The following is a 57,671-nucleotide window of genomic DNA, read 5'->3' on the forward strand; positions in this document are numbered from 1 at the left end:
GGAATACCCACGTCGACGCTCAATTCAAAGATAAAATCTCTCGGAATAAATATTCCATCCAAGTGATCTGACCGGAGCAAATATCACGAGATACCGCTATTTCATAGCGAGTAATCGCTAGTTTTTAATCTACGCTATTCAGCATATAGAAATAATAAGTTTCATAACATGCCGTAATCACAGAATATAAACGCATAATAACTTTTTGGCACGCCCTTTGCGCTTATGTCCATGCAAATAAACAAAAGGAGGTAAGTGCAATGAAGAAGTTAATCGCAGTCACGGTATTAGGGTTGTCTCTCGGTTTTTCGGCCCTTTCATCCGCTTCCGACTACATGGAGCTCTACACGAGCGGTCCCGAGGTCAGTGAAGCGAAGGGTGAGACGAAGGGCGGGGAAGTGGAGACGAGCCCGATGAGCTTCTACCTCAACCCGGTCAAGGGACACGATGACGATACATTGACCAAGGTAGAGGAGACGGGCGATGAGAATACTCTTCTCGTGTTCGGCGTCAGGATTTAACTCCGCGCCAAAGTCGAGGGAGTCGTATATCGGTGCGGCTCCCTCTCTTCCCGGGCGGGAGATAAAAACAAAAAAAATAAATAAAAGGAGAGAGCCATGAGCGTTATACAAAATATCGAAACTATCAAGACAAGAATGAGGGATGCTTGGAACGCCGGGGACTACGGCAAGTTCGCGACCTATATGGAGCCCGGAGCATTGGAGATACTCAAGGGATGGCACATACAGCCCGGCTGCAGCATGCTGGACGTAGCCTGCGGAGCGGGGCAGATTTCGATCCTCGCTTCAAGGGCTGGTGTGGATGTTACAGGGGTCGACATCGCGCCCAATTGGATAGACTTTGCGCGCGGACGCGCGATCAGGGAAGGGCTCAATGCCAGGTTCGACGAAGGGGACGCCGAGAATCTCCCTTATGCGGACGATTCTTTCGACGTCGTCACTACGCTCGTAGGCGCCATGTTCGCCCCTCAGCCAGAAAAAGTCGCGCGTGAATTCGTAAGGGTATGCAAGCCGGGAGGCAGGATGCTAATGGTCAACTGGACCCCCGAGGGATTCGTCGGGCAGATGTTCAAGACCCTTAGCAGATACGTCCCGCCGCCGTCCGATGTCCCTCCGCCTGTACTCTGGGGGAACGAAGAGATCGTTAAAGAGCGTTTCGGCAAATCTGTCAGCCACATAATACTTACGAAGAAGATATATCCCTTATGGGATTATCCCTTCGACGTGCCCGAGGTCGTCCAGTTCTTCTTCGACAACTACGGGCCGATGAATAAAGCGATAAATGCCCTCGACAAAACGGCGGGGGAATCCCTCAGGAAGGATCTCGAGAGTGTGTTCTCCGCTTTCAATATCGCAGAGAACGGCACGACTACGCTCTTCAGCGAATACCTGGAAGTGGATGCGATTAAGAAGTAATAATAAGGAGAAAAGAGTTGTACTTAACCCCGTTCGCCCTGAGCTTGTCGAAGGGTTGAACGGGTTATTCTGAATTCTTCATCCAGCATGTAGGAGCGGCTTTCCTGAATCGATCCCGGCTCGCCAAGGAGCTCGCCTCGGCGAAGCAATCTCTTCCATATCTTGTCATTTCGAGCTGTGCGAGAAATCTATCTTTGTCATGCTGAACTCGTTTCAGCATCTCGTTTTTTCTTCACTTCCCTCCTTTGTAAAGGAGGGTTAGGGTGGATTTGTTTTTAATCCGGATGGGATCTGTGCTTGCAACCTCGATCTGAAGGGGCCGCCGACCTACGGCCCCTTCGCTAATATCTTAAAAGCACCCCGTCTCGCGGTCGCCTTCAGATTCAGGCGGAATTGGTATAGAATAAAATTGATTCATGAGCGGCGGCACTGAGTACATAAAGGAAATCGAATCGTATTTTCTCAAGCTGGCGGGGGAGGGGATAATGCTCTCCCCGATCGATTACGGGCTCATTCAGGACTGGAAAAAGCGGAGCGTGCCGAAGGAAGTCGTGCTTAAGGGCATAAACAGGGCGTTTTCCGAGACCGGAGCGAAGCTCAAGGGTTCGGGTCCGCCGAAGAGCCTCAAGCACTGCGCAGGTTACGTGGAGAAGTGCATCGAAGAATACGGCCCATCTCCCCGGGAGAAGAAATCAAGGAAAAGGGCTTTACACGGCGGCGCTGACGGAGACATACTGGAGAAGTTAGAGCGCCTGATAAATGATGCCGGGACCGCTCCTCTCAGGGACTATTATATAAAGCTCAGAAAGAAGGTGCTCGCCCTCGATAAAGACGAAGAGGCGGAGTATATTTCCTCTATAGCGGAGCTGGAGAAGGAATCGCTCGAAGAGTTTTTCCTGGGGCTCCCCGATAAGGAGAGGGAAAAAATCAGCTCCCAAGCCGGGAAGATGATAACGGACAGGGCCCGCTACATGACGAAGAGCGCTTATGCCGAGAGCCTCGTCTCGTTCAGGGACGAGATTCTCGCAAAAAAGTACGGAATAAAGTGTATAATCTGATAAACAGCGCATGAAAATGACGAAGAGAAAAGAGTTGATTGGATGTGATGATTGCAGCTGGTCCGGGTTTATGATAAAAGACGGGGAGAGTTATGCTACCGCCGTTCTATGCAACTGCGTGCTAAGGTGTGATGATTGTGACGGGACAGGAAATGTGCTTTTAACAAACGATAAGGGCTATACCCATGTCTCGCCGTGCCCCGCCTGCGGGGTCATTAGGAGGAACGTCAAACTCTACAACATGGCAGGGATACCGGTAAAGTATTCCAAAGTGTTGCAGGTGGATGCATGTTTGAATCTTAGCGGGATAGATAGTTCTTTCCAGGCGGCACTTAAATATGCCAGGGAACAGTTTGTAAAGAAATATCCGACAAATAAAGGGTTTTTGCTAATGGGACCTGCTGGTACGGGCAAAACGCACTTGGCAATAGGCACAATATCGGAGCTGACTCTTCGATATGGTGTTCAATGTATATTTACCGACTTCTTCCATCTCTTAAGCGATCTTAGGCAAGCATATTCGGAAGGGACTCCGGAAAACGAAATCATTCTACCTCTCGTAGAGGCTGAAGTGCTTGTCATTGACGAGCTCGGCAAGGGAAGGAGCAATGAGTGGGAGCTGAATATTCTCGATCAACTAATATCAAAGCGATATAACACATCCAGGAAAACACTGGCTACGACGAATTATGTGACAAGAGAGATAGCCAGGACGAAAGCTGATACTAATGAGATACTGGAAGTGAGGGTAGGGGAGCGCATAGCGTCCCGTCTCTTCGAGATGTGCGAGCTTATCCATCTCGAGGGCAGGGATTACAGGAAAGAGAAAAGGAAAGTCTAGAACTTCCAGTACTGCGAATAATCCTTTTTGACCCTTTCTATTATCAGGTCGGCCCCCGTGGGTTCATTCGGTGAATCGTAGGGCGTGCGCTTCTTGTCGAGGAGCTCTTCGAGCACCTCCTTCGTTGAGATCCAGAGGCCGTCGAGATTGTACCCCCCTTCGAGTACGAATACGATCTTCCCGTCCGAGTATTTGCCGGCCGCGTCTGTGAGCATCCTCGTCATCTTCGCGAACCCTTCGGGCGTGACCTTCATCCCCCCGAGCGGGTCGTCGAAAAAAGTGTCGAACCCCGCCGATACCAGTATGAATTCGGGTTTGTACTGTTCGATAACAGGGCCGAGTATCTCGTTGAAGATTTTTATGTACTCGTTATCACCCATACCCGGAGGGAGCGGCACATTCACGGTATATCCTTTACCTTCCCCGTTTCCGGTTTCAGACGGCCCGCCGGTGCCGGGGTAGTACGGGTACTGGTGCGTCGAGAAATAAAGCACTTTGGGAGTGTTGTAGAACATGTGCTGCGTGCCGTTCCCGTGGTGGAGGTCCCAGTCGACTATCAGCACCCGCTCTAATCCCTTTACTTCCGTGAGATACGCCGCGCCCACGGCGGCGCTGTTAAACAGGCAGAAGCCCATGGCCTTGTCCGCTTCCGCATGGTGTCCGGGAGGTCTGACGAGCGCGAAAGCCCGCTCGACCTCGCCCGCGAGCACTCTCTCGATCGCTGCGAGCACGCCGCCCGCGGCCCTTACGGCGGCGTCGAAAGAAACGGGGCACGTGGAGGTATCGGCGTCGAGGAACACCTTCGGCTTCCCTTTCGTGGACGCCATTCTGTCGTAATGCTCGGGCGTGTGTACGAGCGTGATCTCTTCTTTAGTCGCGTCGCGCGGGACGATCTTGGCTGCCTCGTCTATCAGGCTCGTATATTTAAGCATGTCGATAATCGCGAGCAGCCTCTCCTGCGATTCGGGGTGCCCGAACCCGTTGTCATGGTCTACGTAGAGCTTGTCGAGAACGATACCGGCTTTATGCATATTATTTTGGTCCTCTTTGAACGCGGGATAAAAGGCTAGCACAGTTAGCGTGTTTAGACAAAACCGGTGTGCCGCTGCTCATGAATTACGGATCGCTTTAATAGCTCCCGTAAGGTATAAAGAGCCCGCGATACACGCCGGCCCATTCTCTTTCAGAAGCTCCGCATATGCCTTCCTGTAATCTTTCTCCGTTATTACCAAGCCCGGAAATATTCTCGAGACCTTCTTCGCAAGCGCTTCTGCGCCGATCGCCCTTTCCGATTCTATTTCCGTAACTACGAGCCTCGCGGCTATGGGCGTGAGCTCCCTTATGAAAGAGTTGTGGTCTTTGTCCCTGAGCATACCGATGAGGAACGTGAATTTCAGGGAGGGATACATTCGCTTAAGCGACATGGCGAGCGCCTTCGCTCCCGCCGGGTTATGTGCGCCGTCGAGTATGAGCGGAGGGTCTTTTCTCAGTATCTCGAGCCTCCCCGGCCAGTCGATGTCGAGGAGCCCGTTCCGGAGGCTCTTTTCTCCGATATAGATGCCGTGATATTCGTGTAATGCTTCGAGCGCCGCTATCGCGACCGACAGGTTCTCTATCTGGTAAAGACCCCGGAGGTTCGAGCGGAGGGCGAGAAGATTCCACGAGCTTCCCGCGTAACTGAAATCGTCTGTATTATCCCCGTTTGATGTGAAATCCCTCCCGTAAACCCTGAGGGGCGATTTTATCCTCCCGGCATACTCCTCTATGACCCGGAGGGCTCTGCCCCTGGCCGCAGTTACCGCAGGGACGCCCCGCTTTATGATACGCGCCTTCTCGGACGCTATTTCTCCGATTGTCCTGCCCAGATAATCCGTATGGTCCTTCGATACGTTAGTGATGACGGATACGAGAGGGATTATAACGTTAGTCGCGTCCCACCTGCCGCCCATGCCCACTTCGAGAACGCTGAAATCGACGCCTGATTCGGCGAAATATACGAAAGCCGCCGCCGTGAGCGTCTCGAAGTAGCTCGCGCCCCCGGCCCCGGATTTTTCCCCCGCCTTCTTTACCCGGAGGATCGTACGGGCGAGCTCCGAGTTTCCGATATTTTCCCCGTTTACCTTGATCCTTTCGGCAACGTCGATAAGGTGAGGTGACGTATAGGCGCCTGTCTTGAAGCCCCCGGCCCCCAGCACGGAGGAAATTGCAGCTGCGGCGGACCCCTTGCCGTTCGTGCCCCCGACTATTATCCCGGGCACCCTGTTTTGAGGGTTTCCCAGGCATTCGAGGAGCTTGCGTATTCGGCCGAGCCCCGGCTTTATCTTGTGTAGTCCCAGGGAATTCAGGTATATGTAGGCGTTATCCATGGTAATTTTTACGAACTGGATTTCAAGATTATATCATGGATTCGCGGACGGTTTTGAGAGCGTCTTTGTAATGGTAATTATTTCCAGTTAATAAAATTCACCTCTTGATATTCCTTTCAGTCTGATATATTCTTGATAATAAATATCAATTTCGCGGGGAGCTTGAAAATGACTCCTGTAGCACAGATGAAAATGGACAGAAGAAAGACATTCAACGAGTTTATAACCAAAAAGCGCCTTAAATCGACCAAGCAGAGGGACGTTATATTCGACGAGTTCTTCGGCGGCTACATGGGCAGGCACGTGACCGTGGAGGAGCTCTACGAGGACATTAAGCGCAAGCACCCTCACATAGGGTTCGCCACCGTGTACAGGACACTCAAGCTCTTCAGGGAGAGCGGCATAGCCTCCGAGAGGAACTTCGGCGACGGCAAGGCCCGCTACGAGCCGATACGCGACGAGCGCGAGCACCATCACCACATGATATGCACGGAGTGCGGGAAGATTTACGAGTTCGCCAACAACCAGGTCGAATCGTGCCTAAACCAGATAGCCAAGTTAAACGAGTTCAAGCTCGAGAACCACAAGCTCGAGATCTACGGCCTCTGCTCTAACTGCAGGGAAAGCAGGTAATAATACCGCTGGCTTTTCTTCCGATCGGGGTGGAATTACGGGCTTGCGTTAAACGCGCCGCGTTAACTTATAAGTGTAACCATCTCCCTCACCGCGTCCTCGAACCCCACCATCATCGCCCTAGATACTATGCTGTGCCCGATATTGAATTCCTCTATTCCTTCGATTAGCGCTACAGGCCCCGCGTTCACGTAATTGAGCCCGTGCCCTGCGGACACCCTCAACCCGAGCCCCAGCGCGCTCTTCACGGCCTTTTTAATCTTTTTCAGCTCTTTTTCCCTTTCGGAATCGTTCCCGGCATCCGCGTAAGAGCCGGTGTGTATTTCCACCATCTCCGCTCCCGACTTCTTCGCGGCCTTTATCTGCTCAGGGTCGGGGTCTATGAATAGGCTCACGAATATGCCTGCCTTTCTCAGCTCGCCCACGGTGCGGGACACGCCTTTTAAATTGCCTGCGACGTCGAGTCCGCCTTCGGTCGTGAGCTCCTTCCTCTTCTCGGGCACGAGGGTTACCATGTCGGGCTTTATCTCGCGGGCTATGGCGGCCATCTCGTCGGTCGCCGCCATTTCCAAGTTGAGCTTGGTCCTTACTGTCTCTCTCAGAATCCTGACGTCCCTGTCCTGTATGTGCCTTCTGTCCTCCCTCAGGTGGACGACTATCCCGTGCGCTCCGCCCAGCTCTGCCAGGTACGCGGCGAGCACAGGGTCGGGCTCCTTCCCTCCGCGCGCCTGCCTGACGGTAGCCACGTGGTCTATGTTTACGTTGAGTCTCGGCATCAGGCGACTGCTCCGATGTCCCTCTGTATGGCGTCCGCGAGCTCGTTCGCTATCTCTCTTATGAGCGCGACGTCCTCGCCCTCGACCATCACCCTCGATATAGGCTCCGTGCCCGAGTACCTTATGTTTATACGGCCTTTCCCGTGGAGGCGGGTTTCGTTCCTGTCGAGGAGCTCGGGGAGGCCTTTTATCTTGCTCAGCTCTTTCTTCTTCCTTATCTTTACGTTGAGGAGGAGCTGCGGGTAAAGGTCTATTATCTTCGACAGCTCAGACAGCTTTTTCCCCTCCCTCTTCATTATCGCCAGCACCTGGAGCGCCGCGAGCGTCCCGTCGCCGGTCGTCGTGTGGTCGAGGAATATTATGTGCCCCGACTTCTCGCCGCCGAGGTTACAGTCTCTCGACCTCATCGCCTCGACGACGTACCTGTCCCCGACCTCGGTCCTTACGAAGCCTACGCCCTTGCCCTTTATGAAGTTTTCAAGCGCCATGTTGCTCATTAGCGTCGTGACGACCGTGTTCCCCCTCAGCATCCCTTTCCCTATCATCTCTTCCGCGCATATGGCGATTATCTTGTCCCCGTCGACGATCTCGCCTTTTTCATCCGAGAATATGACCCTGTCGGCGTCGCCGTCGAGCGCGATCCCGATGTCGGCCCCCGTCTCCAGAACCTTTTGTCTCAACAGCTCCGGGTTGAGCGACCCGCACTCCGTGTTGATGTTCCTTCCGTTCGGATTTACTCCTATTGTTATTACGTCGGCGCCGAGCTCCTCCATAATTATAGGCGAGACCTTGTACGCGGCCCCGTTCGCGCAGTCAAGCACTATCTTGATCCCTTCGAGCGTCATGTCGCACGGGAAGGAGTTCTTGGCGAAGACCACATATCTCCCCGGAGCGTCCTCTATCCTGTGGGCCTTCCCGATCTCATCGGGCGAGGCGACCGGGTGCTCTCCGCCGCCGTTCTCCATCAGCTCCTCGAGCTTCATTTCCTCGTCGTCGGGGAGCTTGAACCCGTGCCTGTCGAAGATCTTAATGCCGTTGTCCTCGTAGGGGTTGTGGGAGGCGGATATGACGATGCCCGCGTCAGCCCTCATGCTCTGCGTGATGAAGGCGATAGCAGGGGTGGGCAGGGGGCCTACGAGCAGCACGTCGGCTCCCATTGAGGCTATTCCGGCCGAGAGTGCCTGCTCGAATATATATCCCGAGAGCCGCGTGTCCTTCCCTATGACGATCTTCGGGTTGTGGGAGGCCTTACCTCTCTTGAGAAGGTATGTGAGCGCCTTCCCCAGCTTGAGGCTCACCTCGGGCGTCATCGGGTGACGGTTCGCGACCCCTCTTATGCCGTCTGTGCCGAAAAGGTTTTTTCTCCTCTGCTCCAAATCGATCCTCCTTCCTAATTCGTTTTCACCGCAATCGTCCTCGGCGATTGCTTCGTCAGCTTCAGTATGTCCTTGTGCGGGTAATCGACGCTGACGTTGAGCGTGTGTGTCTTGCCGTTTCCGGGGTTCTTGATACCGCTCCCGTCCACGTATAATTCTATATCCTTGCTGTTGAGATTGTTAATAATGCTGAAAGGCCCCTCGAACGCGAGCTCGGTCACTATGCTCTCGTCCGTTTCATATTTGAGACCGTCGAAGTTGACGAAGTTGATGTCGAGGTTGTTGAACTCCTTCTCCAGTATCTTTTCCTTTATGTCGACTGTGACTTTTACTGTATTGACTCCCGTGATCTCGACGAGCGAATAGGGCGAGCGGAGCGGCACCTCTATCGTGAATTTCGATTTCTCGCCCTTGAGAGAGACCGGGTCCGTCCCCACGCTCTTTATCCTCCTGAGGAGCTTCTCGGGTCCCGTTATCACGACCGTACCGGGCGTTACCTGGGGCGCGCCCGCGATCTCGTATCCTTCGTCCGGCGGCTCTATGACGGGCTCGACGCCGACCTTCTTCTGCGCGAGCCTGTCCACGTCCAGGTTTAGCTCGGAAGGGCTTATGGCCGTCACCTGCACGTCGCGCGGCGGGATTAACTGGTCGGTCCTTATCTCGAACATAGAGGTCCCTGCCGTCAGGTTCGAAAGGTCTATGGTGAAGACCATGTCCTTGGGCGATATGGAAGAGAGCTGGCTCCGTGGCCCTCTCACCCTTATGTTGAGCTTCTCGGGCGGGTTGTTGACTATGATCAGGCCCTTCGGGAGGTTGGTGTAGTTTATGTCGATGGAGATGTTCTTTTCAACATCGTGCTGGAGGTTGGCTACGAACCAGAGCGAGACTGCGATTATGAGCGCGAGCGCCTTTTTACCCGCATCTTTTATCAGGGGCTCTTTTTCCCTCCCGCCGTCTCCTCTGGGGCCGAATATCCCCTTTGACCAGTCTGTCATCGGGCCGTATCAGGTGTTCGCTTTCTCACCGTTCTCCTTGTCTATTATTCCCTCGATTATATCCGCTTTATTCTTGGCGGGCCTCTTGATCCCAAGGAGGTCGAGTAGCTGGTTCTGAAGGGACGTGGCGTCGAGATTCCTCTTGATATCTCCTCCCGCCGCAAGCGAGATGATTCCCGTCTCTTCAGAGACGACTATGACCAGGGCGTCAGTTTCGAGCGAGAGACCTATCGCCGCCCTGTGTCTCGTCCCGAGCTCCCGCTCGAGGTCGGGGTCCGTCGCGAGCGGGAAGAACGAACCCGCCGACAGTATCCTGTTACCCGCTATGATAATCCCCCCGTCGTGGAGAGGGGAGGAGGGGTTGAATATGCTTATAATAAGCTCCCTCGAGACGAACGCGTCTATCCTCATCCCTATCTCGACGAAGTCGGATAAGCTGTTGTTCCTCTCTATCGCCATGAGCGCGCCTATGTGGCGGTTCGCCATGTAGCTTGCGGCCTTTACTATCTCCTCCGTGAAGAGCTCTTTCGATTTCCCGGGCGAGATTTTGAGGAGGAACGGCCTTCTCCCAATGGCCGCGAGACCCCTCCTGATGTCGTTCTGGAACAGTATCACTACTATGATTATTATAGAGCCCAGGAACTGGCCGAGGATCCAGTTAAGCGTGAACAGTCCCCTCTGGGATACGTAGTAGAGCACTATCAATAACACGAAGCCGAAGAGCACCTGGAGAGCGCGCGTGCCTTCGAGGAGCCTGAGCACGTAGTAGATGATGAACGCGACGAGCATTATGTCGAGCGTGTCCCATATATATCTGTAGTTAAGTATCGCGTCGAACATCACTCACCTTTCCCGGGCGCTGTCGTTTTACCGGCCACGGCGTCGGCCATCCTCACGACGCTCCTCATCAGGGCGACGTCGTGCACCCTTACGAGCGACGCCCCGTTCATGATCCCTATCGCGACCGTAGCCGCAGTGCCGAGGAGCCTTTCTTCCGCGCCGGTGCCCGATATTTTCCCGATGAACGATTTATTGGAGGTGCCTATCATTACGGGCACGCCGAGCTCGCCTAACCTCGCGAGGTTTTTTAGCATCGCGATGTTCTGCCCCGGCGTCTTTCCGAACCCGAACCCCGGGTCCGCGATTATGCTCCTCTCGCCCACACCCGCCTGCACGGCCTTTCCTACGGATATCCTGAGAGAGTCGAGTACGTCGTCCATGAGCGAGACGTATACGGTCTTGCTCTGCATGTCTTTGGGGCGTGATGGGGTATGCATCACGATCAGGCCGGCCCCGTGCTCGGACACGGCTTCCGCGATACCGCGGGAATACGTGAGCCCGCTTATGTCGTTCACTATGTCTACGCCTTCCGCGAGCGCCTCCCTCGCGACCCTTTCCTTCGTCGTGTCTATGGAAAGGGGGGCATCGGACCTCTTCCGTATCTCCCTTATAACCGGCATCACCCTCCGGAGCTCCTCTTCCTCGGGGACGCCTGTCGACCCAGGCCTCGTCGATTCGCCGCCTACGTCTATTATGTCGGCCCCTCCCTCTATCATGCTCTCCGCGTGCCTGAGGGCGGAATCGACGTCTCCCCACTTCCCGCCGTCGTGGAATGAGTCCGGGGTGAGGTTCAGTATGCCCATGATATGGGTTCTTTCATGGAGCCTGAGGGTCTTATCCCTGCATTTAAATATTAAGGCTGTAGTGTAGGATAAAGCTCCGTTGGGGGATTGGGTTTCGACAGCTTCGGCGTAAGGGGCAACTTCGTTCTGCTGCATAGAAATCTTTTTTCCGGTTTCGATTTGTCATGGCGCGAGGCCCGTCTCAAATCTCTCGTCTCGGAAGTTTATTTTTCTAATTATACTTTCTATGTTGCAAAAACAGACGGGAGCCGGATGTCTCCATTCAAGCGTCTTGGGTGCTGTTGCTGTTCCTGAGCGCTACGGAGCCTTCTGTACCCGCAGGTCTTTCCCAGGCGGACGTATAATCCTTCGATTTGAAATCCTTCACAAGCTCTTCGAGCTCCTTGCCGTCTATAACCTCTTTATCCAGGAGAACCTCGGTCAGTTTATGCAGCAGGTCGATGTTCTCCTCAAGGACTGCTTTTGCCTTTGAATAATTTTCGCCCACTATCCTTCTTATCTCGCTGTCGATCTCGACAGCCGTTTCCTCGCTGTAGTCTTTCGGCCGCGATAGCTCCTTTCCGAGGAATATCTGCTCCTCGCCCTTGCCGAAGGTGATAGGGCCTACCTTCTCGCTCATTCCCCATTCGCATACCATCTTCCTCGCTATCTCCGTCACCCGCTCGAGGTCGTTGCCCGCGCCGCTCGTCCTCTCGCCGAATACTATCTCTTCCGCGGCCCTGCCTCCGAGCAGCACCATAATGGTCGCGTTCAGGCTCGTCCTCGAAAGCGTGTACTTGTCCTCGATAGGGAGCTGCTGCGTGACGCCCAAAGCCATACCCCTCGGGATGATAGTGACCTTGTGTATGGGGTCCGTGCCCGGAGTGAGCTTCGCAACGAGCGCGTGTCCGGCCTCGTGGTATGCTGTGATCTTCTTCTCTGCGTCGCTGATTATGAGGCTCTTCCTCTCGACGCCCATGATGACCTTGTCTTTAGCGTATTCGAAGTCGTCCATGCTGATCTTGGCCCTGCCGAACCTGGCCGCGTGGAGAGCGGCTTCGTTTACGAGGTTTTCTAGGTCGGCCCCTGAGAAGCCTGGAGTGGAGCGCGCGATAACCGTGAGCGCGACGTCTTCGTCGAGCGGCGTGTTCTTCGAGTGCACTTTAAGTATCTCTTCCCTTCCCCTCACGTCGGGCCTCGGGACTACGACCTGCCTGTCGAACCTGCCGGGTCTCAGCAGCGCGGGGTCGAGCACGTCGGGACGGTTCGTAGCGGCCATCACGATTATCCCTTCGTTCGATTCGAAGCCGTCCATCTCGACGAGGAGCTGGTTTAATGTCTGCTCCCTTTCGTCGTGCCCGCCTCCGAGACCGGCGCCCCGGTGCCTGCCTACGGCGTCGAGCTCGTCGACGAATATGATGCAGGGCGCGTGCCGCTTCGCCTGGACGAAGAGGTCTCTTACCCGGGAAGCGCCTACGCCCACGAACATTTCCACGAAATCACTTCCGCTTATTATGAAGAAAGGCACTCCCGCTTCACCGGCGATCGCTTTCGCGAGGAGTGTCTTGCCCGTTCCGGGAGGGCCTACTAGCAGTATGCCTTTCGGGATCCTGCCGCCCAGCTTCGTGAACTTCTTGGGGCTCTTCAGGAACTCCACTATTTCCTGGACCTCTTCCTTCGCTTCATCAATGCCGGCTACGTCCTTGAACGTTATCTTGTTCTGGTTCTCGGTCAGCATCCTCGCCCTGTTCTTGCCGAAGGACATCGCCTTGGTACCCCCCGCCTGGAGCTGCCTCATGAATATGACCATTATAACGATCAGCAGCACGAGAGGGGCCCAGTTAAGGAGCATGTGCGTGAGGGACCCTTCCTTGTCCGTCGAGAACTTGAAGGTGATCCCCTTATCTTCGAGCTTCTTTATGAGGTCGTCATTCGCGGGCCCTATGGTTTTGAACCCCTCCACGGCCTGATCGCCTACGGGGTTCGTGTACTGGCCCTTTATCTCCTCCCCCTTGAACTCGAGGTCCTTGACCTCTCCCTTCTCCACGTTCGAAAGGAAGTCGCTGTACGGTATTTCCTGGAAATTGCTCCTCGGGGTGTGCACCAACTGGTAGAGTGCTATGATGGCTACGAATATGACTAACCACAACACCAAGTTCTTGAATAACTGGCTGTTCACTTTTACCTCATTTTATTTGAAATTAATAAAGACTATGCATGAAAAGGATAGCACAGTAGCCCGGGCTTTTCAACTTAGATTCCGTAATTATAAAGGATAATTACAAAGTTTGCTAAAGAGTTTCATTCGTTGTCGAAAAGTCCCGTGCTCAGATACCTCTCCCCGGTATCGGAAAATATCGTTACGACGTTCTTCCCTCTCCCCAGTTTTTTCGCGACTTTCACGGCGGCGGCCCCCGCGGCTCCGGCTGAAATCCCGATAAGCAGGCCCTCCTTTGCCGCGAGCTCCCTTGAGAAGTTCTTTGCCTCTTTGCCGCTTATTTTGATTACCTCGTCGTATATCTCCCTGTTGAGTATTTCGGGTACGAAACCCGCGCCAATGCCCTGTATATCGTGGACATAGGCCTTTCCCCCCGAGAGCACGGCCGATTCTTCGGGCTCGACCGCGGCTATGTATATACCGGGGAATTTCCTTCGAAGCGCCTCGCCGACCCCTGTGATCGTCCCCCCGGTGCCTACCCCGGCTACGAATGCGTCTATTCCGCCTTCCATCTGCCCGAGTATCTCGGGCCCGGTGCCTTCCCTGTGGGTCGCCGGGTTCTCCCGGTTCCTGAACTGCTGGGGCATGAAAGAGCCGGGGTGTTCACTCAGTATCTCGCCGGCTTTCCTGACCGCCCCTTCCATCTGATCCGCGGCCGGCGTTAGCACGAGCTCGGCCCCGTATGCTGTGAGGAGCTGTCTCCGCTCGAGGCTCATATCGTCGGGCATCGTGAGTATCAGTCTGTATCCCTTCACGGCGCAAACGAGCGCGAGCCCTATCCCGGTGTTTCCGCTCGTAGGCTCGACGATGACGCTCCTTCCCGGCTCTATGACTCCCGCCTTCTCCGCGGCCTCGATCATCCTGAGGCATATCCTCTCCTTGACGCTCCCGGCGGGGTTAAGGTTTTCGAGCTTCGCCCATATGGTCGCGCTGCCTTCCTCAACCACGTTGTTCAGTTTGATGATCGGCGTTCCGCCGATGAGGTCAAGTATGTTATCGACTACTCTCTCGCTCATTCTGTTCCGGGCTTATTTTATTATCAGGGGTGCGACTTCGCTGAATACGCCGCTGTTCTTCCTATGAAGGGACTCGAGTATGGACCTCACTCCTTCCCACGACGCGTCTTCCTTTCTGAGCTCGTTCTTTAACTTGAGGAGCAGTCCCTTGAGCTCCTGGTCTTCCATTCTCTTTATGTAGGAATCGAGGGTTTCGCCGCTTCCTTCCATCGGCCCGCCTTTACTAATTTATGATTTTTTAATAATCCCAACTCAGGTATAATTTACGTTGATTCTCCAAAAGTCAATCATCTACACGAGATAAAAGGGACTCGGCACACCTTAATGGCCAGGAAAAAGAAGGTTAAATTTAAATCAAAACCCAAAAAAAGCAAACTCCTGGCTTTCTTTCTGGTAGCGTTCCTCTTCATTACCGCCTGCGGGGTCCTGGCGCTGTACGGCGCTTACCTCTACTACTCTCGCGACCTCCCCAACTTCAGGGCTATAACGGGATACAAACCGAAGCTGATTACGGAGGTGTATTCCTCCGACGGGACGCTAATCGCGGAGTTCGCGGCCGAGAGGCGCAAGCTCATACCTTACGAGGACATTCCCCCTCACGTGAGGGACGCGTTCATAGCCGTCGAGGACAAGCGCTTCTTCGAGCACGAGGGCGTCGACATCAAGAGCATACTGGGCGCGGTGCTCGAGAACATTCAGGAGGGCGACTGGGTGAGGGGGGCGAGCACCATAACGCAGCAGGTTATCAAGAACATAATACTCACGCCCGAGAGGACCCTTTCGAGAAAAATAAAGGAAGCCATACTCGCCCACAGGATCGAGAACAACCTTTCCAAGGAAGAAATACTCTATCTCTACCTGAACCACATATATCTGGCTGACGGCACGTACGGAGTCGAAGCCGCGAGCCGGAACTATTTCGGCAAATCGGCGAGGGACATTACACTCGCTGAAGCTGCGCTGCTCGCGGGCCTTCCGAAGAAACCCGAATACTACTCGCCGCGGAAGCACCCGGACAGGGCGCTCGAGAGGCAGAAGCTCGTACTCAGCAAGATGGAAGAGGCGGGGTTCATTACGAGGGAGGAGAGGTTCGACGCCGTAGACCAGAAGATTGAGATTGTCCCGAGGCGCAGGGTCAACAGCGACCTCGCGCCCTATTTCGTCGAGCACGTGAGGAGGTACCTCCAGGACAAGGTCGGGGTGAAGGATTTTCTGAACGGCGGGTATACGGTCTTCACCACGCTCGACGTCGACCTCAACCTCGAAGCGCAGTGGGCGCTCAAGCGCGGCGTAATGAGCCTCGATTCCAGGCACGGACACAACCTCGTCCTCAGGCACCTGGCGAATGAAAAAGAGATTAAAAGGTTTACCGCGCAACAAAACATAAAGAGCGTCGAGATCGGCGGGACGTACGACGCGGTAATCACGAAGGTCGCTAAAGACGACAAGACCAAGGACTCGGACAAGCCTCTCTACACTGCGGCGGTAAAAGTAGGCGGTGTGGAAGGGGTGCTGAAATTCGCCGTGAGCTCGCCGTACGGTAAGGCGGTGCCCGGCCTCAAATCCCCGTATCCCGACAAAAAGCTCGCCCCTGCCGACGGCTACGAGGACACCAGCCTCGCGCCCGCCGAGCTCAAGCAGGGCGACGTCGTAAAGGTCGAAGCCGACAGGAACGAGGACGGCAAGTACTATTTCTCGCTCGTCTACGTACCCGTATCCCAGGCTGCGCTCATCTCGATGGAGTCGAACGGCAGGATAAGGGCCCTCGTCGGGGGTTACGACTTCGGCCAGTCCCAGTTCAACAGGACTACCCAGGCCATGAGGCAGCCGGGCTCGTCGTTCAAGCCCATCATATACTCTGCGGCGATAGACAAGGGGTACAGCGAGACTTCCATACTGTACGACATGCCCGTGGTGGTCAAGGACTGGGCGCCCCAGAACTACGACGGGAACTACGAAGGGCCGATGGTCCTGAGGAGGGCGCTCGCGAAGTCGCGCAACCTCGCCAGCATCAGGCTCATAATCGACATCGACCCAAGGTATGCCCAGAAGTACGCGACCAGGAATTTCGGCTTCACATCCAAGCTCCAGCCGTACCCGTCCCTCGTGCTTGGCGGCTCCGACGTGACCGTGCTCGAGATGGCGAATGCGTTCAACGTATTCGCGACGGGCGGCAAGCTCGTGGAGCCGCAGTTCATTCTCCGCATCTACGACAGGAACGGGAAGATACTCGAGGACAACACGGGCGGGAAGTTCATGTCGAAGGAGGAGTCTCTCAAGGCCGAGAGGGAAGACGCCAGGCTCAGGATTCTGAAAGAGCTCGCCGAGAAGAAGGGCAGGGAGCCCGTGGAAGCGCCTGAATACATCAAGGAAGAGGTGCTCACGGACAAAGGCGATGTAGCGGCGAACGCCGACAACTACGCCTTCCTTACGCCCGAGGAGTTTCTCGGACTATTGAAGGAGCAGTCTGTCGACTTCACGTCCGCGGGAAATTCGAAAGAAACGATCACTCCCGAGACCGCGTTCATTATGACCGACCTTCTTCAGGCCGTCGTGAAGGAGGGCACGGGTATGAAGGCTTTGAGGCTTACGTCGCTCGCCCCTATAGCGGGCAAGACCGGGACCTCGAACGACTTCACTGACGCTTGGTTCGTCGGGTTCAGCCCCAAGATAACAACTGCAGTATGGGTGGGCAGGGACGATCACAAGCCTCTCGGAAGAAAAGAGGCGGGCTCGGCGGCCGCTCTCCCGATATGGATGGACTACATGGAAGATGCCCTCGCGAAATACCCCGGCGGGACGTTCAAGCAGCCCGCGGGTATCAAGATGGTCTCGACGCCTTACGGCAATATCCCCTACAGCCTCGAGTCCTTAAGGGAAGACGTGCTGGATTCGATACGCGACAGGGTCGTGATAGACGGTCAGGAGATAGAGAATTCAGGTATGTACTATCCGAGGGAGTTAGGGGGAGTGCGAAACAGCGAGCCTGAGACCGAGACAGAGATCGACTTTCTCCTCAAGCGTTAATCGAGATCGATATAAGGCTTTATCCCGGCGAGCTTCTTCTCGCCCATCCCGTTTACCTCGAGAAGGTCTGAAGTGTCCCGAAACCTTCCGTTCTCCTTTCTCCATGCGACGATCCTGAGCGCGAGCTTTTCTCCTATTCCCGGGAGTGCTTCGAGGTCCTCCGCGGTCGCCGAGTTGATCCCTATGGGGAGGCCGAGGGAAAGGCTCTTTAGTCCGCTTATTCTGCCTGTCCGGGACTTTCCCCCGTCTTCAAGTATAATTTTATCTCCGCTCTTTAATGCTCTATCAATATTATATAATCGGTTGATTTGAAGAAGTTCGTCCGGACTTTCGAGAGCTTTCACCACGGAAGTGCGCCCGTCGTCTATCTCGATATAGATGCCGTCCGGCATATTGGCAGCTCCCGTATCGCGCGGGAATACGTAGCGGTAATAGGTCTTTGCGAGGAGTATCAGTAGGCAGAGTAGGGCGAGATACAGGAGTGAGTGATTTCTTTTTATAGAAACGCCGCCGTTCGACATTTTTTTTCATCTCGACATTCCCTTTGCATCAGCAAACGAATACCCAACCCGTTCGCCCTGATCCTGTCGAAGGGTTGAACGGGCATCGCTACGTTGAGCAGTGGGATAAAATGTTTATTCTTTGTCATTCCCGACACCGATCGGGAATCCAGTTTTAAATCCCCCTTGATCCCCCTTTTTCAAAGGGGGAGATTCTTATCCCTTCGCCTTAATGCCTTTAATTCCCTCCTTTGAAAAGGAGGACAATTCCGAGCAAAAGAGGAATTGGTCAGTGTTGATAAATGTCAAAGAAATGCCTTAATCAGAGTGACGCAGGTAGTAAACCCAAATGAGGGAGGATTTAGCCTTTCTTTTGTAGGAGCACCATCCCTTCGACCTTGCCGCAATCCTAAAAAAGCCCCTTCGTCAGCCCCCCGTCCACCTGTATAGTAGTGCCCGTGATGTAGCTCGCTCTCTCCGAGGCTAAAAACACGACCAGGCTCGCGAGCTCCTCAGGTTTACCTATGCGTCTCAGCGGAACGTCCGTCTCCATCGAGCCGAGCGCTTCTTCAAGGCTCGTTCCTTCTCTCTTTGCCTTTTCCGAGGCAAGGTGGGTTATCCTGTCCGTGAGTATCCTCCCCGGGCAAACGTTGTTCACAGTAATGTTGTACGGGCCGAATTCGTTGGACAGGGTCTTTGCGAGTCCGATCACTCCCGCCCTCGCCGTATTGGACAGTATCAGCCCGTCTATCGGCTGCTTCACGGCGACTGATGTGATGTTGACGATGCGTCCCCATTTCTCCGCTTTCATGTAGGGCAGGGCGGCCCTGCTGAACGATATAGTGCTGAAGAGATTGAGCTCCACCGCCTTCTGCCAGTCTTCGAGGGAGAAATCGAGGAACGCGCCCGTGGGAGGGCCTCCCGCGTTGTTTACGAGTATGTCAATGCGCTTGTATTTCTTTACCGTCTCGTCGATGACTTTATTGATATCTGCGGTCTTCGATACGTCGCAATCTATCGCCAGCACGTCCGCTTTGGTTTCGGTAATTATCTCCTCGGCCGCCTTATCGAGGTCTTCTTTGCCTCTAGCGCACAACGAGAGCTTCACGCCCTCCCTGGCAAGGCCGAGGGCGACGGCTTTGCCCAGGCCCTTGCTCGACGCGCATACGATCGCTACTTTATCTTTGATTCCTAGGTCCATGATATTTCAATCTGTCATTCTGAACCATGTCCTGAACGCCGTCCTGAACTTGTTTCAGGATTTATTTCAGGATCTATTCAGCATCTCATCTTTTTACAATCTTTTCCAATTCATAGCAATAGTGGTCGAAGCCGCTCCTAACAGGGCAGGGCCCGTTCCGCCCACAGCTAACTATTTGTTTGTCATTCTGAACTACGTTTCTGAACAAGTGCAAGAACCGGACGCTCTTGGACGAATCCAATGATGTAACTATTCTCCGCTTATTCGTTTACCAAACCGAAATATTCAGAATCTCGTCTATCTTAAAACAAAGCCATACGGGAAAGCCTCGTTTCTTTCCACGATCATGCGCTCTTGGACTTTCTGGCCTTAGCCGTGTCCTTTTTAATCGATTCTACGGTGGACGCGCCCGATACGGCCGCGGCTTCGGACGGTAGGCCAGGAATCTCTTTCTTGTCCTTACCCTCGGCGCCGTCTTTCACCGGCGTGCCGATGTCGTTCGCATGAGGGGGTATGCCCGGTCCCTTGGCGTAGTCGGTCGAATACCATCCCGATCCCGTGAGCTGGAACGATGAGAGGGAGATGAGCTTTTCGAGCTTTCCTGTTTTACAGTATTTGCACTTCTTGAGCGGCGGGTCGTTGAACCCCTGGAGTGCTTCCGTTATCCTTCCGCATTTTTTACACTCGTACTCGTAGATCGGCATTGTACTTACCTCATATTGAGAGGGGTTACCTAAAATAAGTTTAAATATAATTGTTCGGGTCGGATTTTCAAGCTTCGGCGCTCGGCTCAATCATACCCGTTCGCCCTGAGCCTGTCGAAGGGTTGAACGGGTTTAACTTCCGCACTGTCGGGTGATTTTTGCTTCTTTTTCGTCAAGGATAAAAAGAGAAATATATCGCTTTGTTATGTATTCCGTAGAAGGGGCGATAGGAGCTTAGGGCAAAAATACAGTAAGAAATTGCACTGTGATAATAGTTAACATAATATATCTTATCGGACATATGCAAATCCAGCCCTGGGACGGCCCGGTTTGTCCCGGAGGCTGTTATACGTATACTATCCCGTACTATGCCTGATCCACCTTCGGATGTCCTCCCGCATAAAAAAGTATGGTTGGCGATTGCAGTTCTTCTTATGCTCTGCCTTTTCAGCAGAGCTGAAATTGCTCTGTCTCAGGAACCCTCCGTCGGCGAGAAAATCGCGCAGGCTTACGGTATCGGCGGCTTCGGGGAAATAGAAGAAATCAAATTCACGTTCAACGTTCGTAAAGGCGAAACCGAAGCGCAAAGGTCCTGGATATGGCAGCCGAAGGCGGACCGCGTCACTTACCATGGAGACGGGAAAACTGACAAAGCGGTAACTTACTACAGGAAGGATTTATCGTCTCCCGGATCGGAATCGCTCGTGGAGATCGATTCGCATTTCATCAACGACCAGTACTGGCTCATTTTCCCCTTTCATCTAGTCTGGGACAAGGACATAACGGTCAAGATCGATCCCGAAAAGGGAAAGTTCCCCATCAGCGGCAGAATTGGCAGGATGGTCAGCGTTGTCTATCCGCCCACGGGCGGCTACACCCCCGGGGACAGATACGATCTGTTTTTAGACGACGACAACACGATTGCCGAATGGATTTACAGGCGCGGCGGCTCCGAGATACCGACTGTGTCCGCTGCGTGGGAAGACAACCGCCGCGTCGGCCCGATTATGCTTTCACTCAATCACCCGGGCGCAGACGGAAAATTCCGCGTCTGGTTTACAGGCGTGGAATTGAAACTCTCTTCCGGGGAGCGGATAAAATTGGACGAGTAGATTTCATCCCTTCTATACGGTTCTTCCATACCTCTTCTGCTTGATGCAGCAACCCGTTCATACTTCGATAACGACATTACAGAATTGGCGTAAAGAAAATCAGCTGTTAACGCGTGCAAAATCTATCAGGGGACGATTCCGAACAAGTGAGGAATCGGATGCCCTTGCTAATAAGTAGCAACGTAAATTCAGCCGGCACGTCAAATCTTCATCGCTCCTTATGCGGGAGGAATTGATGGATTTTAGCGTTAACTTGGGATTTTTAGCCAATTCTGTATAGTCTTGATTTTTGCTTCTTTGTATCAAGACAAAGAAGAAAAAAAATTGCCCTTTTTTTCTTTTGATATGTCATAATACGAAAGCTGCAGCGCCTTCTCACCATTTAGCGATACCGACTATAACTGGTAGAATTGAATGTAATGAGACTCGACGGCAAGAAGGCCCTCGTCACAGGCGGCGCCAAGGGCATCGGTAAAGCCGTAGCCGCTGCCTATCTCAAGGAAGGCGCGTCCGTGATCATATGCGGGAGGAACGAGATAAACCTCAAAGCCGCATGCAACGAGCTAGGCAGATCAGGCGCCGTAGACTACGTAGTCGCGGATATCTCGCAGAGGGACGACGTCAAACGTCTCGCGGAGACGGTCGCTGAAAAATGGGGCTACCTCGACGTGCTCGTGAACAACGCGAGCATACTCGGCGAGCGTAAGCCCGTTTCCGACTATCCGGAAGACGTCTGGGAGGAAGTGATCGACATCAACCTGAACGCGCAGTTCTTCGTAACGAAAGCGCTCCTCCCGCTCCTGATGAAATCCGAGAGCGCATCGATTATAAACGTGAGCTCGAGCGTCGGGAGGAAGGGAAAAAAGGAATGGGGAGCCTACGCCGCGTCCAAGTTCGGGTTGGAAGCCCTTACACAGGTGCTCGCGGACGAATTGGGAGAATCCGGTCCGAGGGTGAACTCCGTGAACCCCGGCGGCACTCGCACCGACATGCGCGCCGACGCCTACCCCGATGAAGACCCGATGTCCCTCCCCTCGCCCGATGATATTTCCCCGGTCTTCGTATACCTCGCGTCCGACGACTCTATCGGCGTCACGGGAAAGGAGTTCAACGCCCGAGACTGGATCGGCGCGAAGTGATTTACGATCGCTAATTTTCTTCACCTCACGTGTCATCCTGTCATTGCGAGGAGCGCTTTATGCCGGCGTCTCGTCCGGCGCAGCTTTAGCGAAGACGGAAGCCTTCAGGAGGAGCCGGATGCGACGCGGCAATCTCAAGAAAAGAGAGATCGCCCGGTTTTCACCCTGTATTCCCAAATTAATCCCTACCGTTGCGTTTGATTCCGATGCTACCTATAATAGATAGCTTCACAACATGCTCAATTTAATTTCGGAGGATGATAAAAATGGCGAATAAAAAAATTCTTGTATTTACTGCTGCGGCATTAATCGGCGCCGCCGTATTAACCTCATGCAACAAAACCGCCGGCACTGGCGCTGCGGAAGATTCTCCTGTCACGCACGGAGAGTACATCGTGAAAATCACTGGCTGCAACGACTGCCACACCCCCGGGTATCCGGAAGCGGACGGCAACCTTCCTGTGAACGAATGGCTTACCGGGAGCCCGCTCGGATGGCGCGGACCCTGGGGAACCACTTATGCGATCAACCTCAGGCTCTTCATGCAGGGCCTGACCGAGGACCAGTGGTTGGCATACGCAAGGTCCGCAAGATCGAGACCGCCCATGCCGTGGTATATACTGCGAGATCTCTCCGATTCGGACCTGGTAGCGATATATAAATTCGTGAGGTCGCTCGGCCCCGCCGGAGAGCCGATGCCCGACTACGTTCCGCCCGACAAGGAGCCGACCGGCCCGTACGTCGAGTTCCCGAGCGCATTCTGAACATGCGGGAATGAGTAACCCTCTCATTGCGAACGAAGCTAACGAAGTTAGCGAAGTGCGGCAATCTCATGAATAAATGCGCGATCGCCACGGTCGCACACTACGCTCCCTCGCGACGACAAACCAGTAGTGTCATTAATCTGGCGTGATAATCACGTACAGCTCCTTCGGCCCGTGCACGCCCAGAGTAAGATTAAGCTCAATGTCCGCCGTCCTGCTCGGCCCCGTGATGAATGTCATGCAGCTTGGAACGCTTTGAGTGGTATCGAGCGTTTGTTTAAGTATGATGAATAACTCTCTGATATTGCTCACTATATCTGATTTTTTGACTATTGCAACATGTACCGGAGGAAGGAGAGAGACGCTCCTCGGCCTGTTCTCGTCCGTGAGCAGCACGATTGTCCCCGTATCGGCTATGGCGTAATCCGCCCCCGATATGCCGATCCCGGCTTCTGCTATCTCGTTCTTATCGTTGGATTTTATTTCCCGCAGCCCTTTCCCTTTCAGAAAATCAGTCAACCCCAGTGACCTTAGATATTCGGTGTCCCATATCGCAAACGATAGTGCTCGTTTCCTGCGCGCGAGCTCGATTATATAAGCTTTTAACTCCACTTCGGTCTCGATTTGTTGAACCTCTGTATTAACATTAAGCAGTTCTTTAATAAATAACTCTACCAGCCTCTCTATATGCAATAATCTGTCTCTTTTGAGATCCTCAGCTTCTTTCCCGAAGTCCCGATCTCCGTTCCGTGATAAAATTCCCCCCTCTTTACGCGCCGTGTCTCCGTACAGGCCCTTTTTTATGTTCCTCAGTATCTCTTCACGGGAATCATTTTTCATTTCGTACTCCCCTCCCCTATTTCCTTTCTCAACTCCTTCCACCTCTCCCTGAACGGTATCTCCGCTATCGCCGGGAAATCCCTGTCCCGAGTCCATCTCGAAAACGGATACGGCAGCGATCCGAGACCTCCGCTCTCCCCCCTGTAAGGCATCTGTACGTAGTACATTAGCGAGGAGAAAAACCCGTAGAGTCTCTCGTGCGTGACTATGGTCCTCCAGAGCCTGAACGCTAGACGCTCGAAGAAGAGTTCCCGTCCTTTGCCTGTCTCTGCTTTTGTCTCCTTTACTTCATGCCTGAGCTCGAGGAGGACCTTCGGGAAATCTATTTTCACCGGGCACACGTCCCTGCACGCGCCGCATAGGGAGGACGCGAACGGCAGCTCGGGCGCTTTATCTATACCCAGGAGCTGCGGATTTATTATCGCCCCTATGGGGCCCGAATAGACCCACCCGTACGAGTGCCCGCCCACCTTCCTGTATACAGGGCAGTTGTTGAGGCACGCCCCGCACCTTATGCAGTAAAGCGACTCCCTCGTTTCCCCGTTCGCGAGAATACCCGATCGCCCGTTGTCCAGCAGCACCAGGTGGAATTCCTCGGGGCCGTCGGCGTCGCTTTCTCTACGCGGGCCCGTTATGAACGAGACGTACGTCGAGGACTTCTGCCCAGTCGCGCTCCTCGCGAGCAGCGTGAGGAAAAGCGAAAGGTCGTTATAGCGCGGGATTATCTTTTCTATGCCCATGAGCGCTGCGTGAATTCGCGGGACGGTTGTTGTCAGTCGCGCGTTCCCCTCGTTCTCGACTATCACGATTGTCCCCGTCTCTGCCACGGCGAAATTGGCCCCCGACACTCCCATCCCCGCGCTCAGGAACTCGCTCCTCATCCTCTCCCTCGCGACCTTGGTCAGATCGGCGGGGTCGCTCATGTACGGTACGCCCAGCTTCTCCGAGAAAAGCCTCGATATGTCGTCCTTCGTCTTGTGCACGGCCGGGGCGATTATGTGCGAAGGGTGCTCGCCTGCCAGCTGAATGATGTACTCGCCGAGGTCCGTCTCGACGGCCCTTATGCCTGCCCTTTCGAGATTGCTGTTCAGCTCCACCTCTTCGGTTGCCATCGACTTGCTCTTGACGACGGAGTTCACGCCGTTCTTACGCGCGATCTCTATTATTATCCTGCACGCTTCCTCGCCGTCCTTTGCCCAGTGGACGTGCCCGCCTGCCTTCTTCACGTTCTCTTCGAGCATGATGAGATATCTGTCGAGGTTTTCTATCGTCTCTTTCTTTATTTCCCTCGCGAGCGTCCTGAGCTCGTCCCACCCCGGCACCTCCGAGCTCGCCTTGTTCCTCGCCGACCTGAAGCGGTTGGTCACGTTGACGAGCGCATGCTGGAGCTTCTCGTCCCCGACCGCTCTTTCGGAATCAGTCTCGAAATTTATCCTCTCGTATGTCATCGTCCTAACCTAGTCGCCCTCGCTCCCTGTGTGCGCGAGCAGCTCAGCCAAGTGCATCACCCTCACGGGTATCTTCCTTCTCGAAAGCGCCCCCCCTATGTTCATGAGGCAGCCCATGTCGGACGATATGACGGTGTCCGCTCCGCTTCCGATGATGCAGTCTATCTTTTCGTCGAGCATAGAGACCGACACGCGGGGGAATTTTACGGAGAACGTGCCACCGAACCCGCAGCACGCGTCGTGCATCTCCATCTCCCTGAATTCAATCCCCCTGACCGCCTCAATTAATCTCCTCGGCTCGTCCTTCACTCCGAGCTCCCGGAGCAGATGGCAGGAGTCGTGGTACGTGACGACGCCCTTATAACTCGCCCCCACGTCGGCTCGCTTCATCACATTTACTAGAAACTCGGAGAATTCGTAGGTCTTGTTCGCTATAAGGGCTAATTTGTTCAGTTGTATCGGGCTATTAGACAGTAATTCTTTATAAAATACTTTAAGCATGGTAGTGCACGATCCCGAGGGGCAAACTATGTACGTTTCCTCGTCTCGCCTCTCTTGTAGCGCGTTCCCGAATATCGAAATGAACCTCTCGGCGACCGCCTGTGCATCCTCCCTGTACCCGCTGTTGAATGCCGGCTGGCCGCAGCACGTCTGGGCAGCCGGGAATTCGACGTCCACACCGAGCCTGTCGAGCACCCTGACCATCCCCTCCCCTACCCCGGGGAAAAACGTATCGACGAGACATGTGACGAAGAGATACACTCTCATGGCGGGCCTTAATACGGTTAATTCGAGTCCGTAAGGATTCATTATCAACGATGATCGGGCTTATTTCAATTAGCGGTGATTATACGAATCTGTTAGATTAATCACGGGCCTCGTTTATTTTAGGCCTGTGTTCGCAACCCGGAGCCGATTAATGAGATACAGAGAGCTTCCCCTGCCCCCTCACTTCAATCCAGAAAGAACGGGAGAGGTCTTCCGTGTGGAGTATGAGAATATTTCGCGGCTCGCTTCCGTATGGGCCGGCAGGCACGGGATCAAGCCGTCTTCAGCGGACGAATTCAGGGTGTCGCTCATCATCGTCGACGCTCAGAACACGTTCTGCATACCGGGGTTCGAGCTCTTCGTCGGCGGGCGCACCGGGAGAGGGGCGGTCGACGACAACACGAGGCTCTGCGAGTTCATATACAGGAACGCGGGCCTCATCACGGAGATCGCGCCCACCATGGACACCCACCAGGCGATACAGATATTCCACGCCATATTCTTCGTGAACGATAAGGGAGAGCACCCCGCCCCTTACACGCTGATTTCCATCGGAGATATAGAGGAAGGCAAGTGGAAGTTCAACGGCAGGATCGCGGGCAGCTTGGCGTACGACGAAGACTATATAAAGCGTCACCTCCTTCATTACACGAAGGAGCTTAGAAAGTCAGGCAAGTATCAGCTCACTGTATGGCCGTATCACGCGATGCTGGGAGGCATAGGCCACGCGCTCGTGTCGTCCGTAGAGGAGGCGGTGTTCTTCCATACGATCGCGCGCTACAGCCAGCCTGACATACACGTAAAGGGCGACCACCCGTTGACCGAGCACTACTCCGTCCTCGGTCCCGAGGTAGAGACGGGGCCCGACGGTCAGCCGCTTTCGCTGAGAACGGAATCTCTCTTCCAGAAACCCGCCGCTTCGGAATCGATATACGGCAAGCTCTCGGAATTCGACGCCGTGATAATCGCCGGGCAGGCGAAGAGCCACTGCGTCGCGTGGACTATAGCCGACCTTTTGAAGAAAGTGATGGCCGGTGACGCGAGCCACGTCGAGAAGATATATCTCTTGGAAGACTGCACGTCGCCAGTCGTCGTGCCCGGCGTCATAGATTACACCGAAGACGCCGACAAAGCCTTCGCCGAATTCTCCGCGGCCGGCATGCACGTCGTCCGCTCCACCGACCCCGTCGAATCCTGGCCTGGGATAAAGCTATGAAGGGAACGCAATGCCTATTTCCCCCATTCGTCCTCATATTAGTCTCCTCCCCTTTGAGGGACGGTTCTGAGCGTGCGTAAGAACCGGTCGTAGCCACAACGAAGCCGACTTAGCCAATCAACTATAGGCACATTGCTGCTTAAACCAAATCAGGATTAAGGTGGGGTGATACACCCGTTCGTCCTGAGGCGCAGAATCTGCGCTCATATACGATTCCTCTATCACTCCTCAGCCTTCGCAAAACAAAGGAGCCAAGATAATACTGATCTGCGAGCCTGTCCTGAGCGGAGTCGAAGGGTCGAAGGACGTAGTTTTTATTTCCCCCTCCCCATCGAGGAACGATTGTGAGCGAGCGAACAATCGGACACCACCGAACAGAGGCACGGAAGAACTTGACCCTTTAGCTCGAAATTACTTAAACCAAAACAGGGTTAGGGTGAGGGGGTACCTTAAAAATATAGCATAACATTCCCGATTGAGCGCCCAGGCCTTTATGTTATATTGCTTTAAACGAGTAGGAGGCGATCATGAGCTCAATATTCACGAGAATAATAAACAGAGAAATACCCGCCGCAATCGTATACGAAGACGACGAGTGCATCGCGTTTAAGGACATAGACCCGAAAGCACCCGTCCACATTTTGCTCGTTCCCAAAAAAGAGATACCCTCGCTCGCGGAAGTGACCGATAAAGACAAATCTCTCCTCGGGCATATGCTCGTGAAGGCTTCCGGGATAGCGAAGGATCAGGGCGTATCCGATTCGGGCTACCGCATAGTCATCAATACGCACGGGGAAGGCGGCCAGGAGGTCTATCACGTCCATCTGCACATCCTCGGCGGCAGGCAGATGACCTGGCCCCCGGGGTAGCGCAGTTTTCTAAAAATAATTCAAAATCCGTTCGTCCTGAGCCTGTCGAAGGACGGAGCTTTTTCCCGACATTCACAGAATCGGCGTTAAGAAATATCTTATTAGGCGTAAAAATCTTTTAGGGGACGAATGCAAGCAGGTGCGCATTCGGACGCCCTATCCTACTAAGTGATGATGTCTTAGTCTTGCAACAATGATAATTAGGGTGGGATTAAAAGATTTTAGCCGTAATAAGATATTTTAGCCAGGATTCTGTGCGGGTGAGCACCCGCAGGCAAACGATCTTTAACCTCTGCTTCCGATCAATTTCTACGATTCTTATATTTGCACCTGTAGTTACTTAACAATCATAAAACACACTTCGTGTGTGATTTTTGCTTTTTTTCATCAAGGAAAAGAAGGAAGAAATTGTTTGCTCTTCTTTTTCGACAACATAGTGTGACGGAGTGGGTGCTCCTAACCCAACCCCAGCGCCTCTGCATCCCTGTCCGAAAGGAACCCTCCGTCGGATCGTTCCCTCACGGTGCCGTCCCTCTTCCACGAACGCTCGCACCTCGGCTCATCCTTGAGGTCGTTGATCGTGATTATGAGATCCTCTCCCTCTCCTACCGAGAACCTGCTCACGCCTGAGAGGTCCGCGAGCTCTGGCTCGAACGGTTTGATCCTGGAGTATTGTTCCGGTTCGAGCTGAACGTCCACCCCTGTGTCGAGAGGGTTCGACACCCCCTGAGACTCCTTCGCATCTTCGAGCGCTTTCAGCACCTTCCCCCTCAGGTCCATCACCATGTCCCAGTTGGGGTCCGTATCGATTTCTATTTCCTCGGGCATGCCGAGCAGGTGAACGCTTTCGGCGGAGTCTGTTTTAAGGCCCCTGAGAGATAGATACGCCTCGTCCGCCGTATGCGCGAGTATGGGTGCGAGAAGTCTTATGAGTGCATCAGCAATGTGATACATCGCAGTCTGGCTCCTCCTCCTCTTCCTGCTCCCGCCCGCCTCGCAATAGAGCCTGTCCTTGGTCGCGGCAAGGTAGACCGCGCTCAGCGTGTCGAAGCAGAAATCGAATATGAGCTCGCTCGCCCTCTTGTACTGAAAACCCTCATAGGCTTCCTTTGTCTCGCGTACGAATTTTTGAAGCTCACCCATCGCCCAGCCGTCTATCGAATGCCTGTCTTCTTCGGAGAATGTAACGCTGTCCTTCGCCGGATCGAAATCGTATATATTGCCGAGCAGGAACCTTATCGTGTTCCTTACCTTCCTGTATTCCTCGCCCGCAACTTTGAAGAACTCCCAGTCGACCTTTATGTCGTTCGTGTATTTGAGAGAGCTCACCCACCACCTGCATATGTCTGCGCCGTGCTGCTTGAGCAGCTCATCCACCTCGAGCGCGTTCCCTCCGGACTTGCTCATCTTCCTCCCGTGAGCGTCCACCATGAAGCCGTGCGTGAGGAGCGCCTTGAAGGGAGGCCTTCCGGTCACTCCGAGAGCCGGCAGGAGCGAGAGCTGGAACCAGCCCCTGTGCTGGTCTGAGCCTTCGAGGTATAAGTCGGCGGGGTACCCGATGCCTCTCGCTTCGAGCACGGAGTGCCAGGACGAGCCTGACTCGAACCACACGTCGAATATGTCCATCCCTTTTTTAATGTTTTTGAGCGCGCCTTTCTTTTTTGCCCAATCGGGCGCGTTCTTGTCTTTGCCGGGGTCGTAGCCTTCTAGTATTTCCTCCTCGCTCGCCTGAAACCAGTAATTGGCGCCCTTCTGTCTTATCTTTTCTATCACGGTATTGACTGAATCCGGTGTGAGCAGCGTCTCGCCCTTTTCGTTCATGAAAGCCGGTATGGGGAGCCCCCATGCCCTCTGCCTGCTTATGCACCAGTCGGGTCTCGCTTCGAGCATCCCCCGGAGCCTGTTCCTCCCCCACTCGGGGTAGAACTCTATCCCGCTCCGCGAGTATTCGAGGGCGAGCTCCCTGAGAGTCCCTCCGAATTCCTCGATGCGCTTGTCTACGCCAATGAACCACTGCTCGGTCGCCCTGAATACCGTGGGCGATTTGCTCCTCCAGTCGTGGGGATAGCTATGCAGGTATTCTTCTTCGTAATAGAGGTTCCCCGAATCCCTCAGGCGGTCGATTATTATTCCGTTCGCCTCCCATACGTCATACCCGCGTATCCATTCGGGGACCGTGTCGTCGAACGTGCCGTCTTCGAGCACCGGGCAGTATATGTCGAGCCCTTCCCTGAGCCCCGTCTGATAGTCTTCTATGCCGTGGCCGGGAGCCGTGTGAACGAGCCCCGTGCCTTCGTCGAAAGTTACGTACTCTGCGAGCACCACCCTCCCCGTCCTTCCAGCGAACGGGTGCCTGTACGTCACGGATATATCGCGCATATCCTGCCCGGTGCAGGTGCCCAGCTTCTCGTATTCCGCCGTCCCGGTCTTTTTGAACACGTTCTCTGCAAGGTTCTCGACGATTACGACATAGAATTCCTTTCCGTCTTTCCTGACCCGGTAGAGGCCGTACTTACCCTCAGGCGACGCTGCGACCGCGAGGTTCGCGGGAAGCGTCCACGGCGTCGTCGTCCATATCATGAGCGACGGAGACGCGTCCGGGGGGAGATTAAGCTTTGCGGGAAGGCCTTCAGGGTTATCTATTTCGAAGAGGACGTAGATGCTCGCGTCGTTCCTGTCGTAGTATTCGAGCTCCGCGTCCGCGAGCGCAGTGCGGTTCTCTATCGACCAGTGGACGGGCTTGAGGTCCCTGTATACGAGCCCTCTTTCCAGGAGCTTCGAGAAGACCTCGAGCACGCCCGCTTCGTAGTCGGGGGTCATTGTGAGGTACGGGTGCTCGTAGTCCCCGATCGTCCCCAGGCTCTGCATCTGTCCCGACTGGAGCTTCACGTACTTCTCGGCGTACGACTGGCATTTGTACCTGATTTTTATCTTGGAGAGGTCTTTCGCCTCGTCCCCCGTCTCCTTCATCACCTTGTGCTCTATCGGCAGGCCGTGGCAGTCCCACCCCGGGACGAAATCGACGTCGTAGCCGAGCATGGTCTTCGACCTCACTACTATGTCCTTGAGCACCTTATTGAGCATGTGTCCCAAATGTATCGGCCCGTTCGCATAAGGCGGGCCGTCGTGGAAGACGAATTTTTCGAGCCCCTTCGATTTTTCCCTCATCCTCTCGTAGAGCCTTACCTTTTTCCACCTCTTCTGGTACTCGGGCTCTTTCTGGTTGAGGTTGGCTTTCATCGGGAATTCTGTCCTCGGAAGGTTGAGCGTGTCTTTATAATTTATTTTCTTCGCCTCCGACATCGGATGCTTTCTCCTTAAGGGGTAAAAACTACACTATACGGGATAATATTCAATCTTTGGTGGTCGTTGGAATAAATTCCTGACCTTGAGATGGAGAAATATTATTCATCACGGGGGGAAATGCAAGCTTCACGCCTTACTGGTCGACTATCTCTTCTAACTGCCTGAGGAGGTTCCGGGAGAATATCACCCAGTCCTCCCATGCCTCCATATATTCCTTATCCTCTTCGACCCTCTTCAAGAGCTTGAACCCTATGTTCGTGTCCTCGACCTGAAACACCTCGTCCCCTTCGAGCTTCTGCCTCAGGATGTCCACGTATCTTTTGAGCAGCCTGAGCTTTTCGTCGCTCCCCTCCCTGAACTCGGCTATGAAATAGCCCCTGGACTGGGCGGTCGGCATCTGCATTATGTTGCTCTCCTGAAAGTAAATCCCCTTGTTCAGGGTCTCGGCCTTCATCGAAATGAATAACTCCATATATCACTCACACGCGGGCAAATTCAACTCTATTGTATTTTCATCCGGCTCGGGATGTCAAGACTATTTATCATAAGAATATATTGATTTGAATCACTTGTGGACGGATAATTATCATGATATAACGGTGCCGCAATGAAAAAGCTGCAGGATAAAGTCGCTGTCATAACCGGAGGCACGGGAGGTCTCGGAAAGGCCGTGGTTTCCCTGTTTCTCGCGGAGGGTGCATACGTTCTCAGCACTTACATCGACGACGCCGAGCTCGAGGGGTGCCTGGGCCTGAGGGACGAGTACAAGTCGAGGGTCGTTTTCGGCAAGGCGAACGTCACGAAGGCTTCCAATGTCGCAAACGTAGCTCAGAAGACCATAGAGAAGTTCTCGCGCATAGATATTCTCGTGAATCTGGTCGGCGGCTTCGCTCAGTCCCCGCTCGCAGATACGGACGAAGAGGCCTGGGACACTATGATGAACACGAATCTGAAATCCGCGTTCCTCACTTCGAGGAGCGTCATCCCCCATATGATAAAACAGGGCCGGGGGAGCATCGTGAACATCGCATCCCGTCCCGCGCTCAAGGGCTCTCCCGGTCTCGCGGCATACGGCGCGTCCAAGGCGGGAGTGCTCAACCTCACGCAGTCCATGGCCGAGGAGCTGAAAGAGCACAACATAAACGTAAACGCAGTAATCCCGGGGACGATAAACACTCCGGCCAACAGGATGATAATGCCTGACGCCGACTTCAGCAAATGGGTGGACCCCGAAGATATAGCGAAGGTCATCGCGTTCCTCTGCTCCGACGACGCGCGGGCCGTAAGCGGCGCCGCTATACCGGTGTACGGAAAGTCCTGAGTGAGGTCTGCATCTCGTCTGTAGAAATCAGCCTGAGACGTCAGACATATCAGTAAATATGTAATCGAGGAGTTTCTGACCGAAATCGGAAGCCGTCTTTATATCGTCCCTCGATATATCGACGTTGTTAAGGTACTGGAGCCTGAGGACATCCCCATCCGCGTATTCGGGGATCAGGCACCCGAAGAAAAATCCTAGCCCCCGCGCAGCCGAGGCGACGTAGCCCGCCCCCTTCTGACGTAGCGGAATATCGACGTATATGCAATCGAACCTCTCGTGCGCGAGATGCTTCAGCTGGAACTGTATCTCCTTCACCGTCATCCTCCCCGCCCTGTCTATATGAATGATGGCCTGGTTGTGGTCGTGCCTGATTGAAACAGTAGTGCGGCCGTTCTGCTTTCCTTTGTAACCCGTCTCCTCGTCCTCTACCGTCAATTTTCTATCGAACCCGATGCGTCCGTATATTCCGGCGATAATTTCCTTGTAAACTTGAGGGACATAGACCGTCTCTCCGGCGCTCCCCGTTACGGGGGTGAACATCATCGCCACCGACTGCCGTCTCGGCCTCTCCGACTCCGAAATATTGCGGAACGAGACCGTTCCCGGGCTGTATCCGAGGAGGAACCCGGTCTCCCTCCCGCCGAGCTCTATACTCCCCTTCTGGCTGTAAGGATGCACCGTGACGGCCTCCCCGTAGATGCCGGCCACGTTCATTGAAGCGACACGGTCGATGAGATAATTTTTCATCATCTGGAATATGCCCCTCCCCCTGTATCGGGGGTCTACGACCGCTTCGCCCGACTCCGCGACCCTGGCTCCGGGCTTACTGAATATGAACCCCACGTGCCCGATGATTTGTTGAGCGCTGTTGTAAGCCGCGGCGGACAGCATGATCCCTGACGCTAGCCGCGCCTCTATCTGCTCGGGGTAATACATGAATTCGTTCGCGTACGTATAGCCGTAGCATTTGTAAACGAGCCTCACGAGCTCGTGAATTTTATCCATGTCCAGCATGCCGACCGTGATCTTCTCGCCGGCCGGAGCCTCCTTCGCTTTCACGTGCTCGTGGTGCTCCGATATGTCCATGACGCTCCTGATGTCCGTCGCGGGCAGGTTCTTCACTATCTCCGTCCTGTTTCCCCCGGTGCCGAGCGTCGCGAAATGCACCTCGTCCGCGTAATGCCGCGTGAGGTACGAGCCGAACCTCTTTTCCTCACCCCGCTCGAGCTTCTCGTAATCGAACGGCAGCCCCTTGTCTTCTATCGCGACGACGAGCGCGTGGAGACGTTTCGATATAATGACGTCGATCGGTTTCGTCCTCTCCCCTTCGAATCCGAATTTCACGATGTTGTCTATAATATCGACGAGCACCTTGTCCAGTTTCTCGGTATCTCTCCTGCCTATGCCGCACGACTCCGCGATGTCGGCGACCATGTCCGAGAGAGCGACGATGATGGGTTTCTCAGGCAGTATCGAAACTCGCGCCAAATCAATGTCTATATTTTTCACTTCGGGCAATTCTGGGCTCATGCTGGTGTCGGCTCCGGTGGCTGGCTATTTTTTCGAAGGCCTGTAAATGTGGGTGCTGCTTCCGTCGAACGCTTCGGCTGCTTCCATAAGGGTCTCCGAGAGAGTCGGGTGAGGGTGTATGCTCAGGGCGATGTCGTATGAGAGCGCCCCCATTTCGACGGCCAGCACTCCTTCCGCGATTAGCTCTCCCGCGCCTGCTCCCGCTATGCCTACGCCGAGGACGCGGCTGGTCTCAGACTCGATTATGAGCTTCGTAACGCCGTCCTGCCTCCCGAGAGTGGCGGCCCTCCCAGACGCCCCCCAGGGGAACCTCGCGACCGATACGGCTATCTTCCTTTCTTTCGCCTCGGTTTCAGTGAGGCCGCACCACGCGATCTCTGGGTCGGTGAATACAACTGCGGGTATGGCGTTCGGCGTGAACGCCGACCTCTTCCCGGCGATGACTTCCGCAGCGACCCTCCCCTCGTGGGTCGCCTTGTGGGCGAGCATCGGCTCGCCAGCCACGTCCCCTATCGCGAATATATTCGGCTCGGCGGTCCTCCTCTCCCCGTCAACGCGTATAAAGCCCTTTCCGTCCGTTTCAACGTTCGTGTTCTCGAGTCCAAGTCCTTCCGAGTTAGGCTTCCTGCCCACCGAAACGAGCACCTTGTCGAAGGCCATTTCGGTCTTTTCCTTCCCTCCCCTTTCGAGCTCGACGAGGAGCCCGTTCCCGATCTCCTTTACGCCGACGACCTTGGTATCGAGCATTATGTCCTTGTAAATTTCTTCCGACCTTTTTTGAAGCACCCTCACGAGGTCCCTGTCCACGCCGGGCATGAGCCCCCCTGTCATCTCGACGACGGACACCTCCGTGCCTAAAGCGGAGTAGACCGTGCCAAGCTCGAGCCCAATATACCCTCCCCCGACTACGAGCAACGTCTTTGGTATATCGGGGAGGTCGAGCGCTGACGTGGAATCGAGAATGTTACCGGACGCGCCGAGGCCCGGGATAACAGCAGGGCGCGAGCCCGTCGCAATCACCGCGTTCTCGAATTTCAGTGACTCTGTTCCACCCTCATTGGTTTTAATTTCGAGAGTGTGTGAATCGATGAACCTCGCCCTGCCCTTTATGTATTTGATCTTCCTCTGCTTCGCGAGCTGTCCGAGTCCCCCGACGAGCTTACCGACCACTTCGTCCTTCCATTCCCTGAGCCGCGATATATCGACTGCGGGCTTTTCAAAAGTGATGCCGAAACGGGACGCCTCCCCGGCCTCGGTTATGACCTTGGCCGCATGGAGGAGCGCCTTCGATGGTATGCATCCCCTGTAAAGGCACACGCCGCCCGGATTCGTCTCCGGGTCGATAACCGTTACGTCTAGGCCGAGGTCTGCCGCGAGGAACGCCGCCGGATACCCCCCCGGCCCGGCCCCGATTACCGCTACCTGTGTTTTATTTTCTTCCGTCATATAGGTTTAAAATATTTCTGTGACAAAAACATAAAACACACTACGTGTGTGCCTGTCAGCCCTCGAGAGAGAGCTTGAAGGGCTCTTCTAACACCTCGACGATCCATCTCAGGAACCTCACGGCGTCCGCCCCGTCGATGAGACGGTGGTCGTATGAAAGAGAGAGCGGGAGCATGAGCCTCGGCTGGAGCTGTCCCTCGATATACACGGGCTCGAGAGACGCCCTCGATACGCCGAGTATCGCGACCTCGGGCGAATTTATCACGGGCGTGAAATACGTCCCTCCTATCCCTCCGAGGTTCGTTATAGTGAACGTCCCTCCCTGAAGCTCCTCGACAGTTATTTTTTTCGTCCTCGCTTTTTCGGACAGCACGCGGAGATCGACCGAGAGTTCCTCTATGTTCTTCCTGTCGGCGTCCTTTATGACGGGGACGAGAAGCCCCCTGTCCGTATCTACGGCGACCCCGATGTTGTAGTATTTCTTGTACACGATCTCGCCCTTCCCCATGTCGATCGAGGCGTTAAACTGCGGGAATAGCTTGAGCGCGGATGAAACGGCCTTGAGGAGGATCGAGGTCATGGTGAGCTTGCCGCCCAGGCTCTCGACTTCCTTCCCGTAATGCTTCCTCAGTTTTTCGAGCTCCGTTATGTCGGCCTTGTCGTGCTGCGTTACGTGGGGGGCTTTCCATGCCTCGCTCAGGCGCTCCGCCGTGAGCCTCCTCACCCTCGTCATCGCTACCCGCTCTGTCTCGCCGTACTTGTCGGCTGACGGAGCGGCTTCCGGAGAGGGTGCCTTTTCTTCGGCCTCTCTTGCTTCAGGCGCGGGCTCGGCTTCCTCTGGAGCCTCCTTCATCCTGGGAACCTTTAAGTCCTTTTCCGTAATGCGCCCGCCCGGCCCCGTGCCCTTGACCCTCGTTATGTCTATCCCCATCTCCCGCGCCTTTCTCCTCACGGTAGGCGATGCAGGGACGATCTGCGCGGCCGTCTCCTCTCTTCTTTCGATCTCTTTTGCCTTTTCAACCTTCTTCTCCTGAGCCGGTATTCTTTCAGCCTTCTTTGCGGGTTCTTCTTTTCTCGGTGCGGCTTCTTTTACTTCTTCTTTCTTCTCCGCTCCTTCCGTAGGCTCCTCTTTCTTTGCGGGTTCCATAGCCTCGTATTCAACTTTTTTCGGCGGCGCCTCTTTTTTTACTGCTTTTACTTCAGCCGCCTTTTCTACTTCACCCGCGCCGTCCTCGATCGTGACGAGGAGCTGGCCTATCTTTATCGTCTCCCCTTCCTTCACGTGCACCCCTTTGATCACGCCCGCGGAGGGCGAAGGTATCTCGAGCGCGGCCTTGTCCGTCTCGAGCTCCATGAGCGCCTGCTCTTTCTCGACTTTATCGCCGGGCGATACGTACACCCTCACCACGTCCCCCGTCTCAATGTCCTCGCCCAGGTCGGGCAGTCTGAATTCGATGGCCATGCTATATATGCCTCAAAGTATAGTCACTATTTTTATAACATATTCCTGTATAGATTCTAAATGCAAAAAAGGTAGATGTTGATTAGTCGAAGCGGGACATTTTGTCATTCCCGAATAACGGTTCTGAATGTGTGCAAGAACCGGTCGCCCTCGATTAATTGCACGTAAGCATCTTTATTCTGACGCATTTGTATCACAAGCCAAAACGAATCGGGAATCCATTTCTTTAATCTTGCATCTTGTATCCTGAATCTTGAATCCTGTTTGTAGGAGCGGCTTCCAGCCGCGATTTCTTTCTATCCCCTCCTTTTTTCAAGGAGGGGGTTAAAAATCATTTCCCCCTTTGGAAAAGGGGAACAATTCCGAGCAAGCAAGGAATTTGTCGGAGTTGATTAAAAGCAAAGAAGTCCCATAATCGAAGTGACACGGTATTTGAAACCGGAGTAAGGGGGATTTATTTTTCAATCTTTCATCCTGAACTGCGGTTCTGAGCTAGCGTAAGAACCGGACGCCAGTGGTTGAATCAAATGATGTAACTTTTGTCTGCTCATTCGTATATCAAAACAAAATATTCAGCGTCTCGTCTTTGCCTTTCCTTGTATGAAACAAAAATACCGGAAATGCATTCAAGCAATCAGCGGGTTCGCCTTCCCCGGATTGATGTCGAGGTCCTTTATCGCTTTCTCGACCACGTCCGTCGCTATCTTCTTCTCCCACGTGAGCGACGCGAGCACTGCGAGCGTCACGTACCTCCAGTCGACCTCGAAAAAGTCCCTGAGCGCCTTCCTGCTCGCGCTCCTTCCGAAGCCGTCCGTGCCTAAAGACACGAGCGGGCGCGGGAGCCACTGCGAGATAGAATCGGGCAGAGCCATCACGTAATCGGACGCCGCGACGAAAACGCCCGGCGCGTCTTTTACGCACCGGCTTATATAAGGCACCCTTTTTATCTCCGAAGGATGGAGCATGTTCCACCGCTCGTTCTCGCATCCGTCCCTGTAGAGCTCCTTGTAGCTCGTTACGCTCCACACGTCCGCTGCGACCCCGTACTTCTCCCCGAGCACTACCTGTGCCTTCAGCACCTCGTTGAGTATCGTCCCGCTCCCGAAGAGCTGCGCATGTAGCTCCGCATCCTTGAGCCCGGACTCCCTGAATTTATACATCCCCTTCAATATCCCCTCCCTCGCGCCTTCGGGCATCGGAGGCTGTGTGTAAGGCTCGTTCATTACGGTCAGGTAATAGAATATGTTCTCCTGGTTCACGTACATCCGCCTTAAGCCTTCCTCGATGATGACGGCGATCTCGTATGCGTACGCGGGGTCGTACGCCTTGAGATTCGGCACGGGGTATGCGAGCAGGTGGCTGTGCCCGTCCTGGTGCTGGAGCCCCTCGCCCGCGAGCGTCGTCCTCCCCGATGTGCCGCCAACCATGAAGCCCTTCGCCCTCGAGTCCCCCGCCGCCCATACGAGGTCGCCCACCCTCTGGAAGCCGAACATCGAGTAGAAGATGAAAAAAGGTATCATGTTGATGCCGTGCGTGGCGTACGCCGTGCCGGCCGCTATGAACGACGACATGGAGCCCGCCTCCGTTATCCCTTCTTCCAATATCTGCCCGTCCCTCGCCTCCTTGTAGAAGAGAAGCGTCGCGGCGTCGACAGGCTCGTAGAGCTGGCCCACGTGCGAGTATATCCCGACCTGCCGGAAAAGAGACTCCATGCCGAACGTGCGGGCTTCGTCGGGCACTATCGGCACAATGTACTTCCCTACGTTCTTGTCCTTGAGGAGCTTCGACAGCATGCGGACTATAGCCATCGTCGTCGCGACGGGCCTCTCGCCCGAGCCCTTGTGGAACTCCTCGAATATCGTCGGCGAAGGCGGCTCCAGCGGCTCGCAATTGACCTCTCTCTTCGGCAGATAACCTCCAAGCTCGCGTCTCCGCTCCTGGAGATACTTTATCTCCGGGCTGTCGTCGGGCGGCCTGTAGAACGGCGCGCTTACGACCTGCTCGTCGGACAAGGGTATGCCGAACCTCGTCCTGAATTCCTTAAGCTCGTCCTCGTTCAGCTTCTTCTGCTGGTGCGTTATGTTCCTGCCTTCCCCGGCCTCTCCGAGGCCGTAGCCCTTTATCGTCTTGGCCAGTATCACCGTGGGAGCGCCCTTATGCTCGACGGCGGCTTTATAGGCGGGGTAGATCTTTTCAGGATCGTGCCCTCCCCTCCTCAGCTTCACTAGCTCCTCGTCCGTGAGGTCTTTCACCATTTCGAGTAGCCTGGGGTCCGTCCCGAAAAAGTGCTTGCGTATGTAGTCCCCCGACTCGACCGTGTATTTCTGGTATTCCCCGTCGACGACCTCGCCCATGCGCTTGACGAGCACGCCGTCCTTGTCCTTGGCCAGGAGCGGGTCCCAGTTGCTTCCCCAGATGACTTTTATCACGTTCCACCCCGCCCCCCTGAATATCGCTTCGAGCTCCTGAATTATCTTGCCGTTTCCCCTCACTGGGCCGTCAAGGCGCTGGAGGTTGCAGTTGACGACGAATATGAGGTTGTCGAGCTTCTCCCTCGCCGCAAGCGTTATAGCGCCCAACGCCTCGGGCTCGTCGCACTCGCCGTCACCTAGGAATGCCCACACCTTTGCGTCCGAGGGCTCCTTGAACCCCCTGTCTTCGAGATAACGGTTAAACCTCGCCTGATAGATGGACATGATCGGGCTCAGCCCCATCGACACGGTCGGGAACTGCCAGAACCCCGGCATGAGCCACGGGTGCGGATAGGAAGGGAGCCCCCCGCCGGGCAGGAGCTCGCGCCTGAAGTTTTGCAGGTCCTCGATGGTGAGACGGCCTTCGAGAAAGGCCCTCGCGTATATTCCGGGCGAGGCGTGCCCCTGAAAATAGACGATGTCCCCCTCCTTGTTCCCGTTCTTAGCCCTAAGAAAATGGTTGAAAGCTACTTCGTAAAGTGCTGCCGCCGAAGCATAAGTTGAAATGTGGCCGCCGATTCCTTCCTCTATTCTGTTCGCCCTCACGACCATAGCCATCGCGTTCCACCTGATGATGCTCCTGATGATCCACTCCAGCCCCTGATCCCCCGGATACGGGGGCTGCATATCGACCGGGAACGTGTTTATATAGGGCGTGTTGGCGGTAAAGTACGTCTTCACCCCCTTTTTCTGTGCGTGTATCTGGAGGATTTTCAAGAGCTTGCTTACGCGCTCGGGCCCGCCTGTCTTGAGGACGTAATCGAGAGATTCCATCCACTCCCTGTTCTCGATCTCTTCGGGACTGAGCTTCTCTTTGTCGGTGTTTTCATCCATTGGTCAGACCCGGCCGGTTGAAGTAATTATAATGAAAAGAATAATGCACGCGCGCTCGTTAAGTCAACCGTTATAAATCGCTTCCTCTCCACAGCACCTTTTCTTTTTCCTCCCCCTTTGAGGGGGGAGGATGTAGGTGGGGGTGTACCTTAAAAATAAATCGGTCATTTCTTAATGCGTCAAAAATCTTTCAGGATTAAGGAACATATTCTTCTGTAGGAGCACCATCCTGGTGCGAAATTCTCGGCTGCGATCGCGGCTGGAAGCCGCTCCTACGAATATTTACAGTCTCGGAATCTCGTATTTTCCTTTACTCACTTCCTTATCATGAAATCCCCCCAAAAAAGAATTGACGCTCATTCCAATGAATATATAATAGTCCCTGCCATGGAAAAATTTGACCTCACAGTGATCGGATCGGGACCCGGCGGATACATCGCCGCGATAAGAGCGGCGCAGCTCGGAATGAAGGTAGCAGTCGTAGAAAGGGACAGGGCCGGAGGCGTCTGCCTCAACTGGGGCTGCATACCCTCCAAGTCCATAATCAAATGCGCAGAAGTCTACCAGTATTTCAAACATTCGGGAGAGTTCGGCATTGAACATAAAGGGCTTTCTTATGACTTCTCGAAGGTCATAGACAAGAGCCGGAACGCGTCCGATACCCTCACGAAAGGCGTCGAGTTCCTGTTCAAAAAAAATAAAGCCTCGCTCTTCAAGGGCGTCGGCAAACTGATTGCGAAAAACAAGGTCGGGGTCGTGCAGGAAAAGGGACAGATAGAGATAGACAGCGGCAAGATACTCATAGCCACGGGCTCAGTCCCCATGACCCTTCCCGGCCTCGAGATCGACGGCAAGCAGATAATGACGAGCGACGAGGCTATCTTCCACAGGGAGGTCCCGGATTCTGTAGTCGTCATAGGCGGAGGATATATAGGTTGTGAATTCGCATACGTCTACAACTCGTTCGGCAGCAAAGTGACCATTGTAGAAATGATGGACAGCCTTATTTGCGGGGCCGATGAAGAGGTGTCGAGGGAGCTCGAGAGGAGCTTTAAAAAGAAAGGCATTGAAGTGCTCACCTCCGCGAAGTTCAAAGAGGCTAAGAAAAAGAAAAGAGGCGTGGACGTAATCGTGGAAAAGTTAGCCGACAAGAGCGAGGCTGTGATAACCGCCTCGATGGTGCTGGTCGCCGTAGGCAGGCGTCCCGTGGCGAACGACGCCCCGACGTCGCTCAGCTACTACAAGAAGTCGGCTGACATAGGCCTGAGCGATCTCAGGATAGAGCTTGACGAAAGGGGATTCATAAAGACAGACGGCTCGTATATGACCACGTGCGACAACGTGTACGCGATAGGAGACGTTATCGGGCCGCCGCTCCTCGCTCACAAGGCGTCCGAGGAAGGCGTCACAGCGGTCGAGCTGATGGCCGGGCTTAAGAGCAAGGTCCACTACGACAACATCCCCGGCTGTGTCTACTGCCAGCCCGAGGTATCCATGTTGGGCATGACCGAGAAACAGGCGAAGGATAAGGGGATCGATTACTCCATCGGCAAGTTCCCGTTCAGGGCCGCCGGAAAAGCCGTAGGCACCGGCGAGACGGAAGGCTTCGTAAAGATAATCTCGGACAAATCCACTGGAGAGATTCTCGGCGCGCACATCATAGGCCACGGGGCTACAGAGCTTATAGCGGAGATAGCGGTCGGGAGGACATTGGAGACAACGCCTCTCGAGATAGCCATCACGTCCCACGCCCACCCCACCCTCTCCGAAGCCGTAATGGAAGCGGCCCTCGCCGCCCTCGGAAGAGCAAGGAATATATAACATATACCGGCTATATTCATTCCTTCCGCTTTTCTTCCCTCTCCCTACTGTGTGGGAGAGGACTATTTCGACGAATAGGAGAAATAGGTCGTTTTACCATGACGGCACTTGTGCCAATTAACTTTAGGCTCTTCGTTGAATAATCCAAATTAGGGTGAGGGCGTACTTTAATTTTCTGTCATTGCGAGGCTCCGAAGCCTTGCGCGAAGGAGCCGCGTCAATCTCCTGAAGAAAGCGAGATCCCCACCTTAAAATCCGTAGGAGCAGCTTCCAGCCGCGATTATGATCGCATCCGCCCTACCTCCTCTATCGAATCCCTCCCTTTGTATTCCCCCCCTCTCAATGTATGTTTATCTACCGAACCGGTGACATCACTATGCCGGTTAACCAGATTATGATATAATAAAATAATGAACACCTTTAAAGTCTACAAGCTCGGGACTGTCCCCTACGGAAAAGCGCTCGACCTCCAGCTGAAACTTCTCGAGATGAGAAAGAACGAAGAGATCGGGGACACTCTCCTTCTCCTGGAACACCCTCCCACGTTCACGATCGGACGCCGCGGCAATATGGGGAACCTCCTCGCCGCGAAGAGCCACCTAGAGAAAGCCGGCATCCATTTCGAGGTGATAAGCAGGGGCGGCGACATAACTTACCACGGCCCCGGCCAGCTCGTCGGATATCCTATAATGGACCTGAACGGCATGGGGAGGGACATCCACAAGTATCTGAGGAACCTCGAAGAGACGATCATAGTATCGCTCGGGAACTTCGGCATACGCGGAAGGAGGATCGAAGGCGTAACCGGCGTCTGGACGAAATGGCACAAGATTGCCTCGATCGGGGTCGGCGTCAGGAGGTGGGTCACATACCACGGCTTCGCGCTTAACGTGAATACCGACCTCTCCTACTTCGACATGATAGTTCCCTGCGGTATAGAAAACGTGCAGATGACTTCCATTCAGAGATGGCTCGGGAAAAAAGAATATATAGACATGCCGGATGTAGAGGATAGTATAATTAAAGCATTTTCTCAGGTATTTAACATAACCCACTCGAATACAACAACACTCTATAACAATTTCAGAGATAAAGACGTCGACTTCGACCTTCTCCTCGACATCGAGAAAAGGCTCGAGGCCAAGTCAGACCTGACCGCATGAAAATCCGGTGAACATTTGGCGCTGTTTTAGTGAGCTTTTGGCGCACACTCCCCCGGTTTACGGGATTATCTTCGACTGCTGCACCAGGTTCGAGATATTTATCAGGAACTCCTTCATGTCTTCCTGGAATATCGGGTCGTTGTAGTGCGGGTCCGAAAGCTCGGAGCGCTGGTATATGCTCTTGTAGGATTCCTTGACCGCGTCGAGCGCCTGATCGTAGTTCTCCAGCATGGCCCGCCGCCTGTCGAGCTCCTTGCTCCTGTCTATGACGAACGACCTCTTGAGCGCGTCCCTGCTTTCGCTGTCTTTGAGAAGCGTGTCGAGGAGCTTTATGTTCCGTTCATAGTTGTCGAGCTGCACATGATATATATCAGAGAACGCGTCCAGCAGCGCGAACGTCGCTTCGAGCCGGGGCTCGTTCTCGACTATCACTTCCTGAGGCGACTTCTGCACGTAGAAAGACGCGAAATAATCCTTCCATTTATTCACGGTGACGACGTCCTGCTCGTGCCCCCTCAGCTCCGCGACCTTCTCCGTTACATTCTCGTCCACGCCCGAGAACTGCGGGACGAACTGTACGTTGTCGAACGCGCCCTTGAGCTCGGACCTCTTCACTACGAGGTTGAGCGCACGGCTGAAGTCGAGCAGGGCCAGAGACGTCTGGTTAAACGCCTCGGCTTCGGATTTATACGGCGCGCACTTCTCCTTGTCGCTCGTGTACTGCGTCATCGGTGATGAAGCCGGCGTCTGACCCAGCTCCAATATTATGTTCTTGATCTCGGCGGTCGAGAGACACGTATCGTAGCTCCCTGTAAATACCGGGTCGTACGAGCCCGCAAACTGTCCCGTTCCGGTCCCGAAGTCCTCCACCGCCTGATAGTTCACACACCCTGTCGAAAGCCCGACTATTGCAGCTATCATGGATATACAAATCAGCTTGTTCAAACGCATTTCGCCTCCCTCCCTTGAAAGCGGAATTTCAGGTTTTGTAAGCTAATTTTAGTACCGTTTGTAATTAAAATACAGGAGTGACGAGACTTTCAGGAAAAAAGGTTAGCTCGATTACAGGTTATAAGTGTTGAGACTTTTTTTAGGCATATTCCTGGGTCCGCCCGCCTCATGATCCGGTGCTTCTTGAAGATCTTCGACAGGTGGTGTTTCACAGTTTTTTGTCGATGGATAAGCTCCGGGTCATCCCGTCCCGAACCGGACGATTCATTACAATAGGGTGATCACCGTATTTTAAATAGGGTGATTATGTATTTTTCATGCGCGAAATATAATGATCCGCGATGGATAGGTGTTTTAACGATCGGCACAGTTAATTAATTCAATTAGAAAAAACTGGAATTGAAAGTTTACGTTGTGATAGACTGTAGAATTATCGACCCTGCATCGCCTTTTTTGCTAATCGGCGGAGTACGATTAGGTAATACTCAAAAGTCTCGTCATACCGAGGTTCTGAGATGTCGGATTCGAATACGGTCAGGACTCACACGGCGAATTTAGACCGAATGGACGATACCGGCTTCGGAAGCGGTTCCACTGAGGGACTCACAGCACCGGATCTTCCGGGAGGGCCGCTTCAGCTCGACCTCGACAAGAAGTACGAAAAAATCAGCAGATACGAAAAGACCGTCAGAATCATTACGCAGAAGGTCCACAGGTCTCTCGATCTCGACGACGTCATCGACTGCGCGGTCGATGTCATGAACAAGCATATAGAGACGGCCGGGAACGTCTCGATCTATATAGTCGAGGGCGACAAGGCGGTACTCAAATCCTATAGAGGGTATCCGTATTATTACATGGAAAAGCTCGCCGCGATCCCCTACCCTAGGGGGTTCACCTGGAAGACCATTCTTGAATCCAGGCCTTGCTATTGTCCCGACGTCGATAAGGACACCATAATAGGGCAACTCGGCAGGGAGTTGGGGACGAAGTCTTACGTTTCGATGCCTATCCGCCATAAGGGCAAGGCGATAGGATGCATCAACATCAATTCCTTGAGGAAAAATGCGTTCGACCAGGAAGAGCTGGACCTTCTAGAAATAGTCGCTTCCTCGATCGAATCGGCGATAAACAATGCGAGGAGAGCCGATGCCCTCAAGAAATCGCGGGAGGCGCTCAGGGAAAACATAGCGAAGCTCAGAAGGAAGAACCGGTTTGAAAAGGTCATAAGCTCGGTCACGAGGTCGGTGCACCGGTCTCTCGAAGTTTCCGAGGTGTTTGAAAATGCGGTCGAAGCTATTTACAACGAGGTCAGGGAAGCGGGCCATGTAATGATCTACATGATAGAAAACACCGGTACGGAGGAAAAGAATTCTTACGCAGTTATGAAAGCTCAGCGCGGGCACCCGGACAGTTTTATAGAGCGCGTAAAGCGGATACCCTACCCCATGGGGGCTACATGGAAGGCGATCATGGGCGGCAAGCCGAGATACATAGCCGATTCCGATGCAGACCCGCATCTCGGACAGGCGGGCAGGGATTACGGTGCAAAGAGCTACATTTCGATGCCTATCAAGCTGGAAGACGACACAGTGGGCTGCATACACATTCATTCGTTCAAGAAAAGCGCATTTAACAGGGACCACGTCAAGCTGCTCGACATAGTCGCGAGGCAGCTTGAAACTGCGATCAACAACGCCAGGAAAACCGAGGCGCTCAGGAAGTCCGAGGAGGCCTTGCGGAAGACGAGAGACGAGCTCGAAGGGCGCGTCAGGGAGCGCACCTCGGAGCTCCAGAAATCGAACACGCTCCTCATCAAGGAGATTCTCGAAAGGAGGTATGTCGAGAACGAATTAAAGCAGTCGCTCACCGAAAAGGACGTCCTGCTCAAAGAGATCCACCACAGAGTGAAGAACAACCTCCAGATAATTTCGAGCCTCCTCAATCTCCAGTCCCGCAAGCTCAAAGACGGAAAGGCCCGTGCGTCCTTCGTCGAGAGCAACAACCGCATAAGGTCTATAGCCACGCTCCACGAGCAGCTCTACCGCTCGAAGGACCTCTCCCGTATCGATTTCGGGGCGCACATAAGGAATATGACGAACCACCTGCTCCGCTCCTACGGCGTGGGGAGCGACCGTATAAGAATAGCGGTCGATTCCGAGCAGATATACCTCGATATCAACACTGCGATCCCGCTCGGGCTCGTAGTGAACGAGCTCGTGTCCAATGCGATCAAGCACGGGTTTGACGGCATAACCGAAGGCGAGATAAAGATCGTATTCAGGAGGATAAATGACAAATACTCTCTCAGCATGAGTAATAACGGGATTAAATTCCCCGAGGGCTTCGACATTGGCTCAAGCAATACACTGGGGCTCGAGCTTGTATCGTCGCTCTCGAAGCAGCTCAAAGGCACGATAGCGCTTTCGAGCGGGGACGTTACGGAATTCAACCTCGTATTCGGGGCGTAGAGAAAACAACGGGACAGGGAAAATGGAAAAGATAAAAGTAATGATAGTCGAGGACGAGATCATAGTCGCAAAGCACATCGAAGACTCGCTCCGGAGTCTCGGGTATTCCGTGACGGGGATAGTATCCACGGGCGAAGACGCGGTCGGGCACTCGGCGGAACACCGTCCGGATATCGTGCTCATGGATATCATGCTCGAGGGCGAGACCGACGGTATAAGCGCAGCCGAGACTATCAGGAAGCGGTACAGCATCCCCGTAATATTCCTCACCGCCTACTCCAACGAAAAAACGATCCACAGGGCCAAGACGGCAAAGCCCTACGGCTATATACTCAAGCCTTTCGAGGAGACCGACCTGTTCACGTCGATCGAGATCGCGCTCCACAAGCACAGGATCGAAAGGAAGCTCGTGGAGGAGACGGAGAACGCCCTTGCCGCGATCATAGGCAGCGCCGAGGTGTTTCTCGAAGACGGGACCTCGAAGCATAACGCCGAGACGCTCAGACGGATCGAGTCCATCAGGAACGCGGCGCTCATAATCAAGGAGACGATAGAGGAATTGTAGTGTATGGAAAATTCCGTATTCACGTTTCTTAAATCCTTCCAAGAGCACGAGCAGGTATGCCACCTCTTCGAGAACGATTCTGAATGCTACGAGGTGGCGGCCAACTATTTCATCCACGGCATCAGGGCCGGAAGCGCCTGCGTTTACATATCCGACCGTCACGCCCCGCCGGAGCTGTTAAAGAGGCTCGAAGGGCACGGTATCACCTCTAACGGGGGATCGGGCGGGCGGCCGTTCGAGGAGCTCCTTATAGGCGGCCGCTTGAAGGAGCCCGTAAGGGCGGACGACATAATTACGCTCATAGATAAGGGGCTCGACAGGGTCATAAGGAAGGGAAAGAAGACGGTGCGCGTATTGATGTTATTGAACAGGGACCCTTTCTTCTTCCTCACGGATTCCGAGAGGCTCCTGATGAAGGCTCAATTGAACAGGATATGCCTGGAGAAGCCTGTCGTGATGATGAACCAGTACAACATCGAGCGCATAAGCTCGAAGGAGCTGCTTTCGATATTCAAGACCCACACGACTATAGTCGAGAGGAACCTCGTCTTCAAGAGCCCCCTTTACACGGAGCCGGGAGCGTTACTCAAGGAAGGCGAGAGCGAGCTCGACAAGTTCAAGATGCTCTCCGGGAAGGAGAAGAAGATACTCGGCCTCATCACGAACGGCCTCAGCAACAGCGCCATAGCGGAGGAGCTCACGATAAGCATCAAGACAGTCGAGACCCACCGGGCGAACATAATGAAAAAGCTCGGCATCCACAACCTCGTCGATCTGGTGAAGTTTTCGATGAGGAACGGTATGGGGTAACGTTATTCCACATTTACTTGAGTGCTCTTTACGCCCGCTCCCCCCTTTTCCTCACGTCCACGTAGAGATATAGGACTATGACTGCGATGGTCGCGAGAAGGAGGAGGAACTTTATGCTCGCGGCGATTGAGGCGGCGAAGATTACAAGTCCGCTCAGGTTATCGGGATTGCCTAGCTGGCTCTGGATGAGCAGGTTCTCTATCACGTCGAGCGCGCCCGCAAGCATGGGAAGGCTGAAATAGGTGAGCGCCCTCCCCCGCTCTAGGCCCCTCACGAGCGAGCCGACCAGGTTCCCGAGGAACCCGGTGTAGGCGATTATGAAGAGGTAATCTATCCAGATAAGGATTATGTGCGCCCGCACTCCCTGCTCGCCGCATCCCGTGAGCATCCTCTCGAAGGCGGGCTTCGTGAACGCGAGCTCGAGGGGGATCATCCCCGCGCATCCTTCCGGCCTCACGAAGGAGTCCGTCGTAATCATGGCGAACGCGGTTAACGCGAAGAAGGTCCCCGTGAATATGAGGAACTCCTTTACGGCGAGCGCATTGAACAGAAACTCTATAATTTTCCTGGGCATTCGGTCCCCGTCCGGATTCTTTCAGGTAATGATTATTCAGGATCGGGCTGAACATTCAACCTCCCCCCGGCAATTATGCGGCAATTACCTTTTCACAACGGTCTTTAATGTGTGTTATATTCTGCATTATAATTGCTCTAGCAGCGGAGGCATAAGGTGACAGGCTCAAGGTTGGATACGTTCAAGGCACTCGTGCAAAAAGACCCGGGAAACCCCCTCGGCAGGTACAGTCTCGCTAACGAATATTACAAGCTCGGGATGTACGAAGAGGCTATAAGAGAGATAAAGGAGTATCTCAAGATCGCGGACGACCAGGGGGCCGTCTACAGGACGCTCGCCGACTGCTACATACAGACGGGCGACACGGAGATGGCGAGGGAGGCTTACTACGAAGGTATAGAGGCCGCCAACCGCCACGGCCATCCCGGAATGGCGGAGGAGTACGAGGAAGCTATCGATATGCTGGGCGAATGAGCCGTGCTTCCGCACGGTTGTTGAGCAAGGCTGAGGTGTATAGGTTTGGGAGAACTGTTCGATGTAGGAGCCGAAGGGGATATAGCCCCCGGCGAGGCTAAGCTCGTCGAGGCCGAGGGCCGCGAGATAGCGCTCTTTAACTGCGACGGTGAATACTTCGCTCTCGACAACGACTGTACTCACATAGGCGGGCCGCTCTGCGAGGGCGAGATTTCGGGCGACAGGGTAATTTGCCCGTGGCACGGATCCGAATTCAGCATAAAGACTGGCGAGGTCCTGGGACCCCCTGCCGATGAGAACGTCAATACGTACAAGGTGCGCGTCGAGGGCGGAAGGATTCTTATCGAGATCTAGCTGTCCGGTCGGGAATTTTACAAATGGAGCCCTTCGAACAGGGGCCCTGATTTTCTCTCCCTCGACAGGTCTTCCGCGTGACTGAGCTCGCGCCTGAATTTCCCGTCAACTAAAAGGTCGGCGAGCGCAGTGGCCGCGCCGTACGAGATCATGAGCCCCCTTCCCGTGTGCGCCTCGCACTCGTAGACGTTCTCGAGGCCGGGCACTCTGCCGAGATAACCCGAGCGGTCGGGCGTCTCCGCGTACATGCCCGCCCATCCCCTTATGAATTTCACCTTCTCGAACCCGCTTATCCTCTTCCAGAGGGGCTGCCAGATGTGTTTCACGAACGGGCTTTCCTCGGTCATGCCCCCGAAGCTGAACTCGAAGTTGTAGCCGTAGGGCTCGTCCATGTTGGAATACCCCGCGAGAATGTTTTCTCCGTCCTGGTGGAAATAAATGTCGGACGTGTCTATCAGCATCCCGTAAGGCGAAAGGTCGACGTCCGGGCAGTGGAGCACCACCATCTGGCGCCTCCTGGGTTTTACTCCCTCGTCCTTAAACCCGTAAAGGGCAGAGACGCGGGGCGCCCAGGCCCCGGCCGTGTTTATGAGCGTCCCGCATTCGAACTCGATCCGGGGCAGGCCGTGATCGACGCTGTCGTCTTCCAGTATCGTCTTCACTTTTTCTTCGACTGCGCTCCTGTTCCTGTTGTATCCGCGGAGGTCGTAGGCCGTGACCTCTTTCGCCCTCCCGCCTTCGACCGTGATCCCCGCGGCATAGCACCTGTCGAAGAACCTGACCCCGTTCTTCCTCGCCCCGGCCCTGTAGAATTCCCTTAACGAGTAGTGGTCTATGAGCCCCGCTTTTCTCGATACCGAGAGCCCTTCTATCCCTTCTATGTTGTCGACGAGCGGGAGTATCGAAGGGACCTCTTCCGGGGGATACAGCTCCACCGGGAGGCCGTACTCCACGTAGAGCGGATGGTTCTCGTTTATCTCCTGCCACGACTTGGCACCGTGCATCCAGAAGTAACCGAGCTCCCGGAACTGTATTAAGTCCGCGATCGATTCGTAGAAATCGATCGAGTACTTGCAGAGCTCTATGTTCGCGCGGCTCCTCCATGTGGCCCTCACGCCCCCCGCGTTCTTGAGCGTAGAGGAAAGCCCTCCTTCCATGTCTATATCGATTACGCCGATAGCGGCCTTCAAGCTATTTTCGCTGAGCTTTCTGGAAAGCGCATATGCCCCCGCCGAGCCGAGTATGCCGGCGCCGATGAAGAGGAAGTCGAAAGTGCGATCGCTCATGGAAATATTCTATCACACTGTTCCTTACCGGGAGTGTGGAGGATTGGGAAGGCTTGCGCCTTGGAATTTATGTTATCATTTTTGCGTGATGGGTGATCATCGGCTCGGGTGGCTTTTCGTGGACATGAACTCGTACTTCGCCTCGGTCGAGCAGCAGACGAGGCCCGGCCTCAGGGGCAGGCCCGTGGCCGTTGCCGCCGTTATGACGGACAGCACGTGCTGCATAGCCGCGAGCTACGAGGCGAAAAAATACGGCATTAAAACCGGGACGGGCGTCGGAGAGGCCCGCAGGCTTTGCCCGGACCTCGAAATCGTGGAATCGAGGCCGGAGATATACATCGAGACGCATCATAAAATAGTCTCTGCCGTGAGCTCCGTGCTGCCCGTGGATACGGTGCAGTCGATAGACGAGATGTCCTGCCGTCTTACGGGGAGGCAGACGGTCCTGGAAAATGCCGTAAAGCTTGGGCACGCCGTTAAGAAGGCGATCAGGGAGCAGGCGGGGGAATACCTCCGGTGCTCCGTCGGGATCGCGCCCAACCGCTTCCTGGCCAAGGTGGCGACCGATATGGAGAAGCCCGACGGCTTTACGGTTATAACGAAAGAAGACCTTCCGCATAAATTATATTCCCTCTCCCTTACCGACCTGCCGGGCATAGGGAGGAGGATGCACGACCGCTTGAGGAGAAGCGGCGTGCATACGGTCGAAGCCCTTTGCGCTCTCTCGGAAGAAAGGGTCTCCGGCATATGGGGAAGCGTCGTGGGCAAGCGGCTCCACCGGTTGCTCCGGGGCGAGGATATTATCGAGACCGCGTCGTCGAGGAAGACGGTCGGGCACTCCCACGTGCTGCCCCCCGAATTCAGGACGGACGAAGGGACGCGGGCGGTGTTCATAAAGCTCATACACAAGGCGGCGTTCAGGCTGAGGAGGCTCAGGTACCTTTCCGACAGAATGACGATCGGTATCGACTACCTGGGGGATGAAGAGAGCTGGGTGAAGGCCGCGAATATAGGGAAGAGGAACGATACTCAGACCATGATCGACGCCTTCTCCGGAATGTGGGAGGAGAGACCTGTCGCGGGGAGGCCGCTCCGTGCGTCCGTCACCTTCTCCGACCTCACCCCCTCCGGCGAGTCACCTATGAATTTGTTCGACGGAGAGAGGAAGCTCGACAAGGTGTCGGGCGCGCTTGACGAGATAAACGAGCGGTGGGGGGCGGACAGCATCTATTACGGGGCTATGCACGGCGCCCTGGATTCGGCTCCGATGAGGATAGGGTTCACATCGATACCGGACGCGGTCGCCGAGGGGAATAAAGGGAGACAAAAGACGGGGAGGCCCGGCAAGGATTAAGCGCCCTGCCGGATTCTATGCCCGGCCCCCGCGGCCGCGGCCCTTCTTCCCGAGCTTCTTTACCGCCTTGCTGCTCTCGTCCGCCACCTTGCCTATCGGGAAGAAAAAGAGATACTGGCCCGTGTCCTTGAGCACGTCGAACGCCCTCGACGATACCCTGTCGAAAAACTGCACCGACTTTCCGTCCGTAATCAAGACCCAGTTCTGCGGCTGCTTCAGGACCTCCGGCATCTTTTCCTTGAGGAACGTGAGCACTTCGCGGAAGCGGCTCACGGGTATGCCGTTCTTCTGGAGCGAGACGAGCCACCTGAGCACTATGAAGTCCTCGGTCGAGTAGAGCTTGGGCACCCCCCTCCCCCGGGAACTCCGGAGGCTCGGCACTATGAGCCCCGTGTGCTCGTAGTAATAGAGGTGGTCGAAATCGAGCTTTACGCCCTCCAGCGCCTCTATGAGCTGTATGACGTCTTTACTCTTGAGTCCGGTCTTCAGCCTTCCCGGGGTTTCCGGTTTCTCCTTGGCAGTTTTTTCCGCTCTCTTTTTCACTTTCGGGTTTCCGGGAAATCGACAGTGCCGGGGGTTATGGATTCAAAATATCACAAACGCCCTCCGTACGCAATCCTCCTTGACACCCGCGAGCGGGGTCACTATGTTTCTATGAAAAAAGACTGGGAGAGACATAATGACGATGGGCCGGAAGCTGAGGGAAATACTGTCGGAGCCGGGGATTCTGGTTCTTCCGGGAGTGCACGACTGCGTGAGCGCCAAGCTCGCCGAGAGGGCCGGGTTCGCGGCCGCTTTCACGAGCGGCTTCGGCATTTCGGGCTCCATGCTCGGTAAGCCCGACTTCGGGTTCCTCACCGCTACCGAAATGCTCTCGGCCGCGGGGCGCATCGTCTCCTCAGTCGGCATACCTGTCGTCGCCGACATGGATACCGGGTACGGGAACGCCTTGAACGTGCTGAGGACCGTGGAGGAGATAGTCACTTTAGGCGCCGCCGGGATAATACTCGAAGACCAGGTCTGGCCCAAGAAATGCGGCCATTTCGAGGGCAAGCACGTGATCCCGATGGAGGAGCATGTGGAGAAGATCCGCGCGGCTTCGGAAGCCAGGGGCGAGAGCGGCCTGGTCATAATAGGGCGCACGGACTCGCGCGCGCCGCTGGGTCTCGACGAGGCTATAAGGAGGGGTAGAGCTTACTGCGAGGCCGGGGCCGACGTAGTATTCATAGAGGCGCCCCAATCCGTCGAAGAGCTCAGGGAGATCGCCGCCGCTTTTCCCGGAGTGCCGCTCTTCGCGAACATGGTCGAGGGCGGGAAGACCCCTATACTCGGCGCTGAGGAGCTGGGCGCGCTCGGGTACAAGATAGCCGTGTTCCCTCTCGCCGCATTGTTCTCGGCGACGAGAGCGATCGAGTCCTGCTTCGCTTATCTCAGGAAACACGGGACCACGGCGGGGTACGGGGACATGCTTTCGTTTAAGGACTTCGAAGAGATAATAGACGTCCCAAAGTACAGGGAGCTTGAAAAAAAGTTCGGGGTTCCGAAAGTCTAATCGCCTATTAACGACTGCATATCCAGCGGCTGCCCGTTGAGCGTTACCTGTCCCATATCGTAGCTTGCGTTGATCTCGTAATTGTCCGCGCTCTCCGTGATTATGCCCTGGTCCATGAGACCCTTGATCTCGTCTCCCATCTCTTCTTTGGCCATTCCGGCGATTTCATCGGGGGGCGGCACTTCGTCGTCTGCCTTTCTGAAATCGTCCGTTATCTCTTCCTTCTTGTAATCGGTAATTATGGTTTCGAGAAGCGATTTAGTCACTGCGACCCTGGCGTCGGCCTTGATCGCGGCGATCAGGAAGAGGGGGTTGGACGCGAGCTCCGGGTTGTCCATACCCGTCCCGTCGACGGAAATCTTCAGGTGGCCGTCTATGCTCCCGTCGGCCGTCATGATGTTTAGTTTCGTGAGCTCGATCTCGGGCGATTTCTTTATTAGGCCGGGAACTATCTTCATGAGCTCCGTCATGAATATCTGCCTCTGCTCCTCCGTTTGCGGGGCTTTCTGGTTGTTTTTGAGGAGCTCCTGGATTTTTATCCACGATTCCATGTCTATGTTCCTTATGGCGAGCTCGTAACCGCCGGGGCCGTATTTGCCGCCCCCCGCGTCGAGCTCCCTGAACCCGAGACTGTGCGTGCTGTTGAGGAGCCCTTCCGATTCGGTCGATGTGCCGGTTAGCTCTATGCCGGTTATGGAGAAATTATCGTACCCGCCGCTGCTCTCGTCCTTCGTCCGGATCGCTACCTCGGCGACCGTGAAGTTAATATCCCCGACCGGGTATTTATTCTCGGGCCCCACGTACTTTAGTCTGGAGTCCGCGGCGATGCCCGTTACGGATACGTCGCTCTCCTTGCCGGTAATATTGAGACCGGGCGATTTTAGCTCGGTGTCCACGTCCTTAAATTCGGGGCTGAACTTTACGTCGCCGGTCAATCCCTGCCATTTGAGCTTCTCCCCTTCTTCGCCTTGTTCCGATTCTATACCCGGCATCGTGATGTCGGTTATTCCTCCGCCGTCCATGGACAGCCTGGTCAGAAGACTCGCGGGCGGGAGCTTCTTGATGAAATTCGAGAACTCCGATTCGTCCGCCGGCACGAGGACGAGTTTTGAATCTATGACGGCCATGACCGGCGTGAGTCCCCCGAGCCCGCTCAATACCGCCTGTACGGGAAAGGGGCCGTGGTATATCGTATCGGTTTCCTCGAGCTTGATCAGTTCGGCGTCGCCGTTTTTGATAACGAAGGTGGTCTTTGCTCTGGAATTGAGCCACCCCTTCTCGTAGCTCTTTTCGACGATCGATACATTGCCCGTTCCGGAATACGTGTCGATTATATCGTTATAGACCTTCTCCGTCCGGATGCCGAACCAGTAAGGCAGTCCGAACAGGGCCAGGACCACTATGAGCACTATAACGATTATGACGCGGCGCATTATTACCCCCCACCGAATGTTTACAATGTCCCATTATTATATTTCTTCCGGCATTAAAAAATCAACACTGCTCTATAATTATCAAAACCGCCGGATCCGCCGACGGTCAGTTGACGGCGTTCTTCATGTCCGCGAGAAAGGCGTTCAATATTTCACCGAGCGCGGTATTCCAGCCCGTCATCAGATCGCCGGGCGTCTTCGAGGGGATCGGTATCTCGCTAGTGTAGGAGTTGGCGAATACTATCCCGGTATTGTCGTCATAGGTATCGTCGGTCGTGTATTTCAGGAGCAGGAACTGTATCTGCATCACGGCCTTGGGCGAGGACCTGTAATCGCCGTAGAGCTGGACGACGTTCGCCTCTATGAAATAGTTGGCGCCTGCCTGTGTGACGGTGCTCAGCACGTCCTGGAAAAGACCCGTATCCCCGAGCCAGCGTATCGTTATTTCGGTGAGCATGGCGCCGGGCGGTCTGAAGAACTGGTTGTAGAAGTCGGATTCGTAGCTGAGCTCCCCCGTCCTGTATATGAACTCCTTGCCTTCGCTGCCCGGAGAGACGCTGAACCGGGAGACTTCGGCTATTGCCCCTTTTACAGGCGCGGGTTTTTGCGCCACAGGCGGGACTTCGAACATAAAGTACGACCTTTCCGGATAGCTTTTACTGAGGCCGGTGCATCCTGAGATAATGATCATTAATAATGCCAGTGAACATACTCCGGCGAAGTTATTTGATTTCATTCAGGTTTCTCCTCCTCTTCGATGTGCGGCGGCGGGTTCCCGAAAAGGACCCATGACGGATACTTCTTCATCGTCTCCAACAGCTCCCTCAGGTCTTCCGAAATGCGCTCGATATTCTCAAGTGTCAATTTCACGCTGTGCTCCCGGCTCGAAAGCAGGCGGTCGGTCCGGTTGAGCGTGTTTTTGAGGTCGGAGGTAATGGCTGTGATATTGGTGATCGTTTCCTTCGTGTCCTTGCTTTTCAGTATCGAATTCAGCTCCGTGGTCGCGCCGTTGAGGCTCTCGATGAGCTTGCTCAGGTCCTTGCTCAATTCTCCTACCTTCGCGTCTTCTACAGCCTTGTTCAGGGATACGACCAGTTTTTCTATTTCGTCGGAGATCTCTTTAAAGTCGATGTTGTCTATGCTTTCCGAGAGGTCTTCGATCGTCTCCGTGATCTGCGTGATCGTCCCCGGCGCGGACGGTACATACATATATTCCGGCTTCCACTCGTGATCGAGAGGCGGGTAGCGGTCGGGATCGAGGTATACGGCGTTAAGGAACGCGACACCCGTAATACCCTGGGAGGCGAGCTGGAGCCTGAGCCCCTGTTTTATCATATTCTGAAAACCCTCTTTCCTCTCTTTATCGGTTTCATAGAGTTGTCTCCTGCCCTTTCCCGCTACCTTGTTGCCGTATATCTCCGCCCTTACGAGCACGTATTGTCTGTGTGTCTTATACTCGTTGAAAACGAAACCGATGTAGCTGACGTTCCCGATCTGCACGCCCTGGAACTGCAGCGCCGACCCCACGGACAAGCCCTGGACCGACTGGTCGAAGTAGGTTTCGATCGTGACCTTCTTCTCGAAAAACTTCGCGCCGCCGAAAAATATTATCCCCCCCGCGAGTATAAGGAGCGCCAGTATAACGAATAGTCCTATCTTGAAAAAATTTGGTTTCTGGCTCATATTATTTTTCCCCGCCTCTGATTTTAAGTTCCGAGCTGCTCATCGGTCTGCCTCCTGAAGAATTTTTGAACGACCGGGATCGTCGAATGGTCCCTCAGATACTCCGGATTCCCTGCAGCGATTATGTTCTTGGTGCTCTTGTCGAGCATGATGACCCTGTCGGCGATCGTATAAATACTGTTGAGCTCGTGCGTGACTACGACGAACGTGACACCGAGGCTCCTCGAGAGCTGGATGATGAGCTGGTCGAGCTCGGCCGAGGTGATGGGGTCGAGGCCCGCCGATGGCTCGTCGAGGAAGAGCACCTCCGGGTCGAGAGCCATCGCCCTCGCGAGCGCCGCCCTCTTAATCATACCGCCGCTGAGCTCGGAAGGCATCTTCTGCTCAGAGCCGTCCAGTCCAACGAGCTCGAGCTTCATCCTGCCTATGAGGTGTCTTGCGTCCATGTTGAGGTCCGTGTACTCCTCGAGAGGAAGCATCACGTTCTCGAGCACCGTCATCGAGCCGAACAGGGCTCCGAGCTGGTAGGCGACCCCTATCTTTTTCAAAATATCTATCCTGTCCTGCCCTTCGGCTTTCGTGATGTCCTCGTCTTTTATTATTATTTTCCCGCCCGCGGGTTTGTAGAGTCCTATCATGTGTTTAAGGAGCGTGCTCTTTCCGCAGCCCGAGCCCCCGAGTATTACGAATATCTCGCCCTTGTATACTTCGAACGAAATATCGTCGATGATCACGTTGTCCCCGTATTTCGCCGTAAAATTCCTGACCTCTATTATTGCTTCTCTGCCTTCGCTCATCTCAGATCCCGAGTATGTAATATATCACTCCGAATATACCGTCGACGACGATCATAAGTATAATCCCCGTGACGACCGCGGTCGTCGC

The 57,671-nt window shown here is 54.5% G+C and carries 53 protein-coding genes (2 of these 53 only partly in view); 22 read left to right on the top strand and 31 right to left on the bottom strand.

Features of this window, described 5'->3' with window-relative positions:
• The 5 genes from AB1598_01945 to AB1598_01965 form a co-directional block, all read left to right on the top strand.
• Positions 1-66: the final stretch of a sigma 54-interacting transcriptional regulator gene (locus tag AB1598_01945; GenBank protein ID MEW6143756.1), read on the top strand. Its footprint begins 1,884 nt before the window's first position; only the last 66 of its 1,950 coding nucleotides appear in the window; the start codon falls outside the window, past its left edge; its stop codon occupies positions 64-66.
• Positions 67-260: 194 nt separating this feature from the next.
• The gene (locus AB1598_01950) at positions 261-521 is read left to right on the top strand and encodes a hypothetical protein (protein MEW6143757.1); all 261 of its coding nucleotides are present in this window, start codon (positions 261-263) and stop codon (positions 519-521) included.
• Between the two features lie 96 nt (positions 522-617).
• A complete protein-coding gene (locus tag AB1598_01955; protein ID MEW6143758.1) occupies positions 618-1,436 on the top strand; it encodes a class I SAM-dependent methyltransferase in 819 nt (272 codons plus the stop codon).
• Between the two features lie 416 nt (positions 1,437-1,852).
• A complete protein-coding gene (locus AB1598_01960) occupies positions 1,853-2,494 on the top strand; it encodes a hypothetical protein (protein MEW6143759.1) in 642 nt (213 codons plus the stop codon).
• Positions 2,495-2,504: 10 nt separating this feature from the next.
• Positions 2,505-3,335: an ATP-binding protein gene (locus tag AB1598_01965; protein ID MEW6143760.1), complete on the top strand. Its 831-nt coding sequence runs from the start codon at positions 2,505-2,507 to the stop codon at positions 3,333-3,335.
• On the opposite strand, the gene AB1598_01970 is transcribed toward AB1598_01965, so the two are convergent.
• Together AB1598_01970 and AB1598_01975 are read right to left on the bottom strand one after the other, a co-directional pair.
• Positions 3,332-4,366: a histone deacetylase gene (locus AB1598_01970; protein MEW6143761.1), complete on the bottom strand. Its 1,035-nt coding sequence runs from the start codon at positions 4,364-4,366 to the stop codon at positions 3,332-3,334. The two genes, AB1598_01965 and AB1598_01970, sit on opposite strands and share 4 nt — an antisense overlap.
• 78 nt (positions 4,367-4,444) lie before the next feature.
• Positions 4,445-5,701 (bottom strand): folylpolyglutamate synthase/dihydrofolate synthase family protein, encoded by a 1,257-nt coding sequence (locus AB1598_01975; protein ID MEW6143762.1) that lies wholly within the window; start codon positions 5,699-5,701, stop codon positions 4,445-4,447.
• A gap of 168 nt (positions 5,702-5,869) precedes the next feature.
• Between AB1598_01975 and AB1598_01980 the strand changes: the two genes are divergently transcribed.
• Positions 5,870-6,334, top strand: a complete 465-nt coding sequence (locus tag AB1598_01980; GenBank protein ID MEW6143763.1) for a transcriptional repressor — start codon at positions 5,870-5,872, stop codon at positions 6,332-6,334.
• A 62-nt stretch (positions 6,335-6,396) separates the two neighbouring features.
• On the opposite strand, the gene AB1598_01985 is transcribed toward AB1598_01980, so the two are convergent.
• From AB1598_01985 to AB1598_02020, 8 genes are all read right to left on the bottom strand, one after another.
• A complete protein-coding gene (locus AB1598_01985; protein MEW6143764.1) occupies positions 6,397-7,110 on the bottom strand; it encodes a pyridoxine 5'-phosphate synthase in 714 nt (237 codons plus the stop codon).
• Entirely contained in the window at positions 7,110-8,486 is a 1,377-nt protein-coding gene (gene glmM / locus AB1598_01990) for a phosphoglucosamine mutase (protein MEW6143765.1), read from the bottom strand. Before glmM ends, AB1598_01985 begins: the two co-directional genes overlap by 1 nt.
• A 14-nt stretch (positions 8,487-8,500) precedes the next feature.
• On the bottom strand, positions 8,501-9,481 hold the full coding sequence (locus AB1598_01995) for a CdaR family protein (protein ID MEW6143766.1): 981 nt from the start codon (positions 9,479-9,481) through the stop codon (positions 8,501-8,503).
• A 9-nt stretch (positions 9,482-9,490) separates the two neighbouring features.
• Positions 9,491-10,321 carry a diadenylate cyclase CdaA gene (cdaA, locus tag AB1598_02000; protein ID MEW6143767.1) on the bottom strand — a complete coding sequence of 277 codons (831 nt, stop codon included), beginning with the start codon at positions 10,319-10,321 and terminating at the stop codon, positions 9,491-9,493.
• Positions 10,321-11,259, bottom strand: coding sequence for a dihydropteroate synthase (gene folP / locus AB1598_02005; GenBank protein MEW6143768.1), 939 nt, complete (start codon positions 11,257-11,259; stop codon positions 10,321-10,323). The genes cdaA and folP overlap by 1 nt, the downstream gene beginning before the upstream one ends.
• A 127-nt stretch (positions 11,260-11,386) precedes the next feature.
• Entirely contained in the window at positions 11,387-13,282 is a 1,896-nt protein-coding gene (ftsH, locus tag AB1598_02010; protein MEW6143769.1) for an ATP-dependent zinc metalloprotease FtsH, read from the bottom strand.
• Between the two features lie 122 nt (positions 13,283-13,404).
• On the bottom strand, positions 13,405-14,337 hold the full coding sequence (cysK, locus tag AB1598_02015; protein MEW6143770.1) for a cysteine synthase A: 933 nt from the start codon (positions 14,335-14,337) through the stop codon (positions 13,405-13,407).
• A 12-nt stretch (positions 14,338-14,349) separates the two neighbouring features.
• Positions 14,350-14,547 (bottom strand): hypothetical protein, encoded by a 198-nt coding sequence (locus AB1598_02020; GenBank protein MEW6143771.1) that lies wholly within the window; start codon positions 14,545-14,547, stop codon positions 14,350-14,352.
• A 114-nt stretch (positions 14,548-14,661) separates the two neighbouring features.
• Between AB1598_02020 and AB1598_02025 the strand changes: the two genes are divergently transcribed.
• On the top strand, positions 14,662-17,364 hold the full coding sequence (locus AB1598_02025) for a PBP1A family penicillin-binding protein (GenBank protein MEW6143772.1): 2,703 nt from the start codon (positions 14,662-14,664) through the stop codon (positions 17,362-17,364).
• On the opposite strand, the gene AB1598_02030 is transcribed toward AB1598_02025, so the two are convergent.
• The 3 genes from AB1598_02030 to AB1598_02040 form a co-directional block, all read right to left on the bottom strand.
• Positions 17,361-17,885, bottom strand: a complete 525-nt coding sequence (locus AB1598_02030) for a ComEA family DNA-binding protein (GenBank protein MEW6143773.1) — start codon at positions 17,883-17,885, stop codon at positions 17,361-17,363. The two genes, AB1598_02025 and AB1598_02030, sit on opposite strands and share 4 nt — an antisense overlap.
• Before the next feature lie 388 nt (positions 17,886-18,273).
• Positions 18,274-19,065 carry an SDR family oxidoreductase gene (locus AB1598_02035; protein MEW6143774.1) on the bottom strand — a complete coding sequence of 264 codons (792 nt, stop codon included), beginning with the start codon at positions 19,063-19,065 and terminating at the stop codon, positions 18,274-18,276.
• Between the two features lie 344 nt (positions 19,066-19,409).
• Positions 19,410-19,769 carry a zinc ribbon domain-containing protein gene (locus tag AB1598_02040; GenBank protein MEW6143775.1) on the bottom strand — a complete coding sequence of 120 codons (360 nt, stop codon included), beginning with the start codon at positions 19,767-19,769 and terminating at the stop codon, positions 19,410-19,412.
• Positions 19,770-20,137: 368 nt separating this feature from the next.
• Here AB1598_02040 and AB1598_02045 point away from each other — a divergent pair, with 368 nt between their 5' ends.
• From AB1598_02045 to AB1598_02055, 3 genes are all read left to right on the top strand, one after another.
• Positions 20,138-20,881, top strand: a complete 744-nt coding sequence (locus tag AB1598_02045) for a hypothetical protein (protein MEW6143776.1) — start codon at positions 20,138-20,140, stop codon at positions 20,879-20,881.
• A 419-nt stretch (positions 20,882-21,300) separates the two neighbouring features.
• Positions 21,301-22,020 (top strand): SDR family NAD(P)-dependent oxidoreductase, encoded by a 720-nt coding sequence (locus AB1598_02050; GenBank protein ID MEW6143777.1) that lies wholly within the window; start codon positions 21,301-21,303, stop codon positions 22,018-22,020.
• Between the two features lie 266 nt (positions 22,021-22,286).
• Entirely contained in the window at positions 22,287-22,784 is a 498-nt protein-coding gene (locus AB1598_02055) for a cytochrome C (protein ID MEW6143778.1), read from the top strand.
• A gap of 135 nt (positions 22,785-22,919) precedes the next feature.
• On the opposite strand, the gene AB1598_02060 is transcribed toward AB1598_02055, so the two are convergent.
• From AB1598_02060 to AB1598_02070, 3 genes are read right to left on the bottom strand one after another with little or no spacing between them, the layout of a single operon-like run.
• A complete protein-coding gene (locus AB1598_02060) occupies positions 22,920-23,624 on the bottom strand; it encodes a lactate utilization protein C (GenBank protein ID MEW6143779.1) in 705 nt (234 codons plus the stop codon).
• Positions 23,621-25,072 (bottom strand): LutB/LldF family L-lactate oxidation iron-sulfur protein, encoded by a 1,452-nt coding sequence (locus tag AB1598_02065; protein ID MEW6143780.1) that lies wholly within the window; start codon positions 25,070-25,072, stop codon positions 23,621-23,623. Before AB1598_02065 ends, AB1598_02060 begins: the two co-directional genes overlap by 4 nt.
• Positions 25,073-25,081: 9 nt before the next feature.
• Entirely contained in the window at positions 25,082-25,882 is an 801-nt protein-coding gene (locus tag AB1598_02070) for a (Fe-S)-binding protein (protein MEW6143781.1), read from the bottom strand.
• A gap of 109 nt (positions 25,883-25,991) precedes the next feature.
• On the opposite strand from AB1598_02070, the gene AB1598_02075 reads away from it, so the two are divergent.
• Complete coding sequence (locus AB1598_02075; protein MEW6143782.1) at positions 25,992-27,056, top strand: isochorismatase; 1,065 nt, start codon at positions 25,992-25,994, stop codon at positions 27,054-27,056.
• A 527-nt stretch (positions 27,057-27,583) separates the two neighbouring features.
• Positions 27,584-27,925 carry a histidine triad nucleotide-binding protein gene (locus AB1598_02080; GenBank protein MEW6143783.1) on the top strand — a complete coding sequence of 114 codons (342 nt, stop codon included), beginning with the start codon at positions 27,584-27,586 and terminating at the stop codon, positions 27,923-27,925.
• A 456-nt stretch (positions 27,926-28,381) separates the two neighbouring features.
• Here AB1598_02080 and ileS read toward each other — a convergent pair whose 3' ends face one another.
• Together ileS and AB1598_02090 are read right to left on the bottom strand one after the other, a co-directional pair.
• Entirely contained in the window at positions 28,382-31,228 is a 2,847-nt protein-coding gene (gene ileS, locus AB1598_02085; protein ID MEW6143784.1) for an isoleucine--tRNA ligase, read from the bottom strand.
• 136 nt (positions 31,229-31,364) lie between these two features.
• Positions 31,365-31,703 carry a hypothetical protein gene (locus AB1598_02090; protein MEW6143785.1) on the bottom strand — a complete coding sequence of 113 codons (339 nt, stop codon included), beginning with the start codon at positions 31,701-31,703 and terminating at the stop codon, positions 31,365-31,367.
• Between the two features lie 135 nt (positions 31,704-31,838).
• Between AB1598_02090 and AB1598_02095 the strand changes: the two genes are divergently transcribed.
• Positions 31,839-32,552 (top strand): SDR family NAD(P)-dependent oxidoreductase, encoded by a 714-nt coding sequence (locus tag AB1598_02095; protein ID MEW6143786.1) that lies wholly within the window; start codon positions 31,839-31,841, stop codon positions 32,550-32,552.
• Between the two features lie 27 nt (positions 32,553-32,579).
• On the opposite strand, the gene AB1598_02100 is transcribed toward AB1598_02095, so the two are convergent.
• From AB1598_02100 to aceE, 4 genes are all read right to left on the bottom strand, one after another.
• A complete protein-coding gene (locus AB1598_02100; protein MEW6143787.1) occupies positions 32,580-34,082 on the bottom strand; it encodes a GNAT family N-acetyltransferase in 1,503 nt (500 codons plus the stop codon).
• A gap of 24 nt (positions 34,083-34,106) precedes the next feature.
• Complete coding sequence (lpdA, locus tag AB1598_02105; GenBank protein MEW6143788.1) at positions 34,107-35,528, bottom strand: dihydrolipoyl dehydrogenase; 1,422 nt, start codon at positions 35,526-35,528, stop codon at positions 34,107-34,109.
• A gap of 55 nt (positions 35,529-35,583) precedes the next feature.
• On the bottom strand, positions 35,584-36,990 hold the full coding sequence (locus AB1598_02110) for a 2-oxo acid dehydrogenase subunit E2 (protein ID MEW6143789.1): 1,407 nt from the start codon (positions 36,988-36,990) through the stop codon (positions 35,584-35,586).
• A gap of 626 nt (positions 36,991-37,616) precedes the next feature.
• A complete protein-coding gene (gene aceE / locus AB1598_02115; GenBank protein MEW6143790.1) occupies positions 37,617-40,295 on the bottom strand; it encodes a pyruvate dehydrogenase (acetyl-transferring), homodimeric type in 2,679 nt (892 codons plus the stop codon).
• 387 nt (positions 40,296-40,682) lie between these two features.
• Here aceE and lpdA (AB1598_02120) point away from each other — a divergent pair, with 387 nt between their 5' ends.
• Positions 40,683-42,116, top strand: a complete 1,434-nt coding sequence (lpdA, locus tag AB1598_02120; protein ID MEW6143791.1) for a dihydrolipoyl dehydrogenase — start codon at positions 40,683-40,685, stop codon at positions 42,114-42,116.
• Positions 42,117-42,526: 410 nt separating this feature from the next.
• Positions 42,527-43,279 carry a lipoyl(octanoyl) transferase LipB gene (lipB, locus tag AB1598_02125; GenBank protein ID MEW6143792.1) on the top strand — a complete coding sequence of 251 codons (753 nt, stop codon included), beginning with the start codon at positions 42,527-42,529 and terminating at the stop codon, positions 43,277-43,279.
• Positions 43,280-43,336: 57 nt separating this feature from the next.
• Here lipB and AB1598_02130 read toward each other — a convergent pair whose 3' ends face one another.
• Positions 43,337-44,224: a hypothetical protein gene (locus AB1598_02130; GenBank protein ID MEW6143793.1), complete on the bottom strand. Its 888-nt coding sequence runs from the start codon at positions 44,222-44,224 to the stop codon at positions 43,337-43,339.
• A gap of 521 nt (positions 44,225-44,745) precedes the next feature.
• Here AB1598_02130 and AB1598_02135 point away from each other — a divergent pair.
• Genes AB1598_02135 through AB1598_02145 form a run of 3 tightly spaced genes read left to right on the top strand, consistent with a single transcriptional unit; the run spans position 44,746 to position 48,076 of the window.
• Entirely contained in the window at positions 44,746-46,701 is a 1,956-nt protein-coding gene (locus tag AB1598_02135; GenBank protein MEW6143794.1) for a GAF domain-containing protein, read from the top strand.
• A gap of 22 nt (positions 46,702-46,723) precedes the next feature.
• Positions 46,724-47,266 (top strand): response regulator, encoded by a 543-nt coding sequence (locus tag AB1598_02140; GenBank protein MEW6143795.1) that lies wholly within the window; start codon positions 46,724-46,726, stop codon positions 47,264-47,266.
• A 3-nt stretch (positions 47,267-47,269) separates the two neighbouring features.
• Positions 47,270-48,076 carry a LuxR C-terminal-related transcriptional regulator gene (locus AB1598_02145; GenBank protein ID MEW6143796.1) on the top strand — a complete coding sequence of 269 codons (807 nt, stop codon included), beginning with the start codon at positions 47,270-47,272 and terminating at the stop codon, positions 48,074-48,076.
• Positions 48,077-48,104: 28 nt separating this feature from the next.
• On the opposite strand, the gene AB1598_02150 is transcribed toward AB1598_02145, so the two are convergent.
• On the bottom strand, positions 48,105-48,650 hold the full coding sequence (locus AB1598_02150; GenBank protein ID MEW6143797.1) for a hypothetical protein: 546 nt from the start codon (positions 48,648-48,650) through the stop codon (positions 48,105-48,107).
• A gap of 156 nt (positions 48,651-48,806) precedes the next feature.
• Here AB1598_02150 and AB1598_02155 point away from each other — a divergent pair, with 156 nt between their 5' ends.
• Positions 48,807-49,124, top strand: coding sequence for a tetratricopeptide repeat protein (locus AB1598_02155; protein MEW6143798.1), 318 nt, complete (start codon positions 48,807-48,809; stop codon positions 49,122-49,124).
• Between the two features lie 45 nt (positions 49,125-49,169).
• Entirely contained in the window at positions 49,170-49,478 is a 309-nt protein-coding gene (locus AB1598_02160; GenBank protein MEW6143799.1) for a non-heme iron oxygenase ferredoxin subunit, read from the top strand.
• Positions 49,479-49,495: 17 nt separating this feature from the next.
• On the opposite strand, the gene AB1598_02165 is transcribed toward AB1598_02160, so the two are convergent.
• On the bottom strand, positions 49,496-50,764 hold the full coding sequence (locus AB1598_02165; GenBank protein ID MEW6143800.1) for an FAD-binding oxidoreductase: 1,269 nt from the start codon (positions 50,762-50,764) through the stop codon (positions 49,496-49,498).
• A gap of 88 nt (positions 50,765-50,852) precedes the next feature.
• On the opposite strand from AB1598_02165, the gene AB1598_02170 reads away from it, so the two are divergent.
• Positions 50,853-52,118 (top strand): DNA polymerase, encoded by a 1,266-nt coding sequence (locus AB1598_02170; protein MEW6143801.1) that lies wholly within the window; start codon positions 50,853-50,855, stop codon positions 52,116-52,118.
• 15 nt (positions 52,119-52,133) lie between these two features.
• Here the strand turns inward: AB1598_02170 and AB1598_02175 are convergent, their stop codons facing one another.
• A complete protein-coding gene (locus tag AB1598_02175; GenBank protein ID MEW6143802.1) occupies positions 52,134-52,661 on the bottom strand; it encodes a hypothetical protein in 528 nt (175 codons plus the stop codon).
• A 136-nt stretch (positions 52,662-52,797) separates the two neighbouring features.
• Here AB1598_02175 and AB1598_02180 point away from each other — a divergent pair, with 136 nt between their 5' ends.
• The gene (locus AB1598_02180; protein ID MEW6143803.1) at positions 52,798-53,670 is read left to right on the top strand and encodes an oxaloacetate decarboxylase; all 873 of its coding nucleotides are present in this window, start codon (positions 52,798-52,800) and stop codon (positions 53,668-53,670) included.
• Here AB1598_02180 and AB1598_02185 read toward each other — a convergent pair.
• The 5 genes from AB1598_02185 to AB1598_02205 form a co-directional block, all read right to left on the bottom strand.
• Positions 53,667-55,103: a YdgA family protein gene (locus AB1598_02185; protein MEW6143804.1), complete on the bottom strand. Its 1,437-nt coding sequence runs from the start codon at positions 55,101-55,103 to the stop codon at positions 53,667-53,669. The genes AB1598_02180 and AB1598_02185 overlap by 4 nt on opposite strands.
• A 106-nt stretch (positions 55,104-55,209) precedes the next feature.
• Entirely contained in the window at positions 55,210-55,839 is a 630-nt protein-coding gene (locus tag AB1598_02190) for a hypothetical protein (protein MEW6143805.1), read from the bottom strand.
• Positions 55,836-56,786 (bottom strand): MlaD family protein, encoded by a 951-nt coding sequence (locus AB1598_02195; GenBank protein MEW6143806.1) that lies wholly within the window; start codon positions 56,784-56,786, stop codon positions 55,836-55,838. Before AB1598_02195 ends, AB1598_02190 begins: the two co-directional genes overlap by 4 nt.
• A 23-nt stretch (positions 56,787-56,809) precedes the next feature.
• Positions 56,810-57,583, bottom strand: a complete 774-nt coding sequence (locus AB1598_02200; protein MEW6143807.1) for an ATP-binding cassette domain-containing protein — start codon at positions 57,581-57,583, stop codon at positions 56,810-56,812.
• A gap of 1 nt (position 57,584) precedes the next feature.
• Positions 57,585-57,671 carry the 3' end of an ABC transporter permease gene (locus tag AB1598_02205; GenBank protein MEW6143808.1) on the bottom strand. It continues 1,062 nt past the right edge of the window, so the window shows 87 of its 1,149 coding nt (coding positions 1,063-1,149); the start codon falls outside the window, past its right edge; its stop codon occupies positions 57,585-57,587.

Source organism: Thermodesulfobacteriota bacterium, assembly GCA_040754335.1.
GTDB lineage: Bacteria > Desulfobacterota_D > UBA1144 > Nemesobacterales > UBA2774 > 2-12-FULL-53-21.

Bases quoted from the DNA above. Each gene is read 5' to 3' on its own strand.
- AB1598_01950 (MEW6143757.1), top strand. From the start codon at position 261: ATGAAGAAGTTAATCGCAGTCACGGTATTAGGGTTGTCTCTCGGTTTT.
- AB1598_01955 (MEW6143758.1), top strand. From the start codon at position 618: ATGAGCGTTATACAAAATATCGAAACTATCAAGACAAGAATGAGGGAT.
- AB1598_01960 (MEW6143759.1), top strand. From the start codon at position 1,853: ATGAGCGGCGGCACTGAGTACATAAAGGAAATCGAATCGTATTTTCTC.
- AB1598_01965 (MEW6143760.1), top strand. From the start codon at position 2,505: ATGAAAATGACGAAGAGAAAAGAGTTGATTGGATGTGATGATTGCAGC.
- AB1598_01970 (MEW6143761.1), bottom strand. From the start codon at position 4,366: ATGCATAAAGCCGGTATCGTTCTCGACAAGCTCTACGTAGACCATGAC.
- AB1598_01975 (MEW6143762.1), bottom strand. From the start codon at position 5,701: ATGGATAACGCCTACATATACCTGAATTCCCTGGGACTACACAAGATA.
- AB1598_01980 (MEW6143763.1), top strand. From the start codon at position 5,870: ATGACTCCTGTAGCACAGATGAAAATGGACAGAAGAAAGACATTCAAC.
- AB1598_01985 (MEW6143764.1), bottom strand. From the start codon at position 7,110: ATGCCGAGACTCAACGTAAACATAGACCACGTGGCTACCGTCAGGCAG.
- AB1598_01995 (MEW6143766.1), bottom strand. From the start codon at position 9,481: ATGACAGACTGGTCAAAGGGGATATTCGGCCCCAGAGGAGACGGCGGG.
- cdaA (MEW6143767.1), bottom strand. From the start codon at position 10,321: ATGTTCGACGCGATACTTAACTACAGATATATATGGGACACGCTCGAC.
- folP (MEW6143768.1), bottom strand. From the start codon at position 11,259: ATGCAGCAGAACGAAGTTGCCCCTTACGCCGAAGCTGTCGAAACCCAA.
- cysK (MEW6143770.1), bottom strand. From the start codon at position 14,337: ATGAGCGAGAGAGTAGTCGATAACATACTTGACCTCATCGGCGGAACG.
- AB1598_02020 (MEW6143771.1), bottom strand. From the start codon at position 14,547: ATGGAAGGAAGCGGCGAAACCCTCGATTCCTACATAAAGAGAATGGAA.
- AB1598_02025 (MEW6143772.1), top strand. From the start codon at position 14,662: ATGGCCAGGAAAAAGAAGGTTAAATTTAAATCAAAACCCAAAAAAAGC.
- AB1598_02030 (MEW6143773.1), bottom strand. From the start codon at position 17,885: ATGTCGAACGGCGGCGTTTCTATAAAAAGAAATCACTCACTCCTGTAT.
- AB1598_02035 (MEW6143774.1), bottom strand. From the start codon at position 19,065: ATGGACCTAGGAATCAAAGATAAAGTAGCGATCGTATGCGCGTCGAGC.
- AB1598_02040 (MEW6143775.1), bottom strand. From the start codon at position 19,769: ATGCCGATCTACGAGTACGAGTGTAAAAAATGCGGAAGGATAACGGAA.
- AB1598_02045 (MEW6143776.1), top strand. From the start codon at position 20,138: ATGCCTGATCCACCTTCGGATGTCCTCCCGCATAAAAAAGTATGGTTG.
- AB1598_02050 (MEW6143777.1), top strand. From the start codon at position 21,301: ATGAGACTCGACGGCAAGAAGGCCCTCGTCACAGGCGGCGCCAAGGGC.
- AB1598_02055 (MEW6143778.1), top strand. From the start codon at position 22,287: ATGGCGAATAAAAAAATTCTTGTATTTACTGCTGCGGCATTAATCGGC.
- AB1598_02060 (MEW6143779.1), bottom strand. From the start codon at position 23,624: ATGAAAAATGATTCCCGTGAAGAGATACTGAGGAACATAAAAAAGGGC.
- AB1598_02065 (MEW6143780.1), bottom strand. From the start codon at position 25,072: ATGACATACGAGAGGATAAATTTCGAGACTGATTCCGAAAGAGCGGTC.
- AB1598_02070 (MEW6143781.1), bottom strand. From the start codon at position 25,882: ATGAATCCTTACGGACTCGAATTAACCGTATTAAGGCCCGCCATGAGA.
- AB1598_02075 (MEW6143782.1), top strand. From the start codon at position 25,992: ATGAGATACAGAGAGCTTCCCCTGCCCCCTCACTTCAATCCAGAAAGA.
- AB1598_02080 (MEW6143783.1), top strand. From the start codon at position 27,584: ATGAGCTCAATATTCACGAGAATAATAAACAGAGAAATACCCGCCGCA.
- ileS (MEW6143784.1), bottom strand. From the start codon at position 31,228: ATGTCGGAGGCGAAGAAAATAAATTATAAAGACACGCTCAACCTTCCG.
- AB1598_02090 (MEW6143785.1), bottom strand. From the start codon at position 31,703: ATGGAGTTATTCATTTCGATGAAGGCCGAGACCCTGAACAAGGGGATT.
- AB1598_02095 (MEW6143786.1), top strand. From the start codon at position 31,839: ATGAAAAAGCTGCAGGATAAAGTCGCTGTCATAACCGGAGGCACGGGA.
- AB1598_02100 (MEW6143787.1), bottom strand. From the start codon at position 34,082: ATGAGCCCAGAATTGCCCGAAGTGAAAAATATAGACATTGATTTGGCG.
- lpdA (MEW6143788.1), bottom strand. From the start codon at position 35,528: ATGACGGAAGAAAATAAAACACAGGTAGCGGTAATCGGGGCCGGGCCG.
- AB1598_02110 (MEW6143789.1), bottom strand. From the start codon at position 36,990: ATGGCCATCGAATTCAGACTGCCCGACCTGGGCGAGGACATTGAGACG.
- aceE (MEW6143790.1), bottom strand. From the start codon at position 40,295: ATGGATGAAAACACCGACAAAGAGAAGCTCAGTCCCGAAGAGATCGAG.
- lpdA (MEW6143791.1), top strand. From the start codon at position 40,683: ATGGAAAAATTTGACCTCACAGTGATCGGATCGGGACCCGGCGGATAC.
- lipB (MEW6143792.1), top strand. From the start codon at position 42,527: ATGAACACCTTTAAAGTCTACAAGCTCGGGACTGTCCCCTACGGAAAA.
- AB1598_02135 (MEW6143794.1), top strand. From the start codon at position 44,746: ATGTCGGATTCGAATACGGTCAGGACTCACACGGCGAATTTAGACCGA.
- AB1598_02140 (MEW6143795.1), top strand. From the start codon at position 46,724: ATGGAAAAGATAAAAGTAATGATAGTCGAGGACGAGATCATAGTCGCA.
- AB1598_02145 (MEW6143796.1), top strand. From the start codon at position 47,270: ATGGAAAATTCCGTATTCACGTTTCTTAAATCCTTCCAAGAGCACGAG.
- AB1598_02150 (MEW6143797.1), bottom strand. From the start codon at position 48,650: ATGCCCAGGAAAATTATAGAGTTTCTGTTCAATGCGCTCGCCGTAAAG.
- AB1598_02165 (MEW6143800.1), bottom strand. From the start codon at position 50,764: ATGAGCGATCGCACTTTCGACTTCCTCTTCATCGGCGCCGGCATACTC.
- AB1598_02170 (MEW6143801.1), top strand. From the start codon at position 50,853: ATGGGTGATCATCGGCTCGGGTGGCTTTTCGTGGACATGAACTCGTAC.
- AB1598_02180 (MEW6143803.1), top strand. From the start codon at position 52,798: ATGACGATGGGCCGGAAGCTGAGGGAAATACTGTCGGAGCCGGGGATT.
- AB1598_02185 (MEW6143804.1), bottom strand. From the start codon at position 55,103: ATGCGCCGCGTCATAATCGTTATAGTGCTCATAGTGGTCCTGGCCCTG.
- AB1598_02190 (MEW6143805.1), bottom strand. From the start codon at position 55,839: ATGAAATCAAATAACTTCGCCGGAGTATGTTCACTGGCATTATTAATG.
- AB1598_02195 (MEW6143806.1), bottom strand. From the start codon at position 56,786: ATGAGCCAGAAACCAAATTTTTTCAAGATAGGACTATTCGTTATACTG.
- AB1598_02200 (MEW6143807.1), bottom strand. From the start codon at position 57,583: ATGAGCGAAGGCAGAGAAGCAATAATAGAGGTCAGGAATTTTACGGCG.